Consider the following 57,671-nt stretch of genomic DNA (forward strand, 5'->3'; position numbering starts at 1 on the left):
CCAGTATGAGTCCGAAGTGGTCTACCACAATATGAAGGAAGAGTTCCAAAAGCTTGGGATCGTCTTTACGGATACCGACTCAGCTCTTAAGGAATACCCAGAGCTTTTCAAACAGTATTTTGCTAAGTTGGTTCCGCCGACAGACAACAAGTTGGCTGCCCTCAACTCCGCCGTCTGGTCTGGTGGTACCTTTATCTATGTTCCAAAAGGTGTTAAGGTAGACATTCCGCTCCAAACCTACTTCCGTATCAACAATGAAAATTCCGGTCAGTTTGAGCGGACCTTGATTATCGTTGATGAGGGAGCAAGTGTTCACTACGTAGAAGGATGTACAGCTCCTACTTATTCAAGCAACAGCTTGCATGCGGCGATTGTTGAAATCTTTGCCCTTGACGGTGCCTATATGCGCTATACGACCATTCAAAACTGGTCAGATAATGTCTACAACCTTGTAACCAAACGAGCGCGGGCTATGAAGGATGCGACAGTTGAGTGGATCGATGGAAACTTGGGTGCCAAAACAACCATGAAGTACCCATCTGTTTACCTTGATGGAGAAGGGGCGCGTGGTACCATGCTTTCTATTGCCTTTGCCAATGCTGGTCAGCATCAGGATACAGGGGCTAAGATGATTCACAATGCGCCACACACCAGCTCATCTATCGTTTCCAAGTCCATTGCCAAGGGCGGAGGTAAGGTAGACTACCGTGGCCAAGTGACCTTTGCTCGCAATTCTAAGAAATCTGTCAGCCATATCGAGTGTGATACTATTATCATGGATGACTTGTCTGCTTCAGATACTATTCCATTTAATGAAATTCACAACTCGCAAGTGGCTTTGGAACATGAAGCTAAGGTTTCTAAGATTTCAGAGGAGCAGCTCTACTACCTCATGAGCCGTGGCCTATCGGAATCCGAAGCAACAGAAATGATTGTCATGGGCTTTGTCGAGCCCTTCACCAAGGAACTGCCAATGGAATACGCTGTTGAGCTCAACCGTCTCATCAGCTATGAAATGGAAGGCTCTGTTGGATAAAAGCTTTGGCATCTCTATAGATGAATGGTTGGAGAAGGTCTTGTCTACCTTTGGCTGGCCATCTAATACTTTGTGGGTCTGACTGGTAGTAGTTAAGTGAACAAAGAATTTATGCAAATGCTATTTGGAGGATAAAATGGGGATTTTAAAACGTCTGTTTGGCAAAATAGAAGAAGTAAATAAAGGTGAGGCTGCTTTAGAAGAGCTAGATCAAACTTGGACGATCAATCTGGAAGAAGAGGCCAATGACTTCTGGTTTCAAATGGAACAGAATCTTTTGATCATACTATCAAAGCAGCAGGCGGACTGGACAAAGTGGAGCGTGCTTTCGTTCTTGTCAATTTTAAGCAAGGCCAAGAAACCTTTGAACTGTTTTATCAAGTAGCTGGGCAACTCGTGTCATATAGAGAAATGGATGATGAAGTTGTGCAAAAATTGGAGAAGCAGTTGCTTCCTCAAGCTCCAGAAGTAGCCAAGGCAGTGAACTCGGAGTTTCAGGCTGCGGGTGTTCCCTTGATTGATTATGCGATGCTTCAGTTTTAAACGCAGACAACAGCTTGGTTTGGACGTAAAATCAGGACACATTCACCAATGTCCAGTCTCAGTTTCCAAGAGCTAGTGGCTGGTTGGCGAGCTATGCTGGAGGAAGCTATTCCTAATCATCCCCTTGATAGCGATACTGCCTTACCTTATTTTGAAGGATAAGATGTCAGCAGCGATTTAGTGTCTTCCTTGTTTGAAAGAGGAAGTTTTCGAAAAGCTGTTAAAGGAACCCTAAAAAAGAAGAGCTGATGAAGCTCTTCTTTTTAATTATTCTTTTATAACTTCTCGTTGACAAAGCGGATGAAGTCATTCCACCAGACTTTGAAAATGATAGCTTTTTCAACCTTTTTTTCTGTAATCATAGAAATAGAAGTTTTCTTATTTTCGATGTAGCCCTGGCCGATTGGCTCAGAATCTGTATAAGTGAGGGTGCCCACTACACTACCCTTTTTCAAAGGTGCCCGCAGCTCCTGTGGACTTGGAGTAAAGGTAACTTTATGTTCAGCCTGATTGGCTATCCGTTCTAGGATTACCAGGTCCTCACTAGCAACTGCAGCGACCTTATCCTCTTGGCTGTCTCTAACAGCTACTTGGGAGTTGTTGTATCTTTCCCCTTTTTTGACCAAGACTGTCGGAGAAAAATTTTGCGTAACGTAGGTCATTAGGCTAGATGTAACGCCAAAACGGGTATTAGGGTCGTTATCTTCCTGTGCGACTCCTAAAACAACTGTGATCAATCGCATCCCTTTTTCACTTGTCACGCCGACAAATGAAACACCATTCTGCTCAGATCCTCCTGTCTTCAACCCCTTCACTCCTGTCCGAAAACTAGGAGAGCCTTCCAACATTAAGTTGGGATTTTCTAGTTGGATTCCTGCAAAATTCACATGAGATTTGGAAGTGATGCCAAGGACCTCTGGGTAGTCATCGATCAGATGTGAGGCAATCACGGCTATATCATAAGCACTGAACTTATTGACAGTCTCTTGTTTTTTCTTGCTTTTAGAATTCTCTGCGGCCTCCTCTTCGGTATTGGTAGTTTCTAACGAACCATCTAGTAAACGAATATCCGTACCAGTAGCATTTACAATGGTTGCATCAGAAATATTCCATTCTTTGAGTTTGGCTTTCATCATCTTGACAAAATTTTCCTCACTTCCACCAACTTTTTCTGCCAGAGCAATGGTAGCGCTGTTGGCGCTTGCTAAAAGAGAAGCATTTAGCAAGTCCTTTACCTTGTAGCGTCGCGCTTCCAGAGGCAGGTTCGCGATAGAGGGATTTACTGTCAGCTGGTAAGCATAATCAGAAATATCAACCTCAGTTTCTAGACTCAGTTTGCCATCAGCAATGGCTTCGTAAACCAGATAAGCAGTCAAAATGTTAGTAATAGCACCGACTTCTAGTGGGCTTGTAGCCTCCTTTTCATAGAGGATTTTTCCTGAGTTTGCATCAACAGCAATGGCGCTTTTAGCAGCAATTTCATAGTCATCTGCCAGAACAGGCTTGGCAATCAGGCCAAAGAATAGCAGTAAGAATACAAAAAGTTTTTTCATTTCTTTCCCCTAGATTAGTAATAAATCTATTGTAACATAAAAAAGCCGATATTTTTGATAATCCTATTCAAGAATCCTTGTAAAATATTGAACAGGTTATTATTTATAAGATTTTTTGCATTTTTATGAAAATATATGAAAATGCATAGAAATTTTCCTATACTTTGTTTCAATAAAAATAAGAAAAATGCATAGAATTTTAAAATTTTCTTAAATAAGACTTGTATTTGTCTAGAAATGATGTATAATAATACATAATCTAAAGAAGGAGATTTGCTCATGAAAAAATCTAAATGGTTGGCTATTACTGGTTTGGTTGCAGCATCAGCGCTATTCTTAGCTGCTTGTGGCAAGTCAAGCACCAGCTCGGCAAAGACATATTCTTATGTCTATAATACAGATCCAGATACATTGGATTATGTAAACTCCAATCGCGCCTCCACTTCTGACGTTATTGCCAATTTGGTAGACGGTCTTTTAGAAAATGATCAATATGGGAATCTTATCCCTTCATTGGCTGAAGACTGGACTGTGTCTAAAGATGGCCTAACTTATACTTATAAGTTGCGTAAGGATGCTAAATGGTACACAGCAGAAGGTGAAGAGTATGCTGCTGTCAAGGCGCAAGACTTTGTCACAGGGCTCAAGCACGCTGCAGATGAAAAATCAGAAGCCTTACCAATCGTGCAAAACTCTATCAAGGGCTTGGATGCTTATATCAAAGGAGAAAGCAATGATTTCTCTACTGTCGGTGTTAAGGCGATCGACGACTATACGGTTCAATACACCCTGAATCAGCCAGAAAGCTACTGGAATTCTAAGACAACGATGGGCATTCTCTTCCCGATTAACGAAGAATTCCTGAAGAAAGAAGGCAAAGACTTTGGTACCGTGAAACCTTCCGGTATCCTCTACAATGGTCCATATGTATTAAAGTCATTTACTTCTAAGTCTGTTATCGAATATTCTAAAAACCAAAACTATTGGGATAAGGACAATGTGAAGATCGAAGATGTCAAGTTGACTTACTACGATGGTTCTGACCAAGAGTCATTGATCCGTAACTTTACTGATGGTGCTTACACACAAGCTCGTCTCTATCCGACTAGCTCAAACTACGCATCAGTAGAAAAGAAATACAAAGACAACATCATTTTTACTCCACAAAACTCAACTAGCTATTTCTATGCCTTTAACTTGAATCGTCAGGCTTATAGCCACACTTCTAAGACAGATGTCCAAAAAGCTGCCAGCAAAGAAGCAATTCAAAATAAAGACTTCCGTCAAGCAATCAACTTTGCTTTTGACCGTAAATCCTTTGGTGCCCAGATGAATGGTAATGAAGGAGCAACGAAAATTATCAGAAGCTTGCTTGTGCCTCCTAGTTTTGTGCAAGTAGATGGCAAGGACTTCTCAGATGTCGTTGAATCACAACTGGCTTCTTATGGGGATGAATGGCAAGGTGTCAAATTAGCTGATGCTCAAGACAGCATTTACAACCCAGATAAGGCCAAGGCAGAATTTGCTAAGGCAAAAGAAGCTTTGCAAGCACAGGGAGTTGAATTCCCAATTCATCTAGATGTACCAGTTGACCAGACAGATAAAATCATGGTGCAGCGGACCAACTCTTTCAAACAATCTGTTGAGGCAGCTCTAGGCCAAGAAAACGTTGTGATTGACGTGCACCAAATGTCATCAGACGATTTTGATAACTCTACTTACTTCGCAGAAACAGCTGCCCAAAAGGACTATGACCTCAATATGTCTGGTTGGTCAGCGGACTATCAAGATCCAGTGACTTATTTGAATATCTTTAACCCAGAAACAGGGGATATCTTGGACAATATTGGTTTGACAAAAGGCCAAAACCAAGACCTTGCTTCTAAGGTTGGTTTAACGGACTACAAAGCGCTTTTGGATCAGGCAGATGCAGAAAAGCAAGATACCAATGCTCGCTATACCAAGTATGCAGCAGCGCAGGCTTGGTTAACAGATAGTTCTATTGTCATCCCGTCTATTTCTGCAGGTGCTTCACCAATGGTTCAAAAGGTCGTACCATTTACCAAAGCCTACTCTTATGTAGGTATCAAGGGTGATGTCTATGTATTTAAGGGAATGGAGCTTCAAGATAAGGTTCTGACAGTAGCTGATTATCAAAAGGCTTTGAAAAAATGGGAAAAAGAAAAAGAAGAATCAAATAAAAAAGCTCAAGAAGAGTTAGCAAGTCACGTTAAGTAAAAGAAAAGAGGCTGGGACAAAAGTCCTAGCCTCTCAATTGTCTTTGGATTGTCGAGCAAAGACGCAGTGGCTGAGTGGGCTCTACTACGCTGATCTCATCAGCTTTTACAGCCCTACTCAACTGTGCGGAGGTGGGACGACGAAATCGAATTCTAACGAATTACCGATTTCTGTCCCACACTCTTTAAAGTAGAAAATCCTATATTTCGTTTATTTTTTTGAACTGTTGGATTTCTCCTCAACTAGAATAAGAAAAGGTCCGATTGTTTCGGACCTTTCATTGTTTATTTTGGTGCGATGACTTCCAAGCCGCCCATGTAAGGACGTAGGACTTCAGGAATGGTCACAGAACCATCTTCGTTTTGGTAATTTTCTAAGATAGCAGCGACTGTACGTCCGACAGCCAGTCCAGATCCATTGAGAGTGTGGAGGAGTTTGACCTTGCCATCTGCTTCGTCACGGTAGCGGATTTGGGCACGACGAGCTTGGAAATCTTCTGTGTTAGAGCAGCTAGAGATTTCACGGTAGGTGTTCTGAGCTGGAATCCAGACTTCCAAGTCGTAGGTTTTAGCAGCTGAGAAGCCCATGTCACCAGTAGAAAGAGCAACGACACGGTAAGGCAGATTGAGCTTTTGCAGGATGTTTTCTGCATTGGCAGTCATCTTTTCCAGTTCTTCATAAGATTCTTCTGGCTTGGCAAATTTTACCATTTCAACCTTATGGAATTGGTGCAGACGAATCAGACCGCGCGTGTCACGACCGGCAGAACCAGCTTCAGAGCGGAAAGATGGGCTCATAGCTGTGAAGTAGATTGGCAATTCTTTGCCATCTAAAATTTCATCTCGATAGTAGTTGGTCAGTGGAACTTCAGCAGTCGGAATCAGAACGAAGTTAGTATCGCTTAGCTCAAAGGTATCTTCTTTGAACTTAGGATATTGTCCAGTACCAAACATAGAGTCATGGTTGACCATATAGGGAGTGATGACCTCCGTATAGCCTTCTTTGCCATGCTCATCCAGCATGAAGTTGTAGATAGCGCGTTCCAAACGAGCGCCCAAGCCCTTGTAGAAGAGGAAGCGGGCCCCAGTAACTTTTGCGCCACGTTCCCAGTCCAGAATGTCCAAGTTTTCGCCCAAATCCCAGTGAGCCTTAGCTTCAAAGTCAAATTGGCGAGGTGTACCCCAACGGCGGACTTCTACATTGTCATCCTCGTCTGCTCCGACTGGCACGCTATCGTGCGGAATGTTTGGTAGGGTTGTAGTGAACTCGGTTAACTTAGCATCCAAGTCAGCTAAAGTAGCATCTAAGTCCTTGATTTCAGCAGATAGTTTTTGCATAGCAGCAATCTTGTCATCTGCATTTTCTTTGTTGCGCTTGGCTTGGGCAATCTCTGCAGAAACGGTGTTGCGTTCTGCTTTGAGATTTTCTACTTTCACCAGTAAATCACGTCTTTGCTCATCAATTTCCTTCATTTGATTGAGCACATCAGCTGCTACGCCACGGGTAGCTAATTTCTCTGCGACAGCATCAAAGTCTGTCCGAATACGTTTTAAATCTAACATAAAACCTCCAAAAAATAAAAGCACACCGAGGAAACTGTTGGAGCGGCTAGGCCGCGGTTCCATCCAACTTCACAGGTGTGCACTTGATTATGTATGTAGTTGTCTTACAACGGTAGAATTTCACACTAGGCTCCTATCTGCTCGCAGCACCCGCAGACTTTCTGAAAGAAGCGATAGCCTTACTTATCCGTTTCCTAGATTATACAGGATTTTCTATTTTTTTGCAAATAGATTTTTAAAGAATTGCCCAATTGTTTGGATCAAAGTAGGTAATTTGACAACTTTCTCATTTCCGATATGTTGTCGTGCAATTTTGAGAATTTTTCCAGTGTCCTTGGAGGCAAAGAGAAACTTGCCCTTGTCTGTAAACACTTCAAAATGGCGGCTGACATTTTTCCCAGAGACATTGGCACCGATCTGCTGGATGCTAGACCAAGGCAGTTGGATATAGTCTTCTACATTAGCGTCGGCGTAGAATTCCAGTGCAACATCACCAACTAAAAACTTCCCAACCTTGCCACCTAAACCCAGATAGGAAACCCCTGTCGTTTGAAATTCAATCGATTTATTTTGCGATTGCGCCATAGAACATCTCCCTTTTAAATACTATAGCTATTATACCATAATAAAAAGAAGGCCGAAACCTTCTTTTTAATTACATCAAACCAATAAGGCGGGCAACGATACCAACAACGAAAAGTCCGATGATGATTGTGATTGGAGAAACTTTCTTCTTAAGCAACCACATGCAGAGGAAGGTAAGGAGAAGTCCCATCAAACCTGGAATCAAAGAGTTAATTTGTCCTTGGAGTGTATTTGCTTTTTCAGGAGTCAAACTCAGTCCGCCTGCAACATCACCCAAGATTTTTTGAAGTTGCTCGCCAGTTACAGCACCTTTAGGGAAGTTGATGTAAGCTCCCTCAGAGAGTTTTGTAGATGGCAATTGAAGCGCAAAGCTAACGTTTACCCAGCGTGCAACCAATACAGCTAAGATAAACATACCAAGGATTGAAGCACCTTTAGTGATGTCTTGAAGGATACCACCAGACATGTCTTTAGTGATTTCAGAACCAGCCTTGTAACCCAATTCTTGAGTGTACCACAAGAAGGCCATACGGATTGCATTCCAAAGAACGAAGAAGAGAAGTGGGCCGATGATATTTCCTGACAGAGCAAGAGATGCACCGAGTGCTCCAAGGATCGGACGAACTGTGAACCAGAAGACTGGGTCACCGATACCAGCCAAAGGTCCCATCATACCGATTTTAACCCCTTGGATAGCTGCATCGTCAATTTCTGCACCATTTGCTTTTTCTTCTTCAAGGGCAAGTGTTACACCGATGATTGGAGCAGCAACGTATGGGTGAGTATTGAAGAATTCCAAGTGACGCTCAAGAGCAGCAGCTTGATCTTCTTTTTTAGTATAAAGTTTCTTGAGAGCTGGAATTAAAGAATAAGCCCAACCCAAGTTTTGCATACGTTCATAGTTCCAAGAACCTTGCAAGAAAGTAGAACGCCACCAAACTTTTTGACGGTCTGATTTAGATAATTGAATTTTTTCAGTCATGATATAGCAGCTCCTTTCTTAGTAGTCTTCTAGGATATCGCCGATTGGGTCGTTAGATGTAGCAGAACCGCCACCACCGTTTCCGCCTTTCTTAGAAAGGTTGAGGTAGATAAGGGCGATTGCTACACCGATAGCACCGAGGGCAATCAAAGTCAATTGGCTAACAGCAGCAAGAGCAAAACCGATAGCAAAGAATGGCCATACTTCGCGAGTTGCCATCATGTTGATAACCATAGCGTAACCAACGGCAACAACCATTCCCCCGCCGACAGCCATACCGCCTGCCAACCAATCAGGCATCATAGCAAGCAATTTTTGCACTGCTTCTGCAGGGATAGCAAGAAGAAGGGCTGCAGGGATAGCGATACGAAGTCCTTGGAGAAGGAGAGCTACAAAGTGCGCACGTTCAACGCTAGCAAAGTCGCCTTTTTTAGCAGCAGAGTCTGCAGCTAAAAAAGGCAACAGAGATAGTACGCACAATCATAGTAAGGAAGAGACCAGCTACGGCAAGAGGAATCGCGATTGTAGTTGCAACTGTGATACCTTTGTCAGTGAAATCTCCACCTTGAACCATGATGATGGCAGCGGCAACTGAAGCCAAGGCAGCGTCAGGAGCAACGGCAGCACCGATGTTAGCCCAACCAAGAGCGATCATTTGAAGAGATCCGCCAAGGATAACACCAGCAGTTAAGTTACCAGTTACAAGACCGATCAAGGTACATGCAACCAATGGTTGGTGGAATTGGAATTGGTCCAAGATACCTTCAAGACCAGCTAGGAAGGCAACAAAGACTACTAAAACCATAGAAATAATAGACATGTTTTAAATCCTTTCATAATAATATGAGAGCGAAACGGTTCAGATTATTGAACGTTGGCTTTGTTAATTAAGTCAAACAAATCTTTCTTAGAATCATTTGGTACTTTACGTACGTCGAATTCAACTCCGAGGTCACGCAATTTTTCGTAAGTTGCCACGTCGTCCTTGTCCATTGACAGAACGTTGTTGACCATTGTCTTACCAGTTGAGTGAGCCATTGAGCCGACGTTTAGGGTCTTGATTGGCACACCGCCTTCGATAGCGCGTAGGGCATCTTGCGGAGTTTCAAATAAGATAAGAGCGTGCGTATTACCAAAGCGTGGATCTTTTGAAACAGCAATCAGCTTATCAATTGGAACAACGTTTGCTTTAACATTACCAGGTGCAGCTTGTTTGATGAGCTCTTTACGAAGTTCATCCTTAGCTACAGAGTCAGAAGCAACGATGATACGGTCTGCTTTTGAATCTGGAGTCCAAGCTGTTGCAACTTGTCCGTGCAACAAACGTGTATCGATACGAGCAAGGTTGATTTTGAGCTTGCCGTCTCCGATAACAGTTCCTTCTGGGATAGCTGCTTGAGCAACTGGTTCAGCAGCAGGAGCAGCGCTTTCTAAGACTGGATTTAGCTCTTCTGGAAGTGCTTTGACACCTTCCTTAGCTTCCTTGATAATGTTTGCAACGACAGCATCTACGCCAGCGTTTGCATCCATCATGCGCTCTGTGTAGGCTTGAATTAGCATAGGCAGGTTCAAACCTGTAATAATCGCGAACTTGCGGTCTGGATTTTCACCCATGACACGGCTAGCTTGGTTAAATGGAGACCCACTCCAAAGGTCAGCCAAGACCAATACCTCATCGTTCGCATCAAACGAAGCCACAGCGTCATTGAATTTTGCATACAGATCATCAGGACCTTCGTTTGGCATGAAAGTTACAACTTGAACTTTTTCTTGCTCACCAAAAATCATAGAACCTGACTGATGAATGCCGGCAGCAAATTCACCGTGGCTGGCAATAATGATTCCAATACTCATTATTGTTTTTCCTCCTTATAAAATGTTTGACTTAAGTTTAAGAAAACTTTAAGGCTAACTATTATTATAAAACGTTTTCATGAAAAATGCAAGTACCTGAATCGAGGCGACAATTATTTTCAAATTCTATTTCTAGTGAAAAACGCTGTTATATCAGCCTTTTTTGATCTTTTCTTCTCACTAAATAATTAGATGAAGATTAGATCGCTAATGTAACTAGGTTAATATATGAAAGTGGATGAAAATTTCTATGAAAATGCTTATCTGATAAATTGATTAGAAAGTGAATTTATATAGGAAGAATTTATAGCTGAAGTCCAAGAAGTATTTTACAAATCATCTATTTTCTGCTATAATCTTTTTTAGAAAGAATTCTCATTGTCTACTTTTTAGCGAGTCTGGGTGGGTGGGAGCCAGATAGGGAAGCAGTGCAGATGGCGCTTTCGGTTAACATTTTTAAACGTAATGAAGTAAAAAATTAGGGTGGAACCGCGTTTTGACGCCCCTAGGTCGCATAGCCTAGGACTGTCGGATGTGGTTCTTTTGCTTGTTCAAACAGAACAGAGGATGGGCCTAGCGCTAGAAATAAAAAAAGGAGAAACAAATGTCTAAGAAATTAACATTTCAAGAAATTATCTTGACTTTACAGCAGTTCTGGAATGACCAGGGCTGTATGCTCATGCAGGCTTATGATAATGAGAAGGGAGCGGGAACGATGAGCCCCTACACTTTCCTGCGTGCCATTGGTCCTGAACCATGGAATGCGGCCTATGTAGAGCCGTCTCGTCGGCCAGCAGATGGCCGTTATGGGGAAAATCCGAACCGTCTTTATCAGCACCACCAATTTCAGGTGGTTATGAAGCCGTCCCCAAGCAATATCCAAGAACTTTACTTGCAGTCTTTGGAACTCTTGGGCATCAATCCGCTGGAGCACGACATTCGCTTTGTTGAGGATAACTGGGAAAATCCGTCAACTGGTTCAGCTGGTCTGGGCTGGGAAGTCTGGCTGGATGGTATGGAAATCACGCAGTTCACTTACTTCCAGCAGGTCGGAGGTCTACCAACTCAGCCGGTGACTGCTGAGGTGACTTATGGTCTGGAGCGTCTGGCTTCTTATATCCAAGAAGTGGACTCTGTCTATGACATTGAGTGGGCTGATGGCGTTAAGTACGGTGAAATTTTCACGCATCCTGAGTATGAGCATTCCAAGTACAGCTTTGAGGTCAGCGACCAAGACTTGCTCCTGGGGAATTTTGAGAAGTTTGAAGCGGAAGCCAAGCGCTGTCTAGACGAGCATCTGGTACATCCGGCTTATGACTATGTTCTCAAATGCTCGCATACCTTTAACCTCTTAGATGCCCGTGGAGCCGTATCTGTGACTGAGCGAGCTGGCTATATCGCCCGTATTCGTAATCTGGCGCGTGTTGTGGCCAAGACCTTTGTGGCTGAGCGCAAGCGTCTGGGCTATCCACTTTTGGATGCAGAGACTCGTGAGAAACTCTTGGCAGAGGAGGGAGAATAATCATGGTAAAAAATTTATTAGTTGAATTAGGCTTGGAGGAAATGCCAGCCTATGTCGTGACACCGAGCATGAAGCAGCTGCGCGACAAGATGGGAGCCTTCCTGACAGACCATCGTCTGACCTTTGAGAAAATTGAAATGTTCTCAACGCCTCGTCGCTTGGCGGTGCGCGTGGTTGGCTTGGCGGACAAGCAGTCTGATCTGACAGAAGATTTCAAAGGCCCTTCTAAGAAAATCGCTCTGGACGCTGACGGCAACTTTACCAAGGCTGCAGAAGGCTTTGTCCGTGGTAAGGGCTTGACGGTTGAGGACATTACTTTCCGTGAAATCAAGGGGGAAGAATACGTCTATGTGACCAAGGAAGAAATCGGCCGCCCAGTAGAGGAAATCATACCAGCAGTGACGGAAGTTCTGCAAGCTTTGACCTTCCCTGTCAGCATGCACTGGGCCAACAACACCTTTGAATACATCCGCCCAGTTCACACCTTGACTGTGCTCTTAGATGAGCAGGCCTTTGATTTGGATTTCTTGGACATCAAGAGCGGTCGTACTAGCCGTGGACACCGTTTCTTGGGGAAAGAAACGCAGATTTCTTCAGCAGATTCTTATGAAGATGACCTACGGGCTCAGTTTGTCATTACCAATCCTCTTGAGCGGGGAGATATGATTGTCGAGCAGATTCGAGCACTGGAAGGGGAGCACGGGGTTTCTATTGAGATTGACGAAGACCTGCTTAATGAGGTGTTGAATCTGGTAGAATATCCAACTGCTTTCTTGGGTAATTTTGATGCCAAATACTTAGAGGTGCCTGAGGAAGTGCTGGTCACTTCCATGAAAGAGCATCAGCGTTACTTTGTTGTGCGCGATGCTGAAGGCAAGCTATTGCCACACTTTATCTCTGTCCGCAACGGAAATGCAGAGCATTTAGAAAATGTCATCAAGGGAAATGAGAAAGTCTTGGTGGCTCGTCTGGAAGATGGGGAATTCTTCTGGCGGGAAGACCAAAAACTAGCTATTGCCGACTTGGTTGAAAAGCTGAGCAATGTGACCTTCCACGAAAAGATTGGCTCTCTGGCAGAGCACATGGAGCGGACTGGTAAGATTGCTGCTCTCTTAGCCCAAGAAGCAGGATTGGATGCTGATGAGACAGCCGACTTAGCTCGTGCAGCAGCTATTTATAAGTTTGATTTGTTGACGGGTATGGTTGGTGAGTTTGATGAGCTGCAAGGTATCATGGGTGAGAAGTATGCTCTTCTGGCTGGTGAGAATGCTGCGGTGGCGGCTGCCATTCGGGAGCACTATATGCCGACATCAGCCGATGGCGAATTGCCTGATACCAAGGTCGGTGCGGTCTTGGCTCTGGCTGATAAGTTGGATACTATTCTGTCCTTCTTCTCAGTTGGCTTGATTCCAAGCGGTTCCAATGACCCTTATGCGCTGCGCCGTGCAACTCAGGGTGTTGTGCGTATCTTGGATAAATTCGGCTGGAACATTGACTTGGCTCAGTTGGTTAGCCGACTTTACGAACTGAAATTTGATAGCCTAAGTTATGAAAATCAAGAGGCCGTGCTAGACTTCTTCCGTGCCCGCGTTGAGAAAATGATGGACCGTAGCATTCCGAAAGACATCGTGACGGCTGTTCTTCAAAGCACTCACTTTGTCGTACGCGATTTGGTAGAAACGGCTGGGCTTCTAGCGGAAAAAGCCAAAGAAGACAACTTCAAGTCAGCAGTGGAAAGCCTGTCTCGGGTCTTCAATCTAGCTGAGAAAGCCCAAGGGCAGACAGCTGTCAATCCAGCCCTCTTTGAAAATCAAGAGGAAAAAGACTTGGCTGCGGCCATTGAAAAGGTGGAGCTGACGCCTGACTTAGCTGCCAATCTGGACCAACTCTTTGCTCTCAGTCCAGTTATCGATGCTTTCTTTGACCATACTATGGTGATGGCAGAAGATGAGGCTGTGCGTAACAATCGCCTAGCTCTCCTAGCTTCTTTGACAGCCAAAGCGGGACAAATGGCTCAGTTTAATCAGATTAATACCAAATAAAAGGTATGAGGGGTATAATCATGGATCCTAAAAAAATTGAACGCATTAACGAACTGGCTAAAAAGAAAAAAGCGGAAGGCCTAACTGCTGAAGAAAAAGTGGAACAAGCTAAACTTCGTGAAGAGTATATCGAAGGCTACCGTCGCTCTGTTCGCCATCACATCGAAGGCATCAAGATTGTCGACGAGGATGGTAATGATGTAACGCCTGAAAAATTGCGCCAAGTTCAGCGCGAGAAAGGTCTTCATGGCCGCAGTCTAGATGATCCAAATTCATAAAAACAAGAAAAAGAGAGAGTGGGACAGAAATCGGTAATTCGTTAGAATTCGATTTCGTCGTCCCACCTCTGCACAGTTGAGTAGGGCTGTAAAAGCTGATGAAATCAGCGTAGTAGAGCCCACTCAACCACTGCGTCTTGCTCTACAATCCAAAGACAATTGAAGAGTCTAGGACTTTTGTCCCAGACTCTTTTTTTGAATTTAGAATTTCGCTTAAGGCTAGGAATACTTATAAACTTGCTTCATAATATTGAGGAATACAGCATTATAAGGAGGAGCAAGAAACAATGCTCTAGAAAACAGTAGGTAAGTTAGGATTCTATCCTTCTATATAATCTCTTAATGCTTGACCACTCAGGCTGACATTGAGGGCAATCAGCAGCTTGATGCGAGCCTTCGGTGCATTGAGCTCTTTGACAAACATGATTCCAGCTTGGTGCAGCTTGACACCGCCCCCTTGATAGGCGTAGACAGGCTCAGCAATGCCGTTGAAACAGCGTGAAACGAGAGCGATGGGGAGACCAGCTTCTGCCATCTCTGTTAATTTTTCCGCAGTTTCTTTTGGCAGATTGCCTGCGCCAAAGGCTTCGATGATGAGGCCATCCAACTTTTGCCAATCCAGCATATCAAGCAGTTCTGTTTTCATACCGGCATAGGCTGGAATGATGGGTACCAACCCTGAAATGCTAGTCAGGTCAAAGCGGACGCGAGGTTCTGCTGTTTTGAAATAGAGAATTTCGTGTTTCATGACCAGGCCTAGAGGACCGTGCGTCGGAGTTTGAAAGGTGCTGACATTGGTGGTGTGGGTTTTAGTGACATATTTGGCAGCATGGACTTCATCATTCATGACAACGAGAACGCCCTTGCCTCGACTCTTCTCGTCACTGGCTACCCGCAAAGCAGTCAGGTAGTTATAAACTCCGTCACTACCGAGTTCATTTGAACTTCTCATAGCCCCGGTCAAAACGACAGGGATGTCAGGCAGGTCCATGGTATCAAGGAAGTAGGCTGTTTCCTCTAGAGTATCGGTTCCGTGGGTAATAACGACGCCGTCGTATCGATCCGCGTCATCCTTGATTTTTTGGTAGAGGTCGAGCATGTGCTGGGGAGTGATGTAAGGACTGGGAACATTGAAGAAATCAACCACTGTCACCTCAATACCCTCTAAGGGAACAGCCACATGGTTCATGGGATTGTCTTGGCTGCTATTGACAGCGCCACTTCCATCAGCCTGCATGGAAATGGTTCCACCCGTATGTAAAACTAAAATTTGCTTATTCATAGATGAGCTTCTCCGTGAATTGTGTTATAATTTATTGTATCATAAAAGGAAAGAATGAGAAAATCAATGGAAATAAAAGCCGTCTTTTTTGATATAGATGGAACCTTGATTAATGACAGTCGAACCGTCTTGAAATCGACAGAAGCTGCCATTAAGAGTTTGCAGGAACAAGGGATTTTGGTCGGTTTAGCAACAGGTCGGGGCCCCTTCTTTGTCAAGCCTTTTATGGATAAGCTGGATTTAGACTTTGCTGTCACCTACAATGGTCAGTATATTTTTTCAAAGGACAGGGTCATTTCTGCCACACCGATTGATAAGCAGAGCCTGCGTGATCTGATTGCTTATGCCAAGGAGCACCGAAAAGAGATTTCCTTGGGGACAGAACAGGCCATGCAAGGTTCAAAAATTATGACCTTTGGTATGAGTTCTTTTTCACAGTGGGCTACCCAGTTTATTCCTAGAAAAATGACTCGGACGGTGAGCCATGGTTTTAACAAGATTGTGAGTAAGGCCCTGCCTCAGCATGAAGAAGACCTGCTGAAATTGATTCAAGAACCTATCTATCAAGTTCTGATTTTGGCGGATCCGGCTGAGAGTGCAAAGATTGAAGCAGATTTCCCCCATTTGAAATTTACTCGTTCGAGCCCTTATGCGGCGGACATTATCAATCAAGGGATGTCCAAGCTGGAGGGGATTCGTCTAGTCGGTCAAGAGTATGGCTTTGATATTCATCAGGTCATGGCCTTCGGCGACTCCGACAATGACTTGGAAATGCTGTCGGGAGTTGGTTTGTCTATTGCTATGGGAAATGGCACCAGCTCTGTCAAAGAAGTAGCCAAGCATACGACTAGCAGCAATAGTCAGGATGGGATTCATCGGGCACTTGAACATTTCGGTATTTTGGCCAGTGAGAAAGTCTTTGTGTCCCGCGATCACCATTTCAATAAGGTCAAGACCTTCCATGGTGTCATGGATGAGTCTACGCAGGAAGAACCCATCGCTTGGACACCAGAGGAAGCTCGGCACCGTGCTGACTTCAAGTTGGAAGAGTTGGTTGAATTTCTCAGAGCTGCCAGCTCATCAGAGGAAGAATTTGATCAGTCGATGGCTAGAATGCACGAGGCTTTAGATAAGGCTGCTGCCAAGGTTCGTAGCAAGAGTAAGGCAGAAATTTCTTTAGTTGGTCAAGTTGATGCTCTGATCGATACGCTCTACTTTACTTACGGTAGCTTTGTCTTGATGGGAGTTGATCCTGAGCGGATTTTCGATATTGTCCATCAGGCCAATATGGGGAAAATTTTCCCAGATGGAAAAGCGCATTTTGATCCAGTAACCCATAAAATCCTCAAACCAGATGACTGGGAAGAAAAATATGCGCCAGAACCAGCGATCGAATGGGAGTTGGAGCGACAGATTCAGGCCTATCAGCGCAATGTGGAAAAGGCGCAAAAAGAAACAAAAGACGAGGAGTAGCGGCTCTTCATCAGCAGAATTTTTATTTTACGATACTCAATCGAATTATTTTACGGAGGTTTTCTCATGTTATCAAGAGTTGAAAAATTTGAAGCAGCCTTGGCTCAGACAGAATGTGATGCTGTCCTAGTAACCAATCTGAAAAATATTTACTATCTGACTGGTTTTAGTGGCACAGAAGCGACGGTTTTCATCAGCAAGTCACGACGGATTTTCCTGACGGATTCTCGCTATACCTTGATTGCCAAGGGCGTGGTTGAAGGCTTTGATATTGTTGAAACACGGGATGCAGTTGGAGAAATTGCTAAAATCATTGCAGACGACAAGTTGGCAAAAATCGGTTTTGATGATGAAATTTCCTATGCTTACTTCAAGATGCTGGAAAGTGTGTTTGCTGGTCATGAGCTGGTGCCGATGACAGGCTTTATCGAAAATCTGCGCATGATCAAGGATGAGCAAGAAATCGCGACCATTCGCAAGGCCTGCCAGATTTCTGATCAAGCCTTCCTAGATGTGCTGGACTTTATCAAGCCTGGTCAGACGACAGAGCTGGCTGTCATGAACTTTTTGGATGCCCGTATGCGCCAGCTAGGTGCTTCAGGTGCCTCCTTTGACTTCATCATCGCTTCGGGCTACCGCTCTGCTATGCCGCACGGTGTGGCTAGTGACAAGGTCATCCAAAATGGTGAAACCTTGACCATGGACTTTGGCTGCTATTATAACCACTATGTCAGTGATATGACGCGGACTGTTCATGTGGGACAGGTGACGGACGAAGAGCGGGAGATTTATGACATTGTCCTGCGCAGCAATCAAGCCTTGATAGAAGCGGCTAAAGCTGGACTCAGCTGTATTGATTTTGACCGGATTCCTCGTCAAATTATCAACGATGCAGGCTACGGACCTTACTTCAGCCACGGTATTGGTCACGGAATTGGGCTGGATATCCATGAGATTCCTTACTTTGGTAAGTCAGAAGAGCCGATCAAGGCTGGCATGGTTCTGACCGATGAGCCGGGGATCTATCTGGATGGTAAATACGGCGTTCGGATCGAAGATGACCTTCTGATCACAGAGACTGGTTGTGAGGTCTTGACCCTCGCTCCAAAAGAATTGATTGTGATTTGAGAATTATCAAGCTTTATGGTAGAATAAAGAGTAAATTATTTATTAAAGAGGTAAAAAACAAATGATTGAAGCAAGCAAGCTGAAAGCTGGAATGACTTTTGAAACTGCTGATGGTAAATTGATCCGTGTCTTGGAAGCAAGCCACCACAAACCAGGTAAGGGAAATACTATCATGCGTATGAAATTGCGTGATGTTCGTACTGGTTCTACATTTGAGACTAGCTACCGTCCAGAAGAAAAATTTGAACAAGCTATCATTGAAACAGTACCAGCACAATACTTGTACCAAATGGATGGTACTGCGTATTTCATGAATACTGAGACTTACGATCAATACGAAATTCCAGTCGTTAATGTAGAGGACGAGTTGAAATTCATCCTTGAAAACTCAGACGTGAAAATCCAATTCTACGGATCAGAAGTGATCGGTGTAACAGTACCTACAACTGTTGAATTGGTGGTAACAGAAACACAACCATCTATCAAAGGTGCTACCGTAACAGGTTCTGGTAAGCCAGCAACTCTTGAAACAGGTCTTGTTGTCAATGTACCAGACTTCATCGAAGTTGGACAAAAATTGGTCATCAATACAGCAGAAGGAACTTACGTTTCTCGTGCGTAATCTTAATCTTTCAGATAGAAAGGAATTATTATGGCAAACGAACAATTAGGCGAAATCGTTATTGCGCCACGAGTCTTGGAAAAAATTATTGCCATTGCTACGGCTAAGGTAGAGGGCGTTCATTCTTTTGCAAATAAAAGCATGTCCGATAGCCTTTCTATGCGTACGCTTGGACGCGGTGTTGCGCTGCATACGGATGAAAGTGGCGACATATCAGTGGATATCTACCTCTATCTGGAGTACGGTATCAGTGTACCAACAGTTGCAGTTGCGATCCAAAAAGCAGTCAAAAGTGCTGTGAACGATATGGCTGAAGTGGAGCTGTCTGCTGTTAATATCCACGTGGCAGGCATTGTTCCAGAAAAATCACCAAAACCAGATTTGAAAGATCTGTTTGATGAGGATTTCCTCAATGACTGATGTTTTGTTAGAATCTAGAAGAGAGCTACGCCAGCGGGCGTTTCAGGCCTTGATGAGCCTAGAGTATGAAGGGGATGCCATTGAGTCTTGTCGCTTTGCCTATACTTATGATAAGGACGAAGAGCAGACAGATACTGAGGTCAATATCCCAGCTTTTCTACTCAACTTGGTCACAGGAGTATCTCAATCCAAGGAAGAGTTAGATAAGAAAATCGCCCAGCACTTGAAAGCAGGCTGGACAGTTGAGCGTCTGACCTTAGTGGAAAAGAATATCCTGCGATTAGGCATCTTTGAAATCACAGAGTTTGATACTCCCCAGCGAGTAGCGGTCAATGAAGCCATTGAACTTTCCAAGCAATTCTCTGATGAAAAATCAAGTAAGTTTATCAATGGGATTTTGAGTCAATTTATAACAGAAGAATAGGAGAGTTGGACAGAAATCGGTAATTCGTTAGAATTCGATTTCGTCGTCCCACCTCCGCACAGTTGAGTAGGGTTGTAAAAGCTGATGAAATCAGCCTAGTAGAGCCCACTCAACCACTGCGTCTTGTTCGACAATCCAAAGATAATTGAGAGGCTAGGACCTTTGTCCCAGCCTCTTTTTTGGCATCTTGCTAGTTGTAGTCGCTGAAAAATCATAGGAAGTTTCCCTGATAGAGGTATAAAGCTGAACCAGTCTAGCTTGCTGTATCTTAACGGCGACCTAGGTCTCGGCTGGTTACTTTTCCTATAGATTCATGGCAACCTAGGTCTCGGCTGGTTACTTTTCCTATAGATTCATGGCAATTTAGGTCTCGGCTGATCACTTTTCCTATAGATTCATGGCAAGTTAGGCCTCGGCTGGTTACTTTTCCTATAGATTCGTGGTAACTTAGATCTCGGTTGGTCACTTTCCCTATAAATTCATGGTATTCTAGACCTCGAACGCTCTTTTCATATCTGTTTATAGGCCAAATCGCTTTCGTTTCTTACAATTTTTACTAGGTCTTTTAGAGATGAGGAATGGTCTAGTCAGTCTAAGTAAGAAAAGAAAGAGATAATAGAAAATCTCCTAAAGAGCAATTCTTTAGAAGAGAGTGTTTGAGGAGAACCTTTGGATTTAATAACTATTTGAATAGGGCTATACGGGGAAATTTAAACTGATAGTAAACTTGATAATGTTGAAAAAGTTCCTGTCTGTTTTTGTATGGTATTTATACATAAAAACTTTATGGATTAAATAATAATTGCTATAATAGGAAAGAGGAAGTATCTAATAGATTGTATTGTTAAAAGCTTTAAGCTACTTGAAAAATTCCAAGAAGAGCAAGAGCTTGGAGCAGGAGAATACATGGATTATTTGCAGATTAGAGTAGGATAAGTATGACGATTATTTTGATTTCAGTTATTATTGCATTTCTATATCATAAAATCGCAGAACATTTTAAGAATAGTTATATTGATTGTATTCTATTTCTATTATTGATTGTGTCTCATTTTATATGGGATTATTATTTCTTACCAATTGACATAGTAATAGCCCTCAGTGGAGCACATTTACTATCAAATTTCTTTGAAAAGGTGAGAAGTAAGCAATGAAACTGATTTAGAGAGAGTCACTAGAAAATGAAAGTTAAAAAGTTGGGTATTTAAAATGAAACATTTTTTTGCAGGTATTGGTGAAATAAACCTTGTTAGTTATCTAATTGCTATAGGTGTAGGATTGGCACCTCTCTTTCACATTTTTATAATCGGTTCGGAAGTAAGTTTTGGGAAAATAGTATTGTCTATAATAGCTATACTTTTAATCATTGTTTTAACAATTGCTCGAATTTATAGAAGATTTTTCTATATAGATTAGTTCGATTTTCTTTAAAGTTTGGGAAAATCTTATCTTTCTAAAAAAACGGACAGTGCTATTGAAATGCAGGTGATAGCCTAAGAAAAGCGGTAGTGATTCTAACACCAAAAAGTAATCAGGAGTTAAACCACATGAAAAAAACTTTAAAAGAAAAGCTTTATGAAAGAAAAGCTTTTTTTGATGAGTCTAAAAAAATATTTAGTTTCATTATCTTAAACAAGACAGAGAGAGCTGGTGAATTTCGTATGAAACTAATCTGAAATCATACATAAAGCTTTGGAATAAAAAATGATCTATGAAAACCTTTACATTTCGATAGATAATCTGTATAATAAATACAGAAAACGTTTGCATACGTATTTTCTATAGGAAAAAATAAAGGAGTTTTTTTATTTATGAAAAGAAACTATCATCTACAGTCTCGGACCAGTGAAAAGCGTCATTATTTTGGGATTCGTCGCTTAAAAGTCGGAGTAGCATCTGTCGTGATTGCATCTGGCTTCCTTTTTGGAGGTGCTCAGTTAGCAAAAGCGGATGAGACAAAGGCTACGACTAGCCCAGCAACGGAAGCAGTATCAGTTGCTAATTCAGAAGCTTTGCCTAAGCCAGCAGATGAAGCAAAAACCGAGGAAGTGGATAGTCCAGCGCAAAAAGAAAGCGAACAAAAAGGAGAGATCGAGAAAAGCGCCCAGCCTGAAGCAGTAGTAAGTCAAGCTGCCCAACCGACAAAGGTGGCAGACTCTAGTGCGACTCCAGAATCAGCTGGGAAAGAAGCAAAGGAAACAGCTGCTTCTGACGAGAAAGAAAAGCCAGCGTCAACTAGCCAGTCGGAGACATCGACCAAGGATGCTATCGCAGATGGCCATATGCGTTTCCATTTCAAAAATCTACCATCCGAGAATCTGGGTAGCTTAGGCTTATGGACTTGGGATGATGTTGAAACTCCTTCTGGTCAAAAGGGAGGTTGGCCGACTGGTGCGACTAGTTTTGCGACAGCTAAAAAAGATGATTATGGCTATTACCTTGATGTCAAGATGGCAGAGAAAAGAAGCAAGGTTAGTCTCTTAATCAACAATACGGCAGGTCAAAATATTACGGGAGACAAGACAGTTGAGCTGCTCAGCCCTCAGATGAATGAAGTTTGGTTTGACAAAGACTATAATCCTCATACCTCCGAGCCCTTGAAAGAAGGAATGCTTCGCATCAATTATTATCGTACAGATGGTCAGTATGATAAGAAATCCCTTTGGCTCTGGGGAGATGTGCAAAATCCAGGTCAAAATTGGCCTGATGGCGTGGACTTTGAAAAGACTGGGAAATACGGTCGCTACGTAGATGTTCCTCTGAAAGAGGCTGCAAAGATGGTTGGTTTCCTGCTTTTAGATGAAAGCAAGTCAGGAGATGATGTGAAGATTCAAAAACAGGATTATAATTTTGCAAATTTGGGTAAAACTAGCCAGATTTTCTTGCGTGATGCGGACCCAACGGTTTATACCAACCCATACTTTGTCAATGATATTCGTATGACAGGAGCCCAGCATGTTAGTTTGACAGAGATTGAGGCGACCTTCTCTACTTTGGAAAACGCTAAAAAAGAAGACATTCTGAAAAACTTAAAAATTACTAACAAAGATGGCGGTGAAGTCGCTGTTAAAGATGTGGTTCTGGACGCAAAGAATAAAAGCGCAAAATTGATTGGTGATTTTAATCAAGCTCAGTCACCTTATCTTATCAAATACGGCAATGACCAATTTAAAACCAGCATGAACTGGCAGTTGAAGGACAGCCTTTACAAGTATGATGGTGATTTGGGCGCGCGTGTTTCGCAAGCGGGCAAACAAGTAGACCTAACATTCTGGTCACCAAGTGCGGACCAAGTCGATTTGGTGGTCTATGACAAGGAAGATCAGAACAAGGTTCTTGGGCGCATAGCTATGCAGAAGGGTGAGTCTGGCACATGGACTAGCAGCTTGACGCCTGAGAGCGGTCTAGGGATTTCTGACTATCGTGGACATTTCTATCATTATGAAATTACCCGTGGAGGCAAAAAAGTTCTTGTGCTGGATCCTTATGCTAAGTCTTTAGCAGCTTGGAACAGTGAAGGTGCGGACAAGGGGGATGCCTACAAGATTGCTAAGGCGGCCTTTGTAGATCCAAGTGAATATGGACCAAAAGACCTAACCTATGCCAATATTCCGAACTTTAAGAAGCGGGAAGATGCCTTGATTTATGAGGCTCACGTTCGTGATTTCACTTCAGATCCAGCAATTTCAAAGGATTTGAAATCTCAATTTGGAACCTTCTCAGCTTTCATTGAGAAATTGGATTATTTGAAAGACTTGGGAGTGACTCACGTTCAGCTCTTACCAGTTCTGAGTTATTACTTTGTAAATGAGCTGAAAAATGCTGAGCGCATGGACAAGTATGCTTCCAGCAATAGCAACTACAACTGGGGCTATGACCCGCAAAACTACTTCTCGTTGACAGGTATGTACTCTAGCACACCGACAGATCCAGCCAAGCGCATTGAGGAATTTAAAAATCTTGTCAACGAAATTCATAAGCGTGGTATGGGCGTTATCATGGACGTGGTCTATAATCATACGGCTAAGACTTCTATCTTCGAGGACTTGGAGCCTAATTACTACCACTTTATGGATGCGGATGGTACACCGAGATCAAGCTTTGGTGGCGGCCGCTTGGGTACTACTCACTATATGAGCAGACGGGTCTTGGTGGATTCGATCAAGTACCTGACAGAGCAGTACAAGGTAGATGGCTTCCGCTTTGATATGATGGGGGACCACGATGCTGAGTCCATCCAAAAAGCCTTTGAAGAAGCCAAGAAGCTCAATCCAAATCTCATTATGCTGGGTGAGGGTTGGAAGACTTATGCAGGTGATGAAAATAAAGCAGTCCAGCCTGCTGACCAAACTTGGATGAAGTCAACAGACACGGTAGCAGTCTTCTCAGATGACATTCGCAATACCTTGAAATCGGGTTATCCAAATGAGGGAACGCCAGCCTTTATCACCGGTGGAAAGCGCAATGTAGAAGATGTTTTCAAGAATATCAAGGCGCAGCCAACCAATTTTGAGGCAGATAGCCCAGGGGATGTGATCCAATACATTGCGGCCCATGATAATCTGACCCTCTTTGATATTATTGCCCAGTCGATTAAGAAAGATCCAGCAGTCGCTGCCAATAATCAAGAGATTCATCGCCGTCTGCGCCTAGGAAATCTGATGATGCTGACTTCGCAAGGAACTCCATTCATCCACTCTGGTCAAGAGTACGGCCGGACCAAGCAATTCCGCGATCCTGCCTATAAATATCCTGTTTCTGAAGACAAGGTTCCAAACAAAGCGCATTTGTTGACCAATGAGGATGGCACGCCGTTTGAATACCCGTATTTCATTCATGATTCTTATGATTCAAGCGACGCGGTCAATCATTTTGACTGGACCAAGGCGACTGATGCGGAGAAATTCCCTGAAAATACAAAGAGCCATGCCTACATGAAGGGCTTGATTAGTCTGCGGAAATCAACGGACGCCTTTACCCGCAGTTCCAAAGCAGAAGTGGATCAAAATGTAACTCTCATCACCCAGCCTGGAAAGGATGGAGTTGAGAAAGAAGACCTTGTCCTTGGCTACCAAGTGGTTGCTTCAAATGGCGATATTTATGCAGTCTTTGTCAATGCGGATAAAAAGGAGCGAAACTTCAACTTTGGTGAAACCTACAAACATCTAGCAGGTGCAGAGGTTGTGGCTGATGGCAATAGCGCAGGCGTTTCTGCTATTTCAAATCCAGCAGGTGTCACTAGAAACAGTAATGGCTTGACTCTAGCTCCGCTGACAGCGACAATTTTGCGGATTAAAAAGGCGAGTCCAGCTCAAGAAGAAAAGCCTCAAGATACAAGTAAAGATATCCAGCAAAATCCGTCTCAAGGCAGCGTTAAGGAGCTTCAAAAAGAACAAAGCCCTAGACCTAGCCTGTCGAATAAGCTTGTTCAAGTTCCATCTGCAACTACATCTCCATCGCCAGAGAGTCAAAAACAACTTGCTGCAGAGCCACAGCAGGACAAAGTAAGTCCTACTGAGACTGCTTCGACAGAAAGAGTCTTGCCGAAAACAGGTACAGAAACTTCCCTGCTGGCGATTTTAGGTGGTTCTCTTGCCCTCTTTGCTGGCTTGCTCACTTTTAGAAAGAAGCAATAAAGTGAGAATGGGACAGAAATCGGTAATTCGTTAGAATTCGATTTCGTCGTTCCACCTCCGCACAGTTGAGTAGGGCTATAAAAGCTGATGAAATCAGCGTAGTAGAGCCCACTCAACCACTGCGTCTTGCTCGACAATCCAAAGACAATTGAGAGGCTAGGACTTTTGTCCCAAACTCAGCAGTTGTAGAAATTCATATTTTTCAGCCGTGATAGATAAAAATACGACTTCCAAAGTGGAAGTCGTATTTTCTTATTTAGTAGGGATTGAATGAAAATTACACACTTTTGCCTGGCAAGAGGTTCACAGGTAGGAAGTAGCCAGTCGTTGTGACTTCTTGCTTGTCAATTTTTTGTAGCAGTAAATCGACCAGAAGTTTGGCAATCTCCTTCAGTGGTTGTTTGATAGTCGCTAGTTGAGGATAATAGTTCTCCACAAAGTAAGTTCCGTCGTAGCCGATGATTTTTAAATTTTTAGGAATCTGGATGTCCAGCTCCTGAGCGACTTTCATCACTAAAATGGCTGTCAAATCATCTGAAGCAAAGATAGCATCTGGCTTCTCATGGGTTAAAATATGCTTGATTTCCATTTCCTTGCGGACGGGAGAATAATCGCTGGATACATTGATGATTGGAGCGTCTGGTAGAACAGAGGCGAAGCCAGCATGGCGCAGCCCAGTTGGGGAATTGGAGTTGTCATTGCCGGTGATCATGATGATATTTTGAGCGCCAGCCTTGACCAAGGTCTGAGCAGCCAGCACTCCACCGCCATAGTTGTCTGAGGAGACAACTGGAATATCTGGTGAAAGGTTACGGTCAAAGGAAATGATGGGAGCAGTCACGCGATTGTAGTCTTCGATGCCTAGATTGTGACTGCCGGAGATGATACCATCCACCTGATTAGCCTCCAGCATCTCAAGGTACTCACGCTCCTTATCTGAGTCATGCTCGCTATTGCAAATGATAGTTTTATATCCCTGTTTAAAGAGCTCGTGTTCCAATTTACCAATTAATTCTGCGTAAAAAACATTGCTGATATTAGGAAAGATGAGCCCGATTAGCTTGGCTGATTTTCCTTGGAGGCTACGCGCCAGATTGTTAGGCTTGTAAGCCAATTCTCGCATGGCTGCCTCAACCTTAGAAATCGTTTTGTCGGATAAGTACCCTTTCCTGTTGATGACGCGGGAAACAGTTGTAGGGCTGACTCCTGCTAGTTTTGCTACATCAGTTAGCTTTGCGACCATAATCTAATTCATAGTAAGTACCGGTTGGATTGCCCTTGGTAATGGCAATGCCTGTCTGGTCTTCTCTCGGGAAGACACGGCCGGAAAATACTTTCTCTCCTTTATTGATGAAAATTTCAAAAATCGATTTATCGATGAAGATAGTAGCGCTCGTTGCTTCCTTGCCAATATTACAGCTTCGGCTGGTTCCAAAGTCCAGAGCGAATGGCTCACCCACCTGACTGCGATCAACGGTCACTTGACCTGCCTTGAGGTCGAAGTTGATGCGTAGGCCCTTGCCGTCCTTGTCTGCAAAGAGGACGATTTCATGCTCAGTGTCCGCAGCGAGATTCAGTTCTAGTTCGTAGCTATTCTTGCTTTCTGCCAAAGCAGCTAAAGGCTGAGCCTCTGCTCGTAAGTCCTTGATTGCTGGGACTGGGTATTGGTAGAGCTTGCCGTCTTTCAGGGTCAATTCCTTGACGAGGGAGAAGACTCCTTGATGGTCGAAGTGGTCAGAAGGGTATTCGACATCAGGCAAGCCTAGCCAGCTGACAGCCAGAGCGCGACCGTCAGGCGCGTTAAAAGCTTGGGTGGCATAGCAGTCAAAACCGTAGTCCAGATTTTGGATAGGGCTAGGATTAATCATCGCGGCTTTATTTGTGTCAAACGATTGACCTATTTTATACATATTTGGATAAATGTTGCCATAGCCCAGTACATCCTTAGACAAACCCTGAGGGCAGTAGAGCAGGATTGGCTGATCGTTGATAAAGACTAGATTAGGACACTCCATCATATAGGCCGTCTTGTCATTGGCAAAGTTCAAATCACCGACGACTTCCCAGTTGCTATAGTCGTTATCAACAGCCTTGTAAAGCTTGATATATCCTTGTTTATCTAGATTTTGCCCACCGACAATGGCATAGAATTGTCCTTTGTAGTTGAAAATCTGCGGATCGCGGAAGTGGTCAGTCGCTTCAGCAGGCTGCTCAATCAAAACCTTGTCGATTTTTTCGAGCTTGCCTGATTTATCTAACAAGGCACCGATTTGATAAGGATGACGCACCCAATTCTCATCACGAACATTGCCAGTGTAGAAGAGAAAGAGCTTATCGTCAAACCGCATGGCAGAGCCAGAGTAGGCACCGTGGCTGTCCAGAGCAGTATCTGGCAACACCCGAAGGCCAGTTTCAGTGAAGTGAACTAGGTCATCACTTTCTAATTGAACCCAGCACTTGAGACCGTGGGCTGCCCCGAAAGGAAAGTTTTGGTAGAAAACCACCCACTTGCCATCAAAATAGGAAAAACCATTGGGGTCATTGAGCAGACCTGTCTGAGGCTCCACATGGTAGTTAGCCCGCCAAGGAGATTTAGCGATGTTTTCTTTGATCTGCTGTACCTCTTCCTGAGTCCAGTCTTCATAGCGTTTGTAGCGTTTTTCAGTCGTCCAAGCCAATCTTTTGTCCTCCGAATCATATTATTTCTTATTACTATAGTAAACGTTTTCTGCTGAAAAATCAACATTTAATAGTAAAAAAATATTTTTTCTGCAAAACGCTTGACATATCTCTGAATCATGGTAAAATAATATTCGTAAAGGTGATAAAATCGCTTTCAAAAAGTTTTACAATATTTTTATAAGGAGATTTTTGCAAATGAACAATACTGAAATTGCAAAAAAGGTCATCGAAGCCTTGGGTGGACGTGAGAACGTTAACAGTGTAGCCCACTGTGCGACTCGTCTGCGCGTAATGGTTAAAGATGAAGGAAAGATCGACAAAAATACTGTCGAGAATTTAGAAAAAGTTCAGGGTGCTTTCTTTAACTCAGGCCAATACCAAATCATCTTTGGTACCGGTACGGTTAATAAAATTTATGACGAAGTTGTAGCACTTGGCTTGCCAACTTCATCAAAAGATGACATGAAAGCTGAAGCTGCTAAGCAAGGGAATTGGTTCCAACGCGCCATCCGTACATTCGGTGACGTATTTGTACCAATCATCCCAGTTATCGTAGCGACTGGTCTCTTCATGGGGGTTCGCGGGCTATTGACTGCCCTTGGTATGACACTTCCAGATGATGTAACGACCTATACTCAAATCTTAACAGATACAGCCTTCATTATCCTACCAGGTTTGGTAGTTTGGTCAACCTTCCGTGTATTCGGTGGAAATCCAGCCGTTGGTATCGTTCTTGGTATGATGCTTGTTTCAGGCTCACTTCCAAATGCTTGGGCTGTTGCTTCTGGTGGTGAAGTGACTGCAATGAAATTCTTCGGCTTCATCCCAGTCGTTGGTTTGCAAGGTTCTGTTCTTCCAGCCTTCATTATCGGGGTTGTCGGAGCTAAGTTTGAAAAAGCTGTCCGTAAGGTTGTTCCAGATGTCTTGGATCTTTTGGTCACGCCATTTGTAACCCTTTTGGTGATGTCAATTCTTGGACTTTTCGTGATTGGACCAGTCTTCCACGTTGTTGAAAACTACATCCTTATTGGTACAAAAGCTATTCTTGGTTTGCCATTCGGTCTAGGTGGTTTGCTGATCGGTGGAGTTCACCAATTGATTGTCGTATCAGGTGTTCACCATATCTTCAATTTGCTTGAAGTACAATTGCTTGCAGCTGACCATGCTAACCCATTCAACGCTATCATCACAGCTGCTATGACAGCTCAAGGTGCTGCAACCGTTGCTGTTGGTGTCAAAACTAAAAATCCTAAACTTAAAACTCTCGCATTCCCAGCCGCTCTTTCTGCCTTCCTTGGTATTACAGAGCCTGCTATCTTCGGGGTTAACTTGCGTTACCGCAAACCATTCTTCCTTTCATTGATCGCTGGTGCTGTCGGTGGTGGCTTGGCTTCTATCCTTGGTCTTGCTGGTACTGGTAATGGTATCACCATCATCCCAGGTACAATGCTTTACATTGGTAATGGACAACTCTTCCAATATCTCTTCATGGTAGCTGTATCATTTGCTCTTGGTTTTGCCCTTACTTACATGTTTGGTTACGAAGATGAAGCTGAGGTTGCTACGAATGCTACTACAGAGCGTCTTGTCGAAGAAGAAACAACTGGTAATGTTCCAGCGGCTCTCCAAGATGAAACAATCATTTCTCCAATCGTTGGTAGTGCAGTTGCTTTGAGCGATGTAAATGATCCTGTTTTCTCAAGTGGAGCTATGGGTCAAGGGATTGCGATCAAACCAACTGAAGGTGTCGTTTATGCCCCAGCTGATGCAGAAGTGACAATTGCTTTTGCGACAGGCCATGCTTATGGTTTGAAGACAGCTAATGGTGCTGAAATCCTGATCCACGTTGGTATTGACACAGTGTCTATGAATGGCGAAGGATTTGATCAAAAAGTTTCTCAAGGTTCTAAGGTAAAAGCTGGCGATATTATTGGAACTTTTGATTCAGCTAAAATCGCAGCAGCTGGTCTGGATGACACGACTATGGTTATCGTGACTAACACAGCTGACTATGCTTCTGTGACTCCAGTAGCAGAAGGAACTGTTGCTAAAGGCGATGCGATTATTGAAGTGAAAGCTTAATCTTAGCTATAGAAAGTCAACAAAGGAAAACGAACAACTTATGTTTGTTCGTTTTTTACTTGAGTGCTAAGATTTACAGAGGAAAATCTAAAATATAGAGCCATTTCCAATATGGAAATATGCTATAATGGAGTATAAAGAATACAAGAGGTGTTTGAAATGACAAAATTGTACGGAAGTTTAGAAGCCGGTGGAACGAAGTTTATCTGTGCTGTGGGTGATGAAAATTTTAATGTTGTAGAAAAAACACAGTTTCCTACGACCACGCCGATTGAGACGTTAGATAAAACGGTTGAGTTTTTCTCTCGTTTTGATAATTTAGCAGGTCTGGCAGTGGGCTCTTTCGGTCCTATTGATATTGATCCTAATTCAAAAACATATGGCTACATTACGACAACTCCAAAACCACATTGGGCAAATGTAGACATCGTAGGAGCGCTTCGTCGTGCTTTGAATGTGCCTATTTACTTTACGACAGATGTCAACAGCTCAGCTTATGGTGAAGTTGTAGCCCGTAACAATGCTGGTGGTCGCATTGAAAATCTGGTTTATTATACGATTGGAACAGGGATTGGTGCTGGTGCTATCCAACGTGGTGAATTTGTTGGGGGTACAGGCCATCCAGAGATGGGACACTACTATGTAGCTCAGCACCCAATGGATGTGGAAAAAGGCTTTAATGGCGTCTGTCCTTTCCACAAGGGTTGTTTGGAAGGCTTAGCAGCTGGCCCTAGCTTAGAAGCGCGGACGGGTGTGCGTGGTGAAAACATCGAGCTCAATAACTCTGTTTGGGATATTCAGGCTTACTATATTGCGCAGGCAGCTATTCAAGCGACGGTGACTTTCCGTCCGGATGTCATTGTCTTTGGTGGTGGTGTGATGGCGCAGCAGCACATGTTAGACCGTGTCCGTGAAAAATTCACTGTCCTGCTCAACGGCTACCTGCCAGTGCCAGATGTGCGTGATTACATTGTTACACCGGCTGTCGCAGGAAATGGCTCAGCTACACTAGGAAATTTTGTCCTTGCAAAAGATATTAGCGAACGCTATGCAAAATAAGTAAACAAGGCGTTGAGAGTGTTCAAATAAACGAAGGAGGCTGAGATAGGGAAATCCAGCCTCTTCCATTTGAGGTGAAATATGCAAAAAGCAATTGTGAAAGATCTATTCTTTTTACAGCAAAAATCAGTTTCAGCTACAAAGGCTGACCTATTTTTAGCCCAAGACTTGCAGGATACCTTGTTGGCCCATAAAGAGTCTTGTGTCGGTCTTGCAGCAAATATGATTGGTTTCCAAAAGCGGGCGATTATTTTTATGTATGGTATGTTGCCCATGGTCATGTTTAATCCAGTTCTCATTCAGAAATCAGGTCCTTATGAAACGGAAGAAGGCTGTCTGTCCTTGACAGGCAGTCGGTCAACCATTCGTTACCAGAAAATCACTGTCGAATATCTGGATCAGAATTGGCTGAAGAAGACCATCACGTTAGAGGATTTCCCAGCGCAAATTTGCCAGCATGAATTGGATCATTTGGAAGGAATTCTCATATAGGAAATATATCTGGAAAGGATAGGAATAGAATGAAAGTATACCAGCGCGATGGAGCAAAATTTTATGTCATAGGCTTTCTCTTACTTTTTGTTATCTTTTTTAACATGTCTTTTGTATCTATGGAGAAGGCCTCCCTTGAGTCAACAAGTAAAAATAGTGCTAATCAACTGGTTCATAGGGCTTCTACCAACAAAGAAGACCAAAGAAGCAGGCAGGCTACTGAAGAAAGTAACAATATGCTCCATCCAGTCTATTGGGGAATGGGCATAACCGCTATTTTTATGTTTGTTCTAGGCTATGTTTCGAATCATAAACCACCGATTTTAGAGATGGATGAGATGGGAATAAGGCTGAGAGGCTTATCTGCTAAAAGAGAGAAGTGCTTCTTGTGGCAGGAGATTGAGCAAATTGAATACGACATATCTCGACCTAGGATGACATCTTCCGAACCGACCAGTCGAATTTTATATTTCTATCCTAAAAATCAAGAGGAGAGTGCGGTCTCTTTGGACTTGGATGATGTGAAAAATACTAGCTTCAATGAACTTCATCAAGAAATTTCCAATCTTGCTCCGCATATCAAGTGGCTCTTTCCGTAGAAATGAATGACGAGGAAGATTATTATAGAGTAGAGATTTGACCTGCTTATTTTATTTATATGAGCTTAGTTGGATAAAAGATAATGGCACAGCTTAGGCTGTGCTCAGATTGAAGACAAACATTCCAAATGGTGTTTGTCTTTTTCTGTTTGTCAGGCTAATATTTCATCTTTTGATAGAATAATGGTCATTTGAACAAAATAAAAAGGCTTGTCCACCCTCATTTTTACTAGTTTTTTAAGATTCAAACACGCCAAAGTAAGCCCAACCTTATCTTCCATTTTGGACTTTCCTTTCTCTCTGGTGTATCTCAAGTTATGATATTCCTTAGCAGTCCCAAAGAGTCGCTCAATTGTTTCCTTGCGCTTCTTATAAAGCTCCTTCATCCCTCTTTTGTGGCGAATCTCTTCACAAAATTCAAGGTCATCTTTCCATACATGTCTTGTGATGACTTTCTGCTGATTCTGGCTCTGGGTACAAACTGATGATAGGGGACAGGCGACACATACTTTTGGATCACTCTTATACTCACGGTAGCCTGCTCGGGTCGTCGTGCGATAGGTTAACACTTGGTTCTCTGGGCAGAGGTAACAGTCATAGAAGGCATCATAAACAAAATCACCGGGCCTTAAGTTCCCTTTTACACCCTTGGGGCGGGTATAGGGAAAGACAGGGATGATGTTTCGCTCTAATAAATAATGAGCAATAGCTGGGGTCTTATAGCCTGAGTCCGCAATAATGTAGCGTGGGGAGAAAGCTTCTATCTTTGAAAAAAGGGCAGGGAAAGCCTGACTATCGTGTACATTTCCTGCTTCAACACTATAAGCTAGTGCCCAACCATGCTTGTCACAAGCTACCTGGGCAGAATAGGCAAATACTTCCTTGTGTTGACCCTTGTGGAACCAGCCACTCTCTGGGTCTGTCCTTGAGATTTTCTTTTCTTTAGCCTCGCTTTCTTTTGCGGGCTTTAAGGACTTTTTTTCATGTTTCCTCCTATCTAAATCAATCTCAACTTCCAATTGCTCACTCATAAATTTAGCTTGTTGGGCAACCATTTTCTTACGATATTTGTGACTGTTAGCTGCCGCTTTGATGTGAGTACCATCCACAAATAGTTCCGAAGGATCAATTAAGCCAGCACATAAAGCTTGATGGAGCACTCGCGAAAATATCTCTGAAATTAATTCTTTATCTTGAAAACGACGACTGTAATTCTTTCCATAGGTGGTAAAATGAGGGACCTTGTCATCCAAGCTTAGTCCAAGAAACCAACGATAAGCTACATTTACTTCAATATCTTTAATGGTTTGGCGCATGGAGCGAATGCCATAAAAACATTGAATCAAAGGGATTTTGACTAACATGACAGGATCGAGACTAGGACGACCATTATCTGGACTATAGGTGTCTTCTACCAAGTCATAGATAAAATCAAAATCAAGCTTTGAATCCACTTGGCGAAGAAAGTGATCCTCTGGGACCAATTCGTCGATCGTATAGAAGCCATATTGGCAGCGATGATAATCAGGTTTTTCTTTGTGAAACATAGAGAATACCTCACAATTCTTCTCACCTCTATTATACGACTTTACAAAAAGAAAAGCCCTTAGAAAAGTGTCTTCTAAGGACTTTGTCTTCAATCTGGGCACAGCTTAGGCTGTGCTTTTTGTAACCAATTTCTTATATGAGAGTTAGAAATGTTGCCTGTTTTACTTAAGGTCGCACTTTTCAAGCTTTTTGAGGTGCTTAGTTATATTCATAATCGCAAGAATACATCTTTATATGACTTAAATTTTAAACGCTATTTACCAGTTTAGCCAAGTATGATAAAATAGAAGAGTCACAGTATTAAGAAATTAAGGAGACAATGATGAAAAAAGTATTTAAATACACAGCCTTGCTTGTGGCAGGTGTGAGTTTAACAGCCTGTGCCTTGCTTCCAAGTCCAAATAAAAAACATTCTGGTAAGCCAAGCCAGGAAACGACTGTCAAAAAATCACCCAGCAATGGGCAGGTTGATATCCAGATTAAGGATGGTCAGTTTATTATGCCAAGCAACGGATCAGCTGATGCCAAATACTTGGCCTTGTCTTTGGAAATTAAAAATAAAACAAATGATAAGATTATGATTTCCTCCTCAGACATTGGTTTTTATGATTCAGAGGGAGAAAAGATCCAGCCGGTCGGAGTCTATGACGACAAAGAAAACTTTAAAACACTGAGCTATGAAGACTTAGCGGAAGGAAAGACTCTTTCTGGTAATCTGGTCTTTGAGGTTGAAGATGGCAAGAAATATGAACTTCACTATGAGAAGAAAACCTACGGCTCCGATGAAAAAGCAGAAGTCATCAAACTAAAGGTTGATCCTGCGAAATATCCGAATCACGTCGACGAATCAAAGAAATTAGCTTCTGATTATCTAAATGCTGTTTTCTTGGGAGGAGAAGCAAAGACAAAATCTTCTAAAGACAAAGGCGATTTGGTTTTAGGCGGCAATTTGGAGCAAGATAAAAAAGATTATAGAGCAGCTTTTGCATCAGATTTTACACGTAAATTGCATGATTATCCATTTAGTGATGATGAAATCAATGCTTTCATTGATGCCTATGTGAAAAGTAATGCCAAACGCTTAGAAATTGATTACACAGTAGCGCAGTACATGCCAAATTCAATCGTTATCAAGATCAAACCGAGAACGGTCAGTCTAAATAAAACCATGTATACCTACCGTCAAGATTTTTATGACAAGCATCGTTCTGAATATGGAAGTCTGAGTGACGTCTACAAAGCTACTGATAAGAGCTATGCTAATGACATGATGGCTGGAATGGATTCGCGTCCTCTCCTCACACCAGAACGAGATTATCAGTTGAAATTTGTCAAAACAGATGGCAAATGGGTTCTAGAACGTGATTATTCTTATGAATCTATCGTCAGAGCTTTTGAAGGCGATATATCCTAATAGCAAGATGAGAGGGCGGATGCTTCATTCTGCTCTCTATTTATTTTGTTTCCTAGTCTAGCTTTGTGCTATACTGGAGGGTAGATATGTAGAGTAAAGGAGTCTACCATGAAAAAATACTATGATAAATTAGTAAAAACGCGCCATTATCTCCATCAGCATCCAGAGCTGTCTGGCCAAGAATATGAAACAACGGCCTTTCTAAGCCGTTATTTGCAAGACTTAGGAATTAAAATTTTGGACTCTGGCTTAGAGACGGGCTTGATTGCCGAAATCGGTCAAGGAGACCCAGTTATCGCTTTAAGGGCAGATATTGATGCCCTGCCCATTTTAGAGAAGACGGATCTGCCTTACGCTAGCCAAAATCCTGGTGTCATGCATGCCTGCGGTCATGATTTTCATCAGACTAGTCTTTTGGGAGCGGCGGAGTTGCTCAAGGCTATGGAAGAAGATTTACAGGGAACCATTCGATTGATTTTTCAGCCAGCTGAGGAAACCTCCCAAGGAGCCAGTCAAGTTCTGGCTACGGGTTTGCTGGATGATGTAGTTGCGATTATCGGTTTTCACAATATGCCCCAGTTAAAAGCTGGACAAATGGCCTTGAAGCCGGGAGTCGTGATGGCAGGCGTGGAAAAGTTTAAGGTGACTGTGGAGGGAGTCAGCAGCCATGCGGCTCGGCCGGACCTGGGAGTGGATACGGTGCTGACTCTGACTAGCATGATTCAAAATCTTCAAGCACTGGTTTCTCGGACTGTCTCGCCCTTTGAGCCAGTTGTTCTGTCTGTGACCCACATTGAGGCTGGGGCGACTTGGAATGTCTTGCCTCAAAATGGCTTCTTTGAAGGCACCATTCGTTGTTTTAACCCTGATTTGCAAAAGCGTTTGAAAGCAGATTTTATCCGTATTGTGGAGCATACGGCGGAGAATTTCGGTGCTAAGGTCACTATTGTCTGGGATCAGACTCCGCCAGTGACCTATAATGATCCAGAATTAGCCGAGCTTATTTTTAAAAATTCTCAAAATATCGGGGAGCTACTGCCTGCTCAGCCATCTTCAGCTGGCGAAGACTTTGCCTTTTATCAAGAAAAAATCCCTGGTGTCTTTGCTTTTATCGGCTCAAATGGTGCAGCAGATGCGCCTGACCTGCACCATGATAGCATGACGATTGACGATGCAGCCTTTCAGGTCTCTGTACCTTACTATGTCGAAAACGCCCTCTTCCTCCTCAAACACTATAAGAAATAACTATAGTCTTTCATAGAAAATAAGAACTAGGCAAGCTCCTCTTCTTTTGTTGTCATAGAAAAACAAGATTTCGATATTTTCAAATAGTTTGAATAATCGAATCGGTGATAAAGAAAATCTATCACCTTGATAAAAAAAATATAATGGTCAGGATTTTCGACTTTTGGTATGATAGAAACATGCTCTTTAGGAGGAGATAGAGATATGAATATTAAAAAAATATTGAAATATACTGCCACTGCTGTGGTAGGAAGTCTTGCAGTTGGGCTGCTTGTAGCCTGCTCGTCTTCTGCAAGTAAAGATAGTACTACAAAGAAAAAGACGATTGAAGTCGGAACGGTTGGAACAACCAAGCCTTTCTCTTATGAGGATAAGGACGGAAAACTAACTGGTTACGAAATTGAAGTGCTTCGTGAAATCTTTAAAGGTTCAGATAAGTACGAAGTCAACTTCAACAAAACCAAATGGGCTTCTGTTTTCTCTGGCTTGGACAGTGACCGCTACCAAATTGGTGCCAATAACATCAGTTATTCAGAAGACCGTGCTGGTAAATACCTCTATACCAACCCTTACGCTAAAAACCCAACCGTCTTGGTGGTTCGTAAAGGAGTGAATATCAAGTCGCTGGACGATATCGGAGGCAAGTCTACTGAGGTTGTTCAAGGTACTTCAACAGCTAAGCAGTTGGAAAAGTACAATGAAGAGCACAGTTCAAATCCAACAACCATCAACTACACAGATGGTACAATCCAGCAAATCTTGGCTAATTTGAATGATGGCCGTTCAGACTACAAGATCTTTGAGCGTATCACGGTAGATACCATCATCAAAGACCAAGGTTTAGATAATGTCGAAGTGATTGAACTTCCAAGTGACCAACAACCCTATGTCTATCCAATCCTTGCTTCAGGACAAGAAGAGCTTCAAACCTTCATGAACAAGCGGATCAAGGAACTCTACGAGGATGGAACACTTGAAAAATTATCAAAAGAATTCTTTGGCGGCACTTATTTGCCAGATGCCAAGGATATCAAGTAAGTTCTGATTTTCTTTGCTCTAAGCAATCGGAACTAACTTACAACCCTTTCATTAGAAAAAAATATATTTTATAAGGAGATTATCTCATGAAATTGAAAAAATGGTTTGGTGCAACAGCACTCTTAGCTGTAGCAGCATTTGGTTTGGCAGCTTGCTCGTCTTCAACATCAAAAAACGCTAAGTCAGCAGACAGTGCAACAGTGACTGTAAAAGTTGGTGTGATGAGCCTCAGCGATACAGAAGAAGCACGTTGGAACAAGGTTCAAGAAATCCTTGATAAGGATAAAGCAGGTGTTAAATTGGAGTTCACTCAATTTACAGACTATTCTCAGCCTAACCAAGCAGTTCGCGATGGTGATGTAGACATCAATGCCTTCCAGCATTACTACTACTTGAAAAACTGGAATAAAGAAAACAATGCTGATTTGGTGTCTGTAGCAGATACGTATATCGCACCAATTCGCCTTTACTCTGGTACTAAAGATGGCAAAAACAAATATACTGATGTAAAAGACATTCCAGAAAACGGAAGCATTGCCGTACCAAACGATGCGACAAATGAAAGCCGTGCTTTGAACCTTCTTCAAGCAGCTGGTTTGATCAAGTTAGATGTGGATTCCACGAAACTTGCGACTGTTGCTAACATCAAAGAAAACAAGAAAAACTTAAAAATTTCTGAATTGGATGCTTCTCAAACAGCAGCTTCTCTTACTTCTGTAGATGCAGCGGTTGTCAACAATACCTTCGTTCGTGAAGCTGGTATTGACTACAAGAGCGCTCTTTACAAAGAAAAGACAGATGAAAATTCTAAATTGTGGTACAACTTGATTGCTGCTAAGAAAGATTGGGAAAAATCTGACAAGGCAGACGCCATCAAGAAAATCATCAAGGCTTACCATACTGACGAAGTTAAAAAAGTCATTGAAGAATCTTCAGATGGTATGGATCAACCAGTTTGGTAAAATTTTATAGAAAAATAATTGAAGATAGAAAGGGCGGGGAATGGATTTCTCCAGCCCTTTATCTGCTATTAGTTAGAGTTTTTATTGGCAGAGATGATTTGGCAATTTTTAAAAGAAGAGTTAAGGACTTACAGTGCAGTCAGTTTTTGATTTTTCGTGAATCATAGCAGATAATCTTTAAACAAATGCGATTAGTAGGAGTTACACATGCCTTTCTCAACTGAGAGTGAACAAATTAAAAAGTTTGAAAATGATGAGGTAGCCCAACACTATTTTGAGGTGTTGCGAACCTTGATTTCTAAAAAGTCTATCTTTGCTCAGCAAATTGGGCTCAAGGAGGTAGCTACCTATCTGGGAGAAATTTTCACTGCCGCAGGTGCTAAAGTGATGATTGATGACAGTTACACGGCTCCCTTTGTATTGGCAGAGTTTCAGTCGGACAATCCTGAGGCCAAGACTATCATTTTCTATCACCACTATGATACGGTGCCGGCCGATAATGACCAGCCTTGGACTAATGACCCCTTTACTCTGTCGGTCCACTACGGTGTCATGTATGGTCGTGGGGTCGATGATGACAAAGGGCACATTACTGCGCGTTTGACAGCGGTGCGTAAGTATATCCGAGAGAACGGTTCGCTACCAGTCAATATCATCTTCATGATGGAGGGAGCAGAGGAGTCGGCTTCGACAGACTTGGATAAATATCTGGCCAAGCATAAGAAACATTTGCGGGGAGCAGATTTGCTGGTCTGGGAGCAGGGCACGCGTAATAATCTAGGTCAGTTGGAGATTTCTGGTGGGAATAAGGGCATTGTCACCTTTGATATGTCTGTTCGCAGTGCAGAAGTCGATATCCATTCTAGCTATGGCGGTGTCATTAATTCAGCTTCTTGGTACTTGATGGATGCTATCTCTAGCCTGCGTAGTGCTGACGGTCGAATTTTGGTGGAGGGTATCTATGAGCAGTTACAGGAGCCCAATGAGCGAGAGCTGGCTTTGATTGCCCAGTACGCTCTGAAGACACCAGAAGAGTTGAAGGAAATTTACGGCCTCCAGCTTCCAGTCTTGAAAGAGGAAAGGCAGGAATTCCTCCGTCGCTTCTATTTTGAGCCAGCCATTAACATTGAAGGCTTCGGTTCGGGCTATCAGGGGCAAGGAGTCAAAACCATCCTCCCAGCATATGCATCTGCCAAGATGGAAGTGCGCTTGGTACCAGGCTTAGAGCCCCATGATGTCTTGGACAAGATTCGCAAGCAACTGGACAAAAATGGCTATGATCAGGTAGAATTAACTTATACATTGGGAGAAATGAGCTATCGTAGCGATATGAGTGCCCCTTCTATCCTGAATGTGATTGAACTGGCCAAGGATTTTTATCTAGAGGGCATCTCGGTGCTTCCGACCTCGGCAGGAACAGGACCCATGCATACAGTCTTTGAGGCTTTGGAAGTTCCGATGGCTGCCTTTGGCTTGGGAAATGCCAATAGTCGAGATCATGGTGGCGATGAAAATGTCAAGATTGCCGATTATTATACCCATATTGAATTAATCAAGGAGTTAATCAGAAGTTATGAGCAATGAAATTATCAAATTAGACCGTATTGATGTCACTTTTACACAGAAAAATCGTGTCATCAAGGCGGTTGAAGATGTGACCATTCACATTAATCAGGGAGATATTTACGGTATCGTGGGTTATTCTGGTGCCGGAAAATCAACCTTGGTGCGGGTTATTAACCTCCTGCAGAAGCCATCTGGTGGTCGCATCACTGTGGATGGGACAGTCCTATACGACAAGGGTACAGTCCAGCTGAACGCGGCTCAACTGCGGGAAAAGCGAAAAGATATTGGCATGATTTTCCAGCATTTCAATCTGATGGCCCAGATGACGGCTAAGGAAAATGTCGCGTTTGCCTTGAAGCACTCTTCCTTGTCTGCTGCTGAAAAAGAGGAGAAGGTTCGTAAACTTTTAGAATTGGTTGGTCTGGAAGATCGAGCGGATAATTATCCGTCTCAACTGTCTGGCGGTCAGAAGCAGCGCGTGGCGATTGCTAGAGCCTTGGCCAATGACCCGAAAATCTTGATTTCAGATGAAGCGACTTCGGCATTGGATCCTAAAACAACCAAGCAAATTTTGGCCTTGCTTCAGGATTTGAATCAAAAGTTGGGGCTGACGATTGTACTGATCACGCATGAAATGCAGATTGTCAAAGATATTGCTAATCGTGTAGCTGTTATGCAGAATGGGAAATTGATCGAGGAAGGCTCGGTTTTGGATATCTTTACCAATCCACAGAACGAATTGACCCAAGACTTTATCACAACGGCAACAGGTATCACTGAAGCGATGGTTAAAATCAATCAACAGAAGATTGTGCAAGACCTGCCAGCGGATTCTGTTTTGGCGCATTTGAAGTATGCTGGTACGGTGACAGATACAGCCATTATCAACGATATTTACAAGCAGTATCAAGTTTCAGCCAATATTTTACATGCAAACATTGAGATTTTAGACAATGTGCCTGTCGGGGAGATGGTAGTCATTTTATCTGGAAATGCAGAAAATCTTGCGGCAACTCAGAGCAATTTGCAAGCTGCTGGCGTAGAATTAAAGGTTCTTAAGGGAGGAATTTAGATTGGTAGACTTGATTAAAACATTTTTGCCCAATGTCTATAAGATGGGCTGGGCTGGTCAGGCTGGCTGGGGAACAGCGATTTATCTGACCCTTTATATGACAATTATTTCCTTCTTGATCGGTGGGATTTTAGGCTTGATAGCTGGACTTTTCCTTGTATTGACAGCGCCGGGCGGTATTTTAGAAAATAAAACAGCCTTTTTCATCTTGGATAAGGTCACATCCATCTTTCGGGCGATTCCTTTTATCATCCTCCTTGCTTTAATCAATCCCTTCACACGGATGATTGTGGGCACAGGAATTGGGCCAACAGCGGCTTTGGTGCCTTTATCTTTGGCAGTCTTTCCTTTCTTTGCCCGTCAGGTGCAGGTGGTTCTATCAGAATTGGACCGCGGTGTGATTGAAGCGGCACAGGCAGTTGGGGCTAATACATGGGATATCATCGGAGTTTATCTGCGTGAAGGCTTACCAGATTTGATTAGGGTGACAACAGTGACCCTAATCTCGCTAGTTGGTGAAACAGCTATGGCGGGAGCGATCGGTGCAGGCGGTCTTGGAAATGTGGCGATTGCCTACGGTTATCAACGTTTCAATCAAGACGTGACCATTTTAGCGACTGTTTTGCTCTTGCTTCTTATCTTCTTTATCCAGTTTCTGGGAGATTTCCTAACTAGAAAGATCAGTCATCGCTAGACAGAGAGTGGGACAGAAATCGGTAATTCGTTAGAATTCGATTTCGTCGTCCCACCTCCGCACAGTTGAGTAGGGCTCTATTACGCTGATGAAATCAGCGTAATAGAACCCACTCAACCACTGCGTCTTGCTCGACAATCCAAAGACAATTTAGAGGCTAGGACTTTTGTCCCAGCCTCCTTTTGTCAACTATCATCCTTTGAAAAGTCTGAAAATTTAATTTACATTCTATTTTCATAATGCTATAATAAATAAAGCTAAGTATAGAAAAATAGCATAATACATTACTTCTTGGCAGTGCTGGATTTTGCCCATGCCGGGGAAAGTTGCTTTAATAAACAACTAGTTTTCCTAGGAAGAAAGCTTATCAAGGATGCTTGATCTACAAACCTTGCTAGAACTTCCTCCTGCAGGAAGGATGGCAAAGCATGAAATGCGCATTTGCACGTATCAAGGATATAGCTATCAATAGTTTTATGAAGTTTTAGCTTCACAATTAGAAAGGATTCGATAATGACATCGTTAACACTGAAAGAGCTGAAATGGACGGGAGTCTTTGCTTTGCTCTACTTTCTCTGTGTCGGACTAGGAGTACTAGTAGGGCACTTTTTTGACAATGCTGGCAATATGCTCTATGCTCCAGTATTTGCTGCAGTTTTTGGCGGAAGCGTTTATATGTTGCTGCAAAGCAAGATTAAAAAATTTGGAGCGATCAGCTTAGTAGGCCTAATAATGGGAGGCTTTTTCCTCCTGTCTGGTCATTTTATGATTGCTGGTCTGCCGGGCTTGGTGTTCGGTCTCTTGGCGGACACGATTGCAGGCTTGGGCAAATACGAAAATAAATTCTGGAATCTGCTTTCTTTTGTTTGTTTCTCTTTTGTCAATTCGGGCCCTATTATCCTCATGTGGCTAGCGCGTCAAGCTTATATTGATGGCTTGGTGGCGCGTGGGAAGACAGCAGAATACATCAATCGGATTTTGCTGCCGTTGGATTTCCCGACCATTGCTAGTTTTATTGTGATGGTAGTGGCAGGTGCTTTAATCGGTGGTCTGCTCGGTCAATATCTGGTAAAGAAACGCAGTGAAAAAGCTGATTTTCAGTCATAAAAAGTCAGGCCAGATGAAAGTTGCCGGACTTTCCTATCCTAGCTTGCTCAAGGAATTGTTCTGGCATAAGTTTGATCCAGAATGCCCTAGCTTGCATGCTATATCCTTGAGAAATAGACGGTTATAAAAAAATTCTATGCCTCCAGCTCTAGCGAAAAGAGCCTAATTTTGGTAAGATTAGAAGACTTGGAGAATATCAGGCTCAAGGCCTGGGAGGAATAAGATGAACAACATATTAGTGCTACAGTCGGACTTCGGTCTGGTAGATGGAGCAGTGTCGGCTATGATTGGAGTGGCTTTGGAGGAATCACCAACGCTGAAAATCCATCATTTGACCCATGACATCACCCCTTACAATATTTTTGAGGGCAGTTATCGTCTCTTTCAGACGGTAGATTATTGGCCAGAGGGAACGACCTTTGTCTCGGTCGTGGATCCGGGAGTGGGTTCCAAGCGGAAAAGCGTGGTTGCTAAGACCAGTAAAAATCAATATATCGTGACACCTGATAATGGTACTCTGTCCTTTATCAAAAAGCATGTCGGTATCGTAGCTATTCGTGAGATTTCAGAAGTGGAAAATCGTCGCAAGAATACTGAGCATTCTTATACCTTCCACGGGCGAGATGTCTATGCCTACACAGGTGCCAAGCTGGCTAGCGGCCATATCAGTTTTGAGGAAGTTGGCCCAGAGTTGAGTGTCGAAGAAATTGTCGAAATCCCTGTTGTCGAAACACGGATAGCAGATAATTTGGTCAGCGGAGCTATTGACATTTTGGATGTTCGCTTTGGCTCCCTTTGGACTTCGATTACGCGCGAGGAGTTCTGCACCTTAGAGCCCAGCTTTGGCGACCGTTTTGAAGTCACCATTTACAACAATGACATGCTGGTTTATCAAAACCAAGTGACCTATGGCAAGTCCTTTACGGATGTCCGCATTGGTCAGCCGATTTTGTACATCAATTCCCTCTATCGGGTGGGCTTGGCTATCAACCAAGGTTCCTTTGCCAAGGCCTACAATGTTGGTGTCGGTGCTCAATGGCATATTGAGATTAAACGTATAGAAAATTAAAGGAGAACATTATGAAAAAGAAATTGTTAGATACAAAGTTTACTATTAAAGAAGTTGTTGCAACGGGGATTGGAGCTGCACTTTTTGTAGTTATCGGAATGATTAGCATTCCAACACCTGTTCCAAATACCAGTATTCAGCTGCAATATGCGGTTCAGGCCCTCTTTAGTGTCGTTTTCGGCCCCTTTGTCGGCTTCCTGATGGGCTTGATTGGCCACGTTATCAAAGACGCTATGGCTGGCTACGGTCTCTGGTGGTCATGGATTATCGCTAGTGCCTTCTTTGGTTTCATTCTCGGTTTGTTTAAAAATCGCATCCGTGCAGCAGAAGGTATTTTTGAAGTGAAGGACATCGTCAACTTCAATATCTTCCAGCTTTTGGCCAATGCTTTTGTCTGGCTCTTGGTCGCTCCGATTGGCGATATCTTGATTTATAGCGAGCCGGTCAATAAGGTCTTTGTGCAAGGCTTTGTAGCAACTCTGTCAAATGGAGTGACAGTTGCCGTAGCAGGAACCTTGCTCTTACTAGCCTACGCTCGTACTCAGACTCGCTCAGGTAGCCTTAAGAAAGATTAATCAAACTAGATATTACAAGATTGGGAAAGTCCCAATCTTTTTTTGTACAAAATAAAAAACAAAATGTAATTTATATATTGCATTATTTAAAATATATTGTATAATGGACTTATGAAGATGAAAGGAGCGCAGATATGAATAAGAAAGTAAGTGTCCTGCTTATCTATCTTGTATCGGCGACAGTTCTACTAGTTGTTGGCATGATTCAGAAAAATCAAACCTTTATTATAATCGCTTGTGCTAATGTCGCACTTGGCTCTACTTTCTACGCCATAGGCGGGCAAAAGAATGACGATAAGGATGGTGGCCATGGCAAAAAATCTTAGGTTAAAAATGGCAAGGGCTGAGCATGACATGACCCAAGGCGACTTGGCTGATGCCATTGGTGTGACTCGTCAGACCATTGGCCTGATTGAGGCAGGCAAGTACAATCCCAGTCTTAGTCTATGCTTGGCCATTTGCAAGTGCCTCAATAAAACGCTGGATCAGTTGTTTTGGGAAGAATAGTAGGAAAGTGAGAAAGAAAATGAAGAACAAACCACAAAAAGTCTATACAGACGAGCGGACTTTACAACTTGAGCGAAAATTAGGAAATGAAGTTGCATTTTTTGCGATTATCTTGCTCCTTATTTCTATCTTTATCAAAATTATGATTTGGCATGTGCCAGTAGAAGGCTACTTACCAGAAATTCTAGTTATTTTGGCTATGGAAATCTATGCTGGCATTCGTAGCTGGCAGTTGGGCCTTGACATCAGACGCTACAAGCCATCTATTGGGCAAAGGAGTTTCAGAAGTCGTTTGGCTAACGGAGCTATCTTAGCAATTGTAATCGTGGCTGTTCAGATGTGGAGTGGAAATTCGGTTATTCGACTATTCTTTCAACATTACCCAATTTTGCAATTTATTTTTATTGTAGCTTTGATAACTGCCTTTTCTAGTATATTTGATCAGTTGGTCAATTATTTTTATCAGAAGAGACAGGTTTTATTAGACCAAGAACTAGAAAATGATGAGAATTAGAATCAATGAATCTTTAACTTATAGTAAGAAAGTGAGTAAGAAAATGAAGAAGCAGCCTGTTATAAAAGATGAACGAACAGAAAAATTGGACGGCAAAGTTGCAGGAGAACTAGTACTAGGAATGTTCCTTTTCTTGGCTATCTCTGTATTTTTCAAAGCCTATATCCTCCATCTAAGCTTACTGGCCTATCTGCCAGAAGGTTTTCTGCTTACCTTAGTAGGTCTATATGCCTTGCTTCGTCGCGTAAGCTTAGGCATTGATGTTGGTGATATGGTGAGAGAGGAAAAATGGCCAGAGCGATTTGGCGGTGGAGTCGTCTTTGCTCTCATCGTTATGGGCATTGATTTCTTTGGTCAGCGAGAAAATCTGGCTAGTATGTTCAGCATTTTGTATCTGCTCAAGCTGGCTCTTGCAATGCTACTGTTTATGCTTGGGAGCTTAACGATGGACAAGATCAGTCTTTACCTAAACAGTAAAGGTCAGGCAAAGCTCGATCAGGAATTGGAGGATGAAGAATGACTTGGTGGAAACGATTGATCTGGGTTGGCTGCGCTTTCTTAGCTTTGGGCTTGTATGTCCTCCCTATGCTGTTTCAGCAGGTAGCAATCATTTATCAATTTCCTAAACAGTGGACCATTGGTCTTGGGCTTTTGCTGATTTTCCTAGTCTGGCTGGTCTTTGTCGTGGCAGCAAAGAAAACTGGCATCCTATCTCCGTCTGGGAAAATCTTTCAAAAAGGAGACGGGAAGCGAATTGCCCTAGGCCTCTTTGGCATGTTGCTCATATCTGTCCTTGGGACGGTACTACTACAGTGGCTGCATGGAGAAGTGACAACGGCTAATCAGGCATCTTTGATGGAGGAGTTCCAAAGAGGAGATATAGTTTTATTGTCCATCATGCTTGGAGTTTTGGCGCCTATCGCAGAAGAAATTATTTTCCGTGGCATCATTCCTCTAAAAATCTTTAAAGGCTATGAAAGCTGGGGCTATATCATAGGCGGACTACTCTTTGCGATATTTCATGGCCCAACCAATATCATGTCCTTTGTGATTTATGGTGGTGCTTCTGTGATTTTGACCTTGCTGGCTTATCGAACTCGGCGCTTGGAAGTCAGTATTGCAGTTCACATGATAAATAACGGACTTCCTGCCATTCTTATGTTGTTGATCCCTATTTTTGGAGTAGAGGTATAGGAGCTTGAAATGAAAATGAAACTTATTAAACGACAGATCTTAGACGAACGGGAAGAACAAGTAGTCAACAAGGCTGGTATGGAGAGTTTCAGTCTCATGCTATGTGGCAGTTTAGCTTTATATATGGGTTCTGTCGCTATGAATGGGGGAGTCGTTCACTATCAACCATTCTTAATACTGATTGCGATTGCGGGTCTATATTTTTTCTGTTGAGCTCAGTATCTGGGAGCTAATTATTACAATAGTTTCAGTCTGACTATCTGGGGTGTGCTGGCTGCGACAGGATTTCTGACTCTTTTGATTGCTTGCCAGAATTTTCAGCTCAATCATACTATTTATCATAATAGTATTTTTCACCCCATGTTTCTTTTGGTCATTTTGGTTACATTTTGCATTCATCTTCCCTTGATGCTGCTGGTCAATATTCTCTTGGAGAGTCTCAGCAAGTGGCAGAAGAAGCGCTTTGAGAAGTATTTGGAAGAATTGGAGAAAGAGGGCTAACCTGCTTTTCTGCGTAGAGATTCCAGCTCTGCTATTTTCCAAACAAATTTTTTGCCCAGTTTTTTCAATCAGGTTATAATAAATAGATGAATTAAAAAATTCAGAAAATTTATAGAGAAATGAGAGTTGAAATCTTATGGCAAAAGATATTCGCGTATTACTTTACTACAAATATGTTCCGATTGAGAATGCTGAGAAATTTGCAGCTGATCATCTGGCCTTCTGTAAATCTATCGGTCTTAAAGGCCGTATCCTGGTGGCAGATGAAGGAATCAATGGAACGGTTTCTGGTGATTATGAAACCACTCAAAAATACATGGATTATGTGCACAGCCTTCCGGGCATGGAAGACCTTTGGTTCAAGATTGACGAAGAAAACGAGCAAGCTTTCAAGAAAATGTTTGTTCGCTACAAGAAAGAAATCGTGCACTTGGGCTTGGAAGACAATGATTTTGACAATGACATCAACCCGCTGGAGACGACAGGAGCTTACCTGTCACCTAAGGAATTTAAGGAAGCCCTCTTGGACGAAGACACTGTTGTCTTAGACACTCGTAACGACTACGAGTACGATCTGGGTCACTTCCGTGGGGCCATTCGTCCAGACATTCGCAACTTCCGCGAATTGCCGCAATGGGTTCGTGATAACAAAGAGAAGTTCATGGACAAGCGCGTGGTTGTTTACTGTACTGGTGGTGTTCGCTGTGAGAAATTCTCAGGCTGGATGGTGCGTGAAGGATATAAGGATGTCGGTCAGCTTCATGGCGGTATCGCGACTTACGGCAAGGATCCAGAAGTTCAAGGTGAGCTTTGGGACGGCAAGATGTATGTCTTTGATGAGCGTATCTCCGTTGATATCAACCATGTTGATCCAGTCGTGATTGGGAAAGACTGGTTTGACGGTACTCCTTGTGAGCGTTATGTCAACTGTGGCAATCCAGAGTGTAACCGCCGCATCCTAACTTCAGAAGAAAACGAAGACAAGTACCTCCGTGGCTGCTCTCACGAATGCCGTGTTCACCCTCGCAACCGCTATGTGACTGAAAACGGTCTGAGCCAAGCTGAAGTGGTGGAACGTTTGGCTGCGATTGGAGAAAGCTTGGAAACACTGGTCGCTCAGTAATTGAATCGTGAAGATAAAAAACTTTAGATGTTTCAAGTGTCTAAAGTTTTTTCATTATTTATTTGTAGCTTAGCTTTTCTTTATTCAGGTTTTGATGTTTTGTCCCTTCTTTTTGATGTGATATAATGGGCTTAAATAAATGGGAAAGGAGCAAGTCTATGTCTAAAGCTATCATGGAAGAAGTGGCAGCCTATCTGCGTCAGCATGCAGATGAAGAGCTGAGTCTGACCGATTTGGCTGAGCATTTCCATTATAGTCCTTCCCATCTATCCAGAACTTTCAAGAAAAAGATGGGCTTTTCTATCAAGCAATATGTGGAAGCTCTTAAGATGGAAAAAGGGATTCAGGAGATTGTAGAAGGCCGGCAAAATGTGACTGAGACATCTATGGAAGCTGGTTATGATAGTCTAGGCAGTTTTTCTAATACTTTTAAGCGGCATACTGGACTTTCGCCTAAAAAATACTATCAGGAATCAACCGAGGCTTATGATTTTATGGTTAAACAGCTGGATGAGAAGGGAGCTTTGTTGCATCAGGATCCCGACTGTAAAAGTGGCAATCGGTTGACTGTGGCGCTATCTTATCCTGAGGGGTATAAACCGCGCATTAGCTGTGTCGGGCTTTTTAAAACCCGCATACCTAAAGAAGAGCCGATTATCGGAGTAGCACTGAGTCAGGAGAGACAGTTTACTTTTGAAAATGTACCCGATGGTCACTACTATCTTTTGGCCTGTGAATTGCTGGAGGATTTACGCCTAACTAAAAACTATGTCTTGAAGCATAACTTTCGCTGGGGCAGCGATGAGCCTCTCACTTTTTCAGGCGATAGCATCTATCAGGAGGAAATCAGCATGCGCAGGCCCTTGCCCAGCGATCCACCTATTACAGTTAATCTTCCAGTTTTAATCATGCGTTCCCTAGCCAAACAAGCGCAATTGAGAATAAGAAAATTTTTATCCTAATTGATAAACTGATACTAGAGATTTATTCTCAGTTATAAACAATTGGAGGAACCATAATGAAATTAGACGTGTTTTTAAGTTTTAATGGTCAGGCCGAAGAAGCTTTTCGTTTCTATGCAGATCTTTTTCAGACAGAGATAAAGGGACTTGTCCGAGCCAGTGAGATGATGGACCCAGCAAACCTTCCTGCAGAAAAACGGGATAAGATTGCCTGGATTGCCTTAGATACGGAAAACTTAACCCTGAATGGTGAGGATGTAGGCATTTTTAGCGACCTATCTATTCCTAGCAATCATCAGCCCAATCAATGGTTGGTTCTAAGTCCAGATAGTAGAGAAGAAGCCGATGAGCTCTTTGCTAAGCTTGCTGAAGGTGGACAGATTCTTTATGCTCTAGAGAATCAAGCTTTTGCTAAGTTTTATGGCCGCTTGATTGACCGTTTTGGTATCGGCTGGGATGTGATGATGAAGTAGGGGAGAGCGATGGCATATAGTAAATCTTTGGCTCAACAGATTCGTACCATTTTAGCTACTGAACTTTCTCCTCATGTTTTTGAAGAAGAGGTAGAAGAGAAGAAGATGTTTGGTGGTTTAGCTTTTATGATCCGAGGTAAGATGACCGTTACTGTGAGTTCGAGAAGTCAAGAGCTCGTCATGGTACGCATCGGTAAGGAACTGGAAAAGCAAGTCCTGCCTAAAAATGGTGCTAGTGTGACGTTAATGAAGGGCAGGCTTTATCATGGCTATATTGATTTAGATGGCGAAGGACAAAAGGAACTGTCTTACTGGATTAAGCTAGCTTTGGCCTACAATCAGGAGTTGAGCCAATCGTCTGAAACTTAATAAAGAAATAATAAAGAAGAAAGTCTAGCTAAATTTTGATTCAGCAGGCTTGTCTTCTTTTTTAATACAAATGTTTATATACTTTTGCACTAGATATCCCGTTAATTGAGAGTCTAGAAGATTATTAGACTTGTTGGTATAAAAAATGAGTTTTGCCTTACTATGATATGCTAAGAATAAGCAAAAACTATCCCAATCTCGTTATTTTAGGTATAATAGTAGCCAGAGGTGATCTTATGGGAATTCTATTATTTCTATTTATTTTAGGTTTAATCTTTTTATTCTATTTTGTAGGTTTTATAATTAAGCTGATTCTAGGGATCGTCTTCTTTGTTATTGGTTTGGTGGTACTTTTATTCCTACTGGGGCGTTATCGAAAGTAGAATAAGTGACTGCTATGAACCAATGGAAAATGAGAGGAGATCAATGTTAAAAATAGAGCAACCAATTACGATGGTTTCATTTCTCTTTGATGATTTTGAGACCCTAGATTTGATGGGGCCAGTAGAGTTTTTAGCTACTTTACCCAATGTAGAGACGAAATATGTCTCCCTTGATGGTGGTCTGATTTCTAGTCGGCAAGGTTTTCAAATCATGACGGATAATTTTAAAAGCTTACCTCCCAATTCTCTTCTCTTATTGCCTGGTGGTCAAGGTGTCAGAAAGATGGTGGAGGATAAGATTTTCCTATCTTCGCTAGAAAAGGCTGTCCAGCAAGCTGAGTTGGTCTTAAGTATTTGTACAGGAGCAGCTCTTTTAGCTCAGATTGGTCAACTCAAGGGGCGTAAAGCCACTAGCAACAAGCTTGCCTTGTCTTGGGTCGCTTCACATGATAGAGAAGTCCTTTGGCAAGATCAAGCACGCTGGGTCGTAGATGGGAAGTTCTACACTTCGTCAGGTGTCTCGGCTGGTATGGATATGTCCTTAGGCTTTGTGGCTAATTTCTGGGGTCAGGACTTGGCAGAAGAATTGGCTAAAAAAGCAGAATACGTGTGGCAAAACAAGGCTGACCAAGACCCTTTTTCTAGTAAATAAAGAGCAATCTGAGGAGATCGGATTGTTTTTTTAGTGATTGTGTAATTTGTACTGCCATGTCAAAATGAAGAATTAAAAATGGAAAAGCTTGTTTCATATTCTAATTTTCCCCATAGCAATTTATGCTATAATATAGTTAAAATATGGTAGGGGCATTATTTTATGAGTATTACATTTTCTATTCCAAATAAACGGGGGTTTCTAGGATTTCAGAAAGTTTTAAAAATCAGTGAATTGCTTGGATTTGTTGATGGACTGGAACCCCACCCTATACAGAAAGAGTTTATGTACCTTGGACTAGATAAGCTTGCTCTATTGAAATGCTGGGTTCCTGCAAAGTCAGGCCGTTATATTGACTTGGAATATGATAAGACTCAACAAACTTACAATGTGCGGATTCTGACTCCTTCAACACTTGCTGATTGGTCTCAGACCCTTACTTTGATTTCTAAGTTATCAAGTCGTTTGGGGACAAGCATCCGTGATGAACATGGTAGAGAATATAGCAGTTCAAGTGTCTGGGACTACCCTTATCAAGAGGACATAGTTTTTGGCTTGGAGGACTTTCTAAAATCAGGCTATGAGCTTGTGTATCAAGATGGTATTCGGAGAACGCTTGCCCTGAGTCCACATCTGGTGGAAGGTTTATTGAAGGCAGATAATCCTGCTCAGAGTTATAGTGATTTTTTCACCACTCGACAGTATATTGGTGCCTATGACGCTCAAAGTAAATTTTATGGAAGTGAGCAGAGTGAAAAAATTTTAGGGACCTATACGCTAACTGCTGGTGTTGATACAATCCTTCCTCTCGTACCTACTCTCGCACCAGAAGATACTGAATATATTGATGAATCAAAACTTAGCTGGTGCTGTAATCTGGTCGGATGTGATGATGCAGACCCGGACAATCTGGAGAAATTCTTTATTTACAAGAGAATTTCATATTCAGATTTTTTGGACAAGCTTCCTGAAAATATGACACAATTATTTGATGCTGAGAAAGTTCTTGTTTCTGCTATGACTTTTGCCCAAATGAAAGCTCTCTTTGAAGATTGCCAGGAGTTTGTTTTGTAGTCTTTGTTCATGCCAAAACTGGACTCAGCCAGTTTAGCTTCAGCTTCTATTATGGATAAATAATCTTTTTATGTGAAAATTCTTGTTCAGATTGACTGCCCTCCGATAGCTAGATATTAATCTAGCGCATGGGGGCAGTTGCTTTATCCCAATTTTTTTGTTTTGAAATGCGCTTGAGCCCATCCTTGCTATAGAGTCTGCCTATATCCTTGGCTAGCTAGAAAATATGCAGGCGATAGTCAGTAGACAGCCTTTTTATGATACAATAGTAGGATAGAGTCAGTGGACATTAGCTGGCTATTTCATGCTAAAGAAAGGGACAAAACAAGTCGATGATTCTTGAAGAGTTTGATCAAAACCGTAAGGCCATCATCAATCCAGAGGATTTGATAGAGCCTATTGAAGGCTTTCCGCAGACGGCAGTGTCCTGCTTTGCTCGGGAGACCTTTGCCCGAATGTTGGCGGATTTTGACCATGAGTTGATTACGACGACATCTATGGCCAACATTGAAATTCCTATCTATCGGGTTTTTGTGGATGGACAGGAGCTAGCTCTTTTCAATGCTCCAGTTGGGGCTTCTGCTTGTGTGGCTATTCTGGAGGATTTGATTGCTTTTGGTATGAAAAAGCTGGTTCTCTTTGGGACTTGTGGTGTGCTGGACGAGGATATCAAAGCAACATCCGTCATTATTCCGACAGCAGCCTTGCGCGATGAGGGGACTAGCTATCATTACCATCCGGCTAGTTCGGAGATAGCAGTCAATGTCGGCTTGCAGGATTTTCTGGTAAATTTCCTTGAGCAGCGAAGAATTTCCCATAGCTTGGGGAAGGTTTGGACGACCGATGGTATTTTCCGAGAGACTGCGGACAAGCTGCGCAGGCGAAAAGAGGCGGGAGCTATCTGTGTGGACATGGAGTGCTCGGCTGTAGCGGCTCTGGCGGACTTTCGTGGCGTTCAAGTTTGCCAGTTCTTTTATGCGGCGGATCATCTGTCTGAGGAGGCTTGGGACATGCGCAATCTGGCTAATCATGCGGACTTAGACGAGAAAGACAAGGTGGCCAATCTGGCGATTCAGATCGCTTTGGCCTTATAGAAAAACATGAAAAAACCAATTATTCAATTTGAAGATTTTAGTTTTCAATATCAGGCTCAGTCGGAGCCAACTTTGAAGCATATCAATCTGACTATTTATGAAGGGGAAAAGGTACTGCTGATTGGACCGTCTGGCTCTGGTAAGTCAACCTTGGGTCAGTGTCTCAACGGCATTATTCCCAATATTTACAAGGGTCAGGCCAGTGGGCAACTCTTGATTAAGGGGCAGCCAGCCTTTGATAGCAGTATTTATGACAAGTCAAATCTAGTCAGCACGGTCTTGCAGGACACGGATGGTCAGTTTATCGGGCTCAGTGTGGCAGAGGATTTGGCCTTTGCCTTGGAAAATGATATGGTGGACTTGCCCTTGATGCGGGAGAAAGTCCTGCGTTGGGCCAAGCAGCTGGACCTAGAGCAGCTTTTGGATCACCGTCCTCAAGACTTGTCTGGTGGGCAGAAACAGCGGGTCAGTCTGGCGGGTGTCTTGATCGATGAGAGTCCAATTTTGCTGTTTGATGAGCCTTTGGCCAATCTCGATCCCAAGTCTGGCCAGGATACGATTGATCTGATTGATCAGATTCATAGAGAAGCTGCGACCACGACCATCATCATCGAGCATCGCTTGGAAGATGTTCTTTATCGACCTGTTGATCGAGTTGTTCTTGTCAATGATGGGCAAATCCTCTTTAATGGCGCGCCAGATGATCTGCTCAAGACGAAACTCTTAGCGGAAAATGGGATCCGAGAACCCCTCTATATCACAGCCCTGCGGCAGCTTGGTTTTGATGTGGCAAGCGAGACTCATCTGGCTGATTTAACCAAGCTGGAACTTACAGGACTTTCGCAGAATCTGACCGACCAAAAAGCAGAGCAGGATGACAGTCGTCACGAAGCACTTTTGGAACTCGACCATGTTTCCTTTGCCTATCAGAGCAATCAACCTATTTTGCGGGATATCAGTCTGAAGATTTTCAAGGGGGAGCGGATAGCCATCGTTGGGAAAAATGGAGCTGGCAAGTCTACTCTAGCTAAGGCTCTCTGTCGTTTTATTGATACAGAAGGGGAGTATCGTTGGCAGAGACAGGATATCAAGGGAGACTCTATCAAGGAGCGAGCGGAGCGGATTGGCTATGTCCTGCAAAATCCCAATCAGATGATTTCGACCACAATGATTTTTGATGAAGTGGCTCTGGGACTGCGGTTGCGTGGTTTGGCAGAAGCAGAGATTGACAAAAGGGTTCATGCTGTTCTCAAAACTTGCGGTCTCTATGAATTTCGCAGTTGGCCGATTTCAGCCCTGTCTTTTGGTCAGAAGAAGCGGGTGACCATTGCTTCTATCTTGGTGCTAAATCCAGAGATTATCCTTTTGGATGAGCCAACAGCTGGTCAGGATCAGCGCCACTATACAGAGATGATGGACTTTCTCGACGAGCTAAACCAGCAGGGACATACGATTATCATGATTACCCATGATATGCAGCTTATGCTGGATTATTCTGATCGGGCAATCGTGGTGCTGGACGGCCAGATTTTAGCAGACCAGTCGCCTGCTCAGGTTTTGTCCAATCATGAGTTGATTGCAGCGGCCAATCTAAAGGAAACATCGATTTTTAGCCTAGCTGAGAAGCTGGGAGTGAATCCGCTAGCTCTGACTCAATTTTACATGCGAAAAAAGGAGGAAAGTCATGTTTAATCAACAGAAATTGATTGGCTATCATGCCGGAAAGACTTTTCTCCATGCTCTTTCTGGTGCCAGCAAACTGATCTTTTTTATCCTAGTTTCGGTGGCGGCCATGATGAGCTACGATACGCGCTTCCTCCTTCTTGTGGCGCTAGCTTCTCTAATTTTATTTAGAATGTCTGAGATTCGGCTGAAAGATATTTCTTTCGTTTTGGCTTTTGCGGGAACCTTTGCAGCGCTGAATATTCTCATGGTTTATCTCTTTGCCCCTCAGTATGGGGTGGAGATTTATGGAGCCAAGAATGTGCTCTGGACAGGGTGGGGAGCTTATAATCTCACGCTTCAGGAGCTCTTTTATCTCTTGAATCTTTTACTCAAGTATTTCTCAACGATTCCCCTAGCGGTGATCTTTCTCATGACCACCCACCCCAGTCAATTTGCTTCTAGTCTGAACCAAATCGGCCTTTCTTATAAGATTGCCTATGCGGTCAGCCTGACCCTGCGTTATATTCCGGATTTGCAGGAAGAATTTTACCTCATCAAGATGTCTCAAGAGGCGCGTGGGCAAGAATTATCCAAGAAAGCTCCCCTCAGCAAGCGGGTCAAGGGCAATCTGCAAATCGTCATTCCCTTGATTTTCAGCTCGCTCGAGCGAATCAATACTATCGCGACGGCCATGGAGCTGCGCCGCTTTGGGAAAAACAAAAAGCGGACCTGGTACACCCAGAAAGCCTTCAGAAAACTAGACAAACTTGTAATCGTGGTGTCCGTCCTTCTACTAGCCCTCAGCCTTCTTCTTTTCGTTGTCAATCAAGGACGTTTTTATAATCCTTGGGCCTAGGATCGAGGTGGAAAACTAGCCATGTTTGGATTGAGAGGATCAATTGGTGCAAGAAAAAATAAATTTTAAATTTTATAAGGAATTAGTTTTTCCTGTTTTTTGTGGTCTAGGGGCTTTCGTTTTGCTCTTGGCTTTGTCACAGACAGATGAAGTCGGTGGGAGAATGACCCTGATTTTAATCATCTTGCTAATGGCGATGAGCGGTCTCTTTACTTGCCTTGCTATAGTCAATAGGGAAAAGAGTTTGCGACGCTGTCAAGAACTTTATTCTCACTTTCCAGAGCTTGAAAAGGATTTTCAACTAATTTATAGCGATTCTCGTTATGCGCGTGAAAGTCTATCTCTCTATCTCTACAAGGATGCCATCATACGGGTTGATGCTTATTTCCAATTTCTCATGCTCTCTGATTTAATTGATGTGACCATTAAGATTGAGGAAGTGGAAGAAACAAAGTATGCAAAAGTTCATCACCTGTATCTGTATTACAATCCAATGAGTTCTAACAAAGATATCCGTCTGGCTTTTGGACCTTATACGGATCAAAAATATATTGACTTATTACAGTTTTTAGATGTGATAAATCAAGTTGCTCCTTGGATTCGAATCTATAATGAGGCTGTGGAAAAATAATATGGTTTAACAAACATAAAAAATCAGGCAAGTATGGCCTGATTTTTCTTTTTATAATGGTCTTTTATTTGGCATACCGGCCTTGCGGGGGTATTTGTTGGGAGTTTCTTTCTTCTTTTCCACCACCGTAATAAAGCGAGGGTCACCATTTGGTAGGGCATAGCTGAGGTTGTCTTGGACTTTGCTAAAGAGGAGACTCAAGGCATTTTTGGCTTCCTCTAGCTCCTCGGGGGCGTTGGAAGCCTTGAGTGCCAGTAGCTTGCCGCCAACTTTCAGATAGGGAATGGTCAATTCAGATAGGACCTGCATCCGAGCGACTGCACGGGCAGTGACCAGATCAAATCGAGCTCGAAAAGCCTTGTCCTGAGCAAAGTCTTCTGCGCGGCCGTGGTAGAAGTGAACCTTGTCCAACCCGAGCTCCTCTGCCAGCAGTTTGAGGAAGTTGATGCGTTTGTTGAGGGAATCAATGATAGTCACATCCAGCTGGGGACAGATGATTTTCATAGGGAGGCTAGGAAAGCCGGCACCGGCTCCGATATCTAATAGCTTAAGCTCTTGATTATCAATCAGGCCTTGCAAAACGGGCGCAATTGAATCATAGAAATGTTTGAGATAGACTTCGTTTTTCTCTGTGATAGCTGTCAGATTGATTTTTTCATTCCATTCGACCAGAAGTTCAAAATAACGCTCAAACTGGTCTTTCTGGCGGTCGGTCAGCTCAATTCCCTGCTGGCTTAGTAGCTGGTAAAATTCTTGCGGTGTCATAGTTTCATCCTTGTTTGTCAATATTCATTCTATTATATCATAAAATGGGGCAAGGTGCTTCTGACGATTGGCTTCCTGGGTACCCAAGGATTAGATGCTGACTGTCCTTTATTTTCAGAATTTGTTTTTTAGAAAAGTGAAGAAGCCAGCTCTAGATATTTGACCATTTTGGTGTTTGAATATTACTCAAGCTAAAGCTCTTTTGCTAGATGACATGTCAAGAAAGACAGGTTGAGCTTTTTTTGTTATAATAGGTGCAATCAAATCATAAGGAGTATCTTTATTATGTCCATGTTTTTAATTATTATTGCCGTTGTGGCAGTTGTAGCTATTTTCGTGATTTCTGTTTACAATGGGCTTGTTAAGAGCCGTATGCAGACTCAGGAAGCTTGGAGTCAGATTGATGTCCAGCTCAAACGCCGAAATGACCTGATTCCCAACCTTTTAGAGACGGTAAAAGGTTATGGAAAATATGAGAAGTCAACCTTGGAAAATGTTACTCGATTGCGTAACCAAGTAGCTGC

Annotated in this window: 53 protein-coding genes and 5 pseudogenes (2 of these 58 running past the window's edge); 47 read left to right on the plus strand and 11 right to left on the minus strand. The window is 42.8% G+C overall.

Features of this window, described 5'->3' with window-relative positions; all coding sequences use genetic code 11:
• Positions 1-1,036, plus strand: partial view of a Fe-S cluster assembly protein SufB gene (gene sufB, locus HBA50_RS02085; RefSeq protein ID WP_045500716.1) — the 3' portion only. 377 nt of this gene lie to the left of the window's left edge; only the last 1,036 of its 1,413 coding nucleotides appear in the window; its start codon lies beyond the left edge, outside the window; its stop codon occupies positions 1,034-1,036.
• A gap of 136 nt (positions 1,037-1,172) precedes the next feature.
• Positions 1,173-1,741 (plus strand): annotated as a pseudogene (locus tag HBA50_RS02090) (hypothetical protein).
• A gap of 113 nt (positions 1,742-1,854) precedes the next feature.
• Here the strand turns inward: HBA50_RS02090 and pbp3 are convergent.
• Positions 1,855-3,132, minus strand: coding sequence for a D-alanyl-D-alanine carboxypeptidase PBP3 (pbp3, locus tag HBA50_RS02095; RefSeq protein ID WP_045500718.1), 1,278 nt, complete (start codon positions 3,130-3,132; stop codon positions 1,855-1,857).
• Positions 3,133-3,411: 279 nt separating this feature from the next.
• Between pbp3 and HBA50_RS02100 the strand changes: the two genes are divergently transcribed.
• Entirely contained in the window at positions 3,412-5,370 is a 1,959-nt protein-coding gene (locus tag HBA50_RS02100; protein ID WP_045500722.1) for a peptide ABC transporter substrate-binding protein, read from the plus strand.
• A gap of 284 nt (positions 5,371-5,654) precedes the next feature.
• Here HBA50_RS02100 and serS read toward each other — a convergent pair whose 3' ends face one another.
• From serS to HBA50_RS02130, 5 genes and pseudogenes are all read right to left on the minus strand, one after another.
• Positions 5,655-6,932 carry a serine--tRNA ligase gene (gene serS / locus HBA50_RS02110; protein WP_045500724.1) on the minus strand — a complete coding sequence of 426 codons (1,278 nt, stop codon included), beginning with the start codon at positions 6,930-6,932 and terminating at the stop codon, positions 5,655-5,657.
• 213 nt (positions 6,933-7,145) lie between these two features.
• Positions 7,146-7,517, minus strand: a complete 372-nt coding sequence (locus HBA50_RS02115) for a DUF956 family protein (RefSeq protein ID WP_005591777.1) — start codon at positions 7,515-7,517, stop codon at positions 7,146-7,148.
• Positions 7,518-7,587: 70 nt separating this feature from the next.
• Positions 7,588-8,499: a PTS system mannose/fructose/sorbose family transporter subunit IID gene (locus HBA50_RS02120; RefSeq protein WP_045500727.1), complete on the minus strand. Its 912-nt coding sequence runs from the start codon at positions 8,497-8,499 to the stop codon at positions 7,588-7,590.
• An 18-nt stretch (positions 8,500-8,517) separates the two neighbouring features.
• Positions 8,518-9,319 (minus strand): annotated as a pseudogene (locus HBA50_RS02125) (PTS mannose/fructose/sorbose transporter subunit IIC).
• A 44-nt stretch (positions 9,320-9,363) separates the two neighbouring features.
• Entirely contained in the window at positions 9,364-10,353 is a 990-nt protein-coding gene (locus HBA50_RS02130; RefSeq protein WP_045500729.1) for a PTS sugar transporter subunit IIB, read from the minus strand.
• Positions 10,354-10,957: 604 nt separating this feature from the next.
• Here HBA50_RS02130 and glyQ point away from each other — a divergent pair.
• Genes glyQ through HBA50_RS02145 form a run of 3 tightly spaced genes read left to right on the plus strand, consistent with a single transcriptional unit; the run spans position 10,958 to position 14,195 of the window.
• Positions 10,958-11,875, plus strand: coding sequence for a glycine--tRNA ligase subunit alpha (gene glyQ, locus HBA50_RS02135; protein ID WP_002893545.1), 918 nt, complete (start codon positions 10,958-10,960; stop codon positions 11,873-11,875).
• 2 nt (positions 11,876-11,877) lie between these two features.
• Entirely contained in the window at positions 11,878-13,917 is a 2,040-nt protein-coding gene (glyS, locus tag HBA50_RS02140; RefSeq protein WP_045500732.1) for a glycine--tRNA ligase subunit beta, read from the plus strand.
• A gap of 20 nt (positions 13,918-13,937) precedes the next feature.
• The gene (locus HBA50_RS02145; protein WP_045500734.1) at positions 13,938-14,195 is read left to right on the plus strand and encodes a DUF896 family protein; all 258 of its coding nucleotides are present in this window, start codon (positions 13,938-13,940) and stop codon (positions 14,193-14,195) included.
• 319 nt (positions 14,196-14,514) lie between these two features.
• Here the strand turns inward: HBA50_RS02145 and HBA50_RS02155 are convergent, their stop codons facing one another.
• Positions 14,515-15,477 carry an asparaginase gene (locus HBA50_RS02155; RefSeq protein ID WP_045500736.1) on the minus strand — a complete coding sequence of 321 codons (963 nt, stop codon included), beginning with the start codon at positions 15,475-15,477 and terminating at the stop codon, positions 14,515-14,517.
• Between the two features lie 66 nt (positions 15,478-15,543).
• On the opposite strand from HBA50_RS02155, the gene HBA50_RS02160 reads away from it, so the two are divergent.
• From HBA50_RS02160 to HBA50_RS02195, 9 genes are all read left to right on the plus strand, one after another.
• A complete protein-coding gene (locus HBA50_RS02160) occupies positions 15,544-16,950 on the plus strand; it encodes a Cof-type HAD-IIB family hydrolase (RefSeq protein WP_045500738.1) in 1,407 nt (468 codons plus the stop codon).
• A 66-nt stretch (positions 16,951-17,016) separates the two neighbouring features.
• The gene (locus HBA50_RS02165) at positions 17,017-18,078 is read left to right on the plus strand and encodes a M24 family metallopeptidase (protein ID WP_045500740.1); all 1,062 of its coding nucleotides are present in this window, start codon (positions 17,017-17,019) and stop codon (positions 18,076-18,078) included.
• Positions 18,079-18,139: 61 nt separating this feature from the next.
• On the plus strand, positions 18,140-18,700 hold the full coding sequence (gene efp, locus HBA50_RS02170) for an elongation factor P (RefSeq protein ID WP_045500742.1): 561 nt from the start codon (positions 18,140-18,142) through the stop codon (positions 18,698-18,700).
• A 30-nt stretch (positions 18,701-18,730) separates the two neighbouring features.
• On the plus strand, positions 18,731-19,120 hold the full coding sequence (locus HBA50_RS02175) for an Asp23/Gls24 family envelope stress response protein (RefSeq protein WP_045500744.1): 390 nt from the start codon (positions 18,731-18,733) through the stop codon (positions 19,118-19,120).
• The gene (gene nusB / locus HBA50_RS02180; RefSeq protein WP_045500745.1) at positions 19,113-19,544 is read left to right on the plus strand and encodes a transcription antitermination factor NusB; all 432 of its coding nucleotides are present in this window, start codon (positions 19,113-19,115) and stop codon (positions 19,542-19,544) included. Before HBA50_RS02175 ends, nusB begins: the two co-directional genes overlap by 8 nt.
• Before the next feature lie 938 nt (positions 19,545-20,482).
• Positions 20,483-20,698, plus strand: coding sequence for a hypothetical protein (locus HBA50_RS10220; protein WP_045500746.1), 216 nt, complete (start codon positions 20,483-20,485; stop codon positions 20,696-20,698).
• 55 nt (positions 20,699-20,753) lie between these two features.
• Entirely contained in the window at positions 20,754-20,960 is a 207-nt protein-coding gene (locus HBA50_RS02190) for a hypothetical protein (protein ID WP_045500747.1), read from the plus strand.
• A 131-nt stretch (positions 20,961-21,091) separates the two neighbouring features.
• Entirely contained in the window at positions 21,092-21,220 is a 129-nt protein-coding gene (locus tag HBA50_RS10460) for a hypothetical protein (protein ID WP_257000661.1), read from the plus strand.
• 135 nt (positions 21,221-21,355) lie between these two features.
• Positions 21,356-25,180, plus strand: coding sequence for a pullulanase (locus HBA50_RS02195; RefSeq protein ID WP_045500748.1), 3,825 nt, complete (start codon positions 21,356-21,358; stop codon positions 25,178-25,180).
• A 277-nt stretch (positions 25,181-25,457) separates the two neighbouring features.
• On the opposite strand, the gene HBA50_RS02200 is transcribed toward HBA50_RS02195, so the two are convergent.
• Positions 25,458-26,423 (minus strand): LacI family DNA-binding transcriptional regulator, encoded by a 966-nt coding sequence (locus HBA50_RS02200; RefSeq protein WP_045500749.1) that lies wholly within the window; start codon positions 26,421-26,423, stop codon positions 25,458-25,460.
• Positions 26,404-27,858: a sucrose-6-phosphate hydrolase gene (locus tag HBA50_RS02205; RefSeq protein ID WP_045500751.1), complete on the minus strand. Its 1,455-nt coding sequence runs from the start codon at positions 27,856-27,858 to the stop codon at positions 26,404-26,406. The genes HBA50_RS02200 and HBA50_RS02205 overlap by 20 nt, the downstream gene beginning before the upstream one ends.
• Positions 27,859-28,057: 199 nt before the next feature.
• On the opposite strand from HBA50_RS02205, the gene HBA50_RS02210 reads away from it, so the two are divergent.
• The 4 genes from HBA50_RS02210 (at position 28,058) to HBA50_RS02225 (ending at position 32,094) form a co-directional block, all read left to right on the plus strand.
• A complete protein-coding gene (locus tag HBA50_RS02210; protein ID WP_045500753.1) occupies positions 28,058-29,944 on the plus strand; it encodes a sucrose-specific PTS transporter subunit IIBC in 1,887 nt (628 codons plus the stop codon).
• Between the two features lie 159 nt (positions 29,945-30,103).
• Positions 30,104-31,003, plus strand: a complete 900-nt coding sequence (scrK, locus tag HBA50_RS02215) for a fructokinase ScrK (protein WP_045500755.1) — start codon at positions 30,104-30,106, stop codon at positions 31,001-31,003.
• An 81-nt stretch (positions 31,004-31,084) separates the two neighbouring features.
• On the plus strand, positions 31,085-31,495 hold the full coding sequence (locus HBA50_RS02220) for a peptide deformylase (protein WP_045500757.1): 411 nt from the start codon (positions 31,085-31,087) through the stop codon (positions 31,493-31,495).
• Positions 31,496-31,599: 104 nt separating this feature from the next.
• A complete protein-coding gene (locus HBA50_RS02225; protein ID WP_243746226.1) occupies positions 31,600-32,094 on the plus strand; it encodes a hypothetical protein in 495 nt (164 codons plus the stop codon).
• Between the two features lie 152 nt (positions 32,095-32,246).
• Here the strand turns inward: HBA50_RS02225 and HBA50_RS02230 are convergent, their stop codons facing one another.
• The gene (locus HBA50_RS02230) at positions 32,247-33,641 is read right to left on the minus strand and encodes an IS1182 family transposase (protein WP_045496874.1); all 1,395 of its coding nucleotides are present in this window, start codon (positions 33,639-33,641) and stop codon (positions 32,247-32,249) included.
• 320 nt (positions 33,642-33,961) lie between these two features.
• Between HBA50_RS02230 and HBA50_RS02235 the strand changes: the two genes are divergently transcribed.
• The 27 genes and pseudogenes from HBA50_RS02235 (at position 33,962) to HBA50_RS02365 (ending at position 56,382) form a co-directional block, all read left to right on the plus strand.
• Entirely contained in the window at positions 33,962-35,056 is a 1,095-nt protein-coding gene (locus HBA50_RS02235) for a DUF4352 domain-containing protein (protein WP_200893263.1), read from the plus strand.
• Positions 35,057-35,164: 108 nt separating this feature from the next.
• Positions 35,165-36,301 carry an amidohydrolase gene (locus HBA50_RS02240; RefSeq protein WP_045500763.1) on the plus strand — a complete coding sequence of 379 codons (1,137 nt, stop codon included), beginning with the start codon at positions 35,165-35,167 and terminating at the stop codon, positions 36,299-36,301.
• A 204-nt stretch (positions 36,302-36,505) separates the two neighbouring features.
• Entirely contained in the window at positions 36,506-37,339 is an 834-nt protein-coding gene (locus tag HBA50_RS02245; RefSeq protein ID WP_045500765.1) for a transporter substrate-binding domain-containing protein, read from the plus strand.
• An 86-nt stretch (positions 37,340-37,425) separates the two neighbouring features.
• Entirely contained in the window at positions 37,426-38,301 is an 876-nt protein-coding gene (locus HBA50_RS02250) for a MetQ/NlpA family ABC transporter substrate-binding protein (protein WP_045500767.1), read from the plus strand.
• 207 nt (positions 38,302-38,508) lie between these two features.
• The gene (locus HBA50_RS02255; protein WP_045500769.1) at positions 38,509-39,885 is read left to right on the plus strand and encodes a M20/M25/M40 family metallo-hydrolase; all 1,377 of its coding nucleotides are present in this window, start codon (positions 38,509-38,511) and stop codon (positions 39,883-39,885) included.
• A complete protein-coding gene (locus HBA50_RS02260; protein ID WP_045500771.1) occupies positions 39,875-40,939 on the plus strand; it encodes a methionine ABC transporter ATP-binding protein in 1,065 nt (354 codons plus the stop codon). Before HBA50_RS02255 ends, HBA50_RS02260 begins: the two co-directional genes overlap by 11 nt.
• Before the next feature lies 1 nt (position 40,940).
• Positions 40,941-41,633 carry a methionine ABC transporter permease gene (locus HBA50_RS02265; RefSeq protein WP_045500773.1) on the plus strand — a complete coding sequence of 231 codons (693 nt, stop codon included), beginning with the start codon at positions 40,941-40,943 and terminating at the stop codon, positions 41,631-41,633.
• A 513-nt stretch (positions 41,634-42,146) separates the two neighbouring features.
• Positions 42,147-42,740: an MptD family putative ECF transporter S component gene (locus tag HBA50_RS02275; protein WP_045500775.1), complete on the plus strand. Its 594-nt coding sequence runs from the start codon at positions 42,147-42,149 to the stop codon at positions 42,738-42,740.
• A gap of 223 nt (positions 42,741-42,963) precedes the next feature.
• The gene (locus HBA50_RS02280) at positions 42,964-43,809 is read left to right on the plus strand and encodes an SAM hydrolase/SAM-dependent halogenase family protein (protein ID WP_045500777.1); all 846 of its coding nucleotides are present in this window, start codon (positions 42,964-42,966) and stop codon (positions 43,807-43,809) included.
• An 11-nt stretch (positions 43,810-43,820) separates the two neighbouring features.
• Positions 43,821-44,384, plus strand: a complete 564-nt coding sequence (locus HBA50_RS02285; protein ID WP_045500779.1) for an ECF-type riboflavin transporter substrate-binding protein — start codon at positions 43,821-43,823, stop codon at positions 44,382-44,384.
• 134 nt (positions 44,385-44,518) lie between these two features.
• The gene (locus HBA50_RS02290; RefSeq protein WP_045500781.1) at positions 44,519-44,710 is read left to right on the plus strand and encodes a hypothetical protein; all 192 of its coding nucleotides are present in this window, start codon (positions 44,519-44,521) and stop codon (positions 44,708-44,710) included.
• Positions 44,694-44,891: a helix-turn-helix transcriptional regulator gene (locus tag HBA50_RS02295; protein ID WP_005591814.1), complete on the plus strand. Its 198-nt coding sequence runs from the start codon at positions 44,694-44,696 to the stop codon at positions 44,889-44,891. The genes HBA50_RS02290 and HBA50_RS02295 overlap by 17 nt, the downstream gene beginning before the upstream one ends.
• Positions 44,892-44,910: 19 nt before the next feature.
• A complete protein-coding gene (locus tag HBA50_RS02300; protein WP_045500783.1) occupies positions 44,911-45,405 on the plus strand; it encodes a DUF6773 family protein in 495 nt (164 codons plus the stop codon).
• Positions 45,392-45,925 (plus strand): DUF6773 family protein, encoded by a 534-nt coding sequence (locus tag HBA50_RS02305; protein WP_243746227.1) that lies wholly within the window; start codon positions 45,392-45,394, stop codon positions 45,923-45,925. Before HBA50_RS02300 ends, HBA50_RS02305 begins: the two co-directional genes overlap by 14 nt.
• Positions 45,922-46,599 carry a CPBP family intramembrane glutamic endopeptidase gene (locus HBA50_RS02310; RefSeq protein ID WP_045500787.1) on the plus strand — a complete coding sequence of 226 codons (678 nt, stop codon included), beginning with the start codon at positions 45,922-45,924 and terminating at the stop codon, positions 46,597-46,599. Before HBA50_RS02305 ends, HBA50_RS02310 begins: the two co-directional genes overlap by 4 nt.
• A 9-nt stretch (positions 46,600-46,608) precedes the next feature.
• Positions 46,609-47,100, plus strand: a pseudogene (locus tag HBA50_RS02315) (DUF6773 family protein).
• A gap of 136 nt (positions 47,101-47,236) precedes the next feature.
• Positions 47,237-48,223, plus strand: coding sequence for an oxygen-dependent tRNA uridine(34) hydroxylase TrhO (gene trhO / locus HBA50_RS02320; RefSeq protein ID WP_045500789.1), 987 nt, complete (start codon positions 47,237-47,239; stop codon positions 48,221-48,223).
• Positions 48,224-48,381: 158 nt separating this feature from the next.
• The gene (locus HBA50_RS02325) at positions 48,382-49,185 is read left to right on the plus strand and encodes a helix-turn-helix transcriptional regulator (protein ID WP_045500792.1); all 804 of its coding nucleotides are present in this window, start codon (positions 48,382-48,384) and stop codon (positions 49,183-49,185) included.
• A gap of 56 nt (positions 49,186-49,241) precedes the next feature.
• The gene (locus tag HBA50_RS02330; RefSeq protein WP_045500794.1) at positions 49,242-49,658 is read left to right on the plus strand and encodes a VOC family protein; all 417 of its coding nucleotides are present in this window, start codon (positions 49,242-49,244) and stop codon (positions 49,656-49,658) included.
• A gap of 9 nt (positions 49,659-49,667) precedes the next feature.
• A complete protein-coding gene (locus tag HBA50_RS02335; protein ID WP_045500796.1) occupies positions 49,668-50,027 on the plus strand; it encodes a TfoX/Sxy family protein in 360 nt (119 codons plus the stop codon).
• 426 nt (positions 50,028-50,453) lie between these two features.
• Positions 50,454-51,062, plus strand: coding sequence for a DJ-1/PfpI family protein (locus HBA50_RS02340; RefSeq protein WP_005592293.1), 609 nt, complete (start codon positions 50,454-50,456; stop codon positions 51,060-51,062).
• Between the two features lie 162 nt (positions 51,063-51,224).
• Positions 51,225-52,136: a DUF4299 family protein gene (locus tag HBA50_RS02345; RefSeq protein ID WP_045500798.1), complete on the plus strand. Its 912-nt coding sequence runs from the start codon at positions 51,225-51,227 to the stop codon at positions 52,134-52,136.
• Between the two features lie 332 nt (positions 52,137-52,468).
• Complete coding sequence (locus HBA50_RS02350; RefSeq protein ID WP_045500800.1) at positions 52,469-53,230, plus strand: nucleoside phosphorylase; 762 nt, start codon at positions 52,469-52,471, stop codon at positions 53,228-53,230.
• A 6-nt stretch (positions 53,231-53,236) separates the two neighbouring features.
• Positions 53,237-54,091, plus strand: a pseudogene (locus tag HBA50_RS10575) (ATP-binding cassette domain-containing protein); the annotation flags it as partial.
• Between the two features lie 27 nt (positions 54,092-54,118).
• Positions 54,119-54,922 (plus strand): annotated as a pseudogene (locus HBA50_RS10580) (energy-coupling factor ABC transporter ATP-binding protein); the annotation flags it as partial.
• Positions 54,915-55,751, plus strand: a complete 837-nt coding sequence (locus HBA50_RS02360) for an energy-coupling factor transporter transmembrane component T family protein (RefSeq protein WP_045500804.1) — start codon at positions 54,915-54,917, stop codon at positions 55,749-55,751. The pseudogene HBA50_RS10580 and the gene HBA50_RS02360, both read left to right, overlap by 8 nt.
• 46 nt (positions 55,752-55,797) lie before the next feature.
• Positions 55,798-56,382: a hypothetical protein gene (locus HBA50_RS02365; protein WP_045500806.1), complete on the plus strand. Its 585-nt coding sequence runs from the start codon at positions 55,798-55,800 to the stop codon at positions 56,380-56,382.
• A gap of 51 nt (positions 56,383-56,433) precedes the next feature.
• Here the strand turns inward: HBA50_RS02365 and rsmG are convergent, their stop codons facing one another.
• Positions 56,434-57,147: a 16S rRNA (guanine(527)-N(7))-methyltransferase RsmG gene (rsmG, locus tag HBA50_RS02370; RefSeq protein WP_045500808.1), complete on the minus strand. Its 714-nt coding sequence runs from the start codon at positions 57,145-57,147 to the stop codon at positions 56,434-56,436.
• Between the two features lie 291 nt (positions 57,148-57,438).
• Between rsmG and HBA50_RS02375 the strand changes: the two genes are divergently transcribed.
• A protein-coding gene (locus HBA50_RS02375; RefSeq protein ID WP_045500951.1) for a LemA family protein crosses the window boundary here: on the plus strand, positions 57,439-57,671 show its 5' portion. Its footprint extends 325 nt past the window's final position; 233 of the gene's 558 nt are visible here — the first part of the coding sequence; the start codon lies at positions 57,439-57,441; the stop codon falls past the right edge of the window.

The organism is Streptococcus cristatus ATCC 51100 (assembly GCF_011612585.1).
In the GTDB taxonomy this organism is placed as follows: Bacteria; Bacillota; Bacilli; order Lactobacillales; family Streptococcaceae; genus Streptococcus; species Streptococcus cristatus_H.

What these genes read in the sequence shown, in the direction of transcription:
- pbp3 (WP_045500718.1), bottom strand. Translation starts at nt 3,132, where the DNA reads ATGAAAAAACTTTTTGTATTCTTACTGCTATTCTTTGGCCTGATTGCC.
- HBA50_RS02100 (WP_045500722.1), top strand. Translation starts at nt 3,412, where the DNA reads ATGAAAAAATCTAAATGGTTGGCTATTACTGGTTTGGTTGCAGCATCA.
- serS (WP_045500724.1), bottom strand. Translation starts at nt 6,932, where the DNA reads ATGTTAGATTTAAAACGTATTCGGACAGACTTTGATGCTGTCGCAGAG.
- HBA50_RS02115 (WP_005591777.1), bottom strand. Translation starts at nt 7,517, where the DNA reads ATGGCGCAATCGCAAAATAAATCGATTGAATTTCAAACGACAGGGGTT.
- HBA50_RS02120 (WP_045500727.1), bottom strand. Translation starts at nt 8,499, where the DNA reads ATGACTGAAAAAATTCAATTATCTAAATCAGACCGTCAAAAAGTTTGG.
- HBA50_RS02130 (WP_045500729.1), bottom strand. Translation starts at nt 10,353, where the DNA reads ATGAGTATTGGAATCATTATTGCCAGCCACGGTGAATTTGCTGCCGGC.
- glyQ (WP_002893545.1), top strand. Translation starts at nt 10,958, where the DNA reads ATGTCTAAGAAATTAACATTTCAAGAAATTATCTTGACTTTACAGCAG.
- glyS (WP_045500732.1), top strand. Translation starts at nt 11,878, where the DNA reads ATGGTAAAAAATTTATTAGTTGAATTAGGCTTGGAGGAAATGCCAGCC.
- HBA50_RS02145 (WP_045500734.1), top strand. Translation starts at nt 13,938, where the DNA reads ATGGATCCTAAAAAAATTGAACGCATTAACGAACTGGCTAAAAAGAAA.
- HBA50_RS02155 (WP_045500736.1), bottom strand. Translation starts at nt 15,477, where the DNA reads ATGAATAAGCAAATTTTAGTTTTACATACGGGTGGAACCATTTCCATG.
- HBA50_RS02160 (WP_045500738.1), top strand. Translation starts at nt 15,544, where the DNA reads ATGGAAATAAAAGCCGTCTTTTTTGATATAGATGGAACCTTGATTAAT.
- HBA50_RS02165 (WP_045500740.1), top strand. Translation starts at nt 17,017, where the DNA reads ATGTTATCAAGAGTTGAAAAATTTGAAGCAGCCTTGGCTCAGACAGAA.
- efp (WP_045500742.1), top strand. Translation starts at nt 18,140, where the DNA reads ATGATTGAAGCAAGCAAGCTGAAAGCTGGAATGACTTTTGAAACTGCT.
- HBA50_RS02175 (WP_045500744.1), top strand. Translation starts at nt 18,731, where the DNA reads ATGGCAAACGAACAATTAGGCGAAATCGTTATTGCGCCACGAGTCTTG.
- nusB (WP_045500745.1), top strand. Translation starts at nt 19,113, where the DNA reads ATGACTGATGTTTTGTTAGAATCTAGAAGAGAGCTACGCCAGCGGGCG.
- HBA50_RS10220 (WP_045500746.1), top strand. Translation starts at nt 20,483, where the DNA reads ATGACGATTATTTTGATTTCAGTTATTATTGCATTTCTATATCATAAA.
- HBA50_RS02190 (WP_045500747.1), top strand. Translation starts at nt 20,754, where the DNA reads ATGAAACATTTTTTTGCAGGTATTGGTGAAATAAACCTTGTTAGTTAT.
- HBA50_RS10460 (WP_257000661.1), top strand. Translation starts at nt 21,092, where the DNA reads ATGAAAAAAACTTTAAAAGAAAAGCTTTATGAAAGAAAAGCTTTTTTT.
- HBA50_RS02195 (WP_045500748.1), top strand. Translation starts at nt 21,356, where the DNA reads ATGAAAAGAAACTATCATCTACAGTCTCGGACCAGTGAAAAGCGTCAT.
- HBA50_RS02200 (WP_045500749.1), bottom strand. Translation starts at nt 26,423, where the DNA reads ATGGTCGCAAAGCTAACTGATGTAGCAAAACTAGCAGGAGTCAGCCCT.
- HBA50_RS02210 (WP_045500753.1), top strand. Translation starts at nt 28,058, where the DNA reads ATGAACAATACTGAAATTGCAAAAAAGGTCATCGAAGCCTTGGGTGGA.
- scrK (WP_045500755.1), top strand. Translation starts at nt 30,104, where the DNA reads ATGACAAAATTGTACGGAAGTTTAGAAGCCGGTGGAACGAAGTTTATC.
- HBA50_RS02220 (WP_045500757.1), top strand. Translation starts at nt 31,085, where the DNA reads ATGCAAAAAGCAATTGTGAAAGATCTATTCTTTTTACAGCAAAAATCA.
- HBA50_RS02225 (WP_243746226.1), top strand. Translation starts at nt 31,600, where the DNA reads ATGTCTTTTGTATCTATGGAGAAGGCCTCCCTTGAGTCAACAAGTAAA.
- HBA50_RS02230 (WP_045496874.1), bottom strand. Translation starts at nt 33,641, where the DNA reads ATGTTTCACAAAGAAAAACCTGATTATCATCGCTGCCAATATGGCTTC.
- HBA50_RS02235 (WP_200893263.1), top strand. Translation starts at nt 33,962, where the DNA reads ATGATGAAAAAAGTATTTAAATACACAGCCTTGCTTGTGGCAGGTGTG.
- HBA50_RS02240 (WP_045500763.1), top strand. Translation starts at nt 35,165, where the DNA reads ATGAAAAAATACTATGATAAATTAGTAAAAACGCGCCATTATCTCCAT.
- HBA50_RS02245 (WP_045500765.1), top strand. Translation starts at nt 36,506, where the DNA reads ATGAATATTAAAAAAATATTGAAATATACTGCCACTGCTGTGGTAGGA.
- HBA50_RS02250 (WP_045500767.1), top strand. Translation starts at nt 37,426, where the DNA reads ATGAAATTGAAAAAATGGTTTGGTGCAACAGCACTCTTAGCTGTAGCA.
- HBA50_RS02255 (WP_045500769.1), top strand. Translation starts at nt 38,509, where the DNA reads ATGCCTTTCTCAACTGAGAGTGAACAAATTAAAAAGTTTGAAAATGAT.
- HBA50_RS02260 (WP_045500771.1), top strand. Translation starts at nt 39,875, where the DNA reads ATGAGCAATGAAATTATCAAATTAGACCGTATTGATGTCACTTTTACA.
- HBA50_RS02275 (WP_045500775.1), top strand. Translation starts at nt 42,147, where the DNA reads ATGACATCGTTAACACTGAAAGAGCTGAAATGGACGGGAGTCTTTGCT.
- HBA50_RS02280 (WP_045500777.1), top strand. Translation starts at nt 42,964, where the DNA reads ATGAACAACATATTAGTGCTACAGTCGGACTTCGGTCTGGTAGATGGA.
- HBA50_RS02285 (WP_045500779.1), top strand. Translation starts at nt 43,821, where the DNA reads ATGAAAAAGAAATTGTTAGATACAAAGTTTACTATTAAAGAAGTTGTT.
- HBA50_RS02290 (WP_045500781.1), top strand. Translation starts at nt 44,519, where the DNA reads ATGAATAAGAAAGTAAGTGTCCTGCTTATCTATCTTGTATCGGCGACA.
- HBA50_RS02295 (WP_005591814.1), top strand. Translation starts at nt 44,694, where the DNA reads ATGGCAAAAAATCTTAGGTTAAAAATGGCAAGGGCTGAGCATGACATG.
- HBA50_RS02300 (WP_045500783.1), top strand. Translation starts at nt 44,911, where the DNA reads ATGAAGAACAAACCACAAAAAGTCTATACAGACGAGCGGACTTTACAA.
- HBA50_RS02305 (WP_243746227.1), top strand. Translation starts at nt 45,392, where the DNA reads ATGATGAGAATTAGAATCAATGAATCTTTAACTTATAGTAAGAAAGTG.
- HBA50_RS02310 (WP_045500787.1), top strand. Translation starts at nt 45,922, where the DNA reads ATGACTTGGTGGAAACGATTGATCTGGGTTGGCTGCGCTTTCTTAGCT.
- trhO (WP_045500789.1), top strand. Translation starts at nt 47,237, where the DNA reads ATGGCAAAAGATATTCGCGTATTACTTTACTACAAATATGTTCCGATT.
- HBA50_RS02325 (WP_045500792.1), top strand. Translation starts at nt 48,382, where the DNA reads ATGTCTAAAGCTATCATGGAAGAAGTGGCAGCCTATCTGCGTCAGCAT.
- HBA50_RS02330 (WP_045500794.1), top strand. Translation starts at nt 49,242, where the DNA reads ATGAAATTAGACGTGTTTTTAAGTTTTAATGGTCAGGCCGAAGAAGCT.
- HBA50_RS02335 (WP_045500796.1), top strand. Translation starts at nt 49,668, where the DNA reads ATGGCATATAGTAAATCTTTGGCTCAACAGATTCGTACCATTTTAGCT.
- HBA50_RS02340 (WP_005592293.1), top strand. Translation starts at nt 50,454, where the DNA reads ATGTTAAAAATAGAGCAACCAATTACGATGGTTTCATTTCTCTTTGAT.
- HBA50_RS02345 (WP_045500798.1), top strand. Translation starts at nt 51,225, where the DNA reads ATGAGTATTACATTTTCTATTCCAAATAAACGGGGGTTTCTAGGATTT.
- HBA50_RS02350 (WP_045500800.1), top strand. Translation starts at nt 52,469, where the DNA reads ATGATTCTTGAAGAGTTTGATCAAAACCGTAAGGCCATCATCAATCCA.
- HBA50_RS02360 (WP_045500804.1), top strand. Translation starts at nt 54,915, where the DNA reads ATGTTTAATCAACAGAAATTGATTGGCTATCATGCCGGAAAGACTTTT.
- rsmG (WP_045500808.1), bottom strand. Translation starts at nt 57,147, where the DNA reads ATGACACCGCAAGAATTTTACCAGCTACTAAGCCAGCAGGGAATTGAG.